Source organism: Amnibacterium sp. CER49 (genome assembly GCF_029846255.1).
GTDB lineage: Bacteria > Actinomycetota > Actinomycetes > Actinomycetales > Microbacteriaceae > Amnibacterium.
Genome location: NZ_JARVWQ010000001.1, coordinates 1,847,595 through 1,902,979, shown reverse-complemented (window position 1 = coordinate 1,902,979; position 55,385 = coordinate 1,847,595). Strand labels below are relative to the sequence as shown.

Here is a 55,385-nt window from a genome sequence, read left to right as displayed (position 1 = left end):
GCTTCTTCGAGCCGGTGTCGGCCGACGCGGTCGAGCTGAAGCAGGACCGCTCCTGGGGGATGGCGCGCACCGAGGTGCTCTGCGCCCGCTGCGGCTCGCACCTCGGCCACCTGTTCGACGACGCCCCGCAGACCCCCACGGGCGAGCGGTACTGCATGAACAGCGTCTCGCTGAACTTCGACCAGGGCGACGGCGCCTGACGCCGTCCCACCGCCGTCCGGCCCCGGTCCCGCTGCTCGCGGCACCGGGGCCGATTCCTTTTCTTCCGGTCGCTCACCCGAAAGGGGACATCCCTTTCGATCGCCGAATAAGTAGATTCCCTTTCAAGATTTCCATTTCGGGGGAGGAATCGTGAGAGGCCTGCTGCGCGTCGGCGCTGCGCTCGTCGTCGCCGCTGCCGTGTTCTTCACGGTGTCCGCGCCGGCGGCCGCCACGACGCTGCCTGCGAGCGGGACCGTCACCTGGACGGTGTACGCGGCGGGCGCTCCGGGCACCGCGACCATGTCGTGGCACCGCGACGCGGCGTCCGGGGACTACCTCGAATTCGTCGTCTCCGTGCGTGCGCTGAGCCGCCTCAAGAGCCTCTGGTACGCAGGTCGGGGCCCGATCTCCGTGGTGCAGGCCCCGTCCGACGTGCCCGCCGTGCAGAGGACCAAGGCCTTCACCAGCACCGCGGCGCTGAAATCCTTCTTCCAGGCTCGCCTGCACTTCAGCAAGGCGCTGACCCCGATGCTCGGCATGAAGGAGACCGGCGGCGGCAGCGCAGTCTGCACCGGCGTCGACAGCGGCGCCGGGAAGCCCTCCGCCACCTGCTCGAGCATCGACCTCTTCGGGTCGGAGCTGCTCGTGCCGGGCCGGACGCAGAAGATCATCACGCTCACGATCACGAACACCGGGGTGCTGCCGGCGTCGACCTTCACCCTTCGGCCCGGGGCGTGCACCCAGTCGGCGTCGTTCGCCCCGTCGGGGCGCGCCACCGACATCTGCGCCCGCGCGCACCTGTCGATCATGACGGCGACGACGGTGGTGTTCCGCGGCATGCTGACCGACCTGACGGCCCGGGGAACCGTTCCGCTCGCGCCGCTCCCTGCCGGCGCGACGCGCACCTACCGGTTCTGGCTGACGCTCGACCCGAGCGCCGACAACAGCTATCAGGGCCTCGCGCTCCGCATGCCCTTCACCTGGACGTTCAACAGCTAGGGCGGTGCTCGCGGGCTAGCGGGCGAGGCGCCGCTTGACCCGCCGGAGCACACCCGAGGCACGGGAGCGGGCCCGCTCGAGCAGGACGACCGCCTTCGGCCGCCGCTCTGACGGCCGCTCCGAGAGGTGCCAGTACGGCGATCGGGTGATCGTGCTCGCGTCCGGCTTGTAGTACGGGCGGACGAGCGACAGGTGCGGCCGCTCCCAGGCGGTGTCGTACCGGACGGGCCGCGCGGGGACGCCCACGGCGACGCAGTTGTTGGGGATGCGGCCGGTGACGATGCTCCCGTAGCCGATGACCGTGCCGTTCCCGATCGTCGCTCCCCCGAGCACGGCGGAGAGGCGCCCCAGCCAGACGTGGTCGCCGATCGTGATCGACTTCGACACGTTGACCCGCTTGCCCGTGGCGACGTCGAAGATGGGATGGCCGTCGTCCGCCCGGATCTCGTTCCCGCTCGCGAACATCACGTCGTCCCCGATGCTGACGGTCGTGCCCTCCGTGGCCGAGATGCTCACCGCGGACGTGGTCGACACGTTCGCGCCGATCCGCACGCTCGAGTCCTGGCCGATCCGCATCGTGGTGGAGAGCGCCGGGACCCCGCTGCTCGCGCCGATGGTGAGCAGTCCGTTGTCGCAGTCGAAGTCGACCTGCAGCTTGCCGATCCGGACGGGATGCGCGATCCGCACGCGGTTGTTCGACCCGGTGAACTTGATCGCCACGCCCTGCTCGACGGGATCGCCGGCGTACTCGATCGCGTTGCCGCGCTCGTCCTCGTAGGGGGCCAGTCGGGTGATCACCTCGGGCATCGGGGAAAGACTAGCGGCCGGACTCGGCGCCGCTCACCTGGGCGCTCGGCAGCTGGAGGGCCGCCTCAGGACCCGGCGAGGAACCCCGCGATGCGCTCGCCCCAGCCGCGCACCCCCTCGGCGTCGTCCGCGACCTCGAGCACGGCGGACGGCAGCACCGCCGCGACCGCCCGGGCGCCCTCGACCGGGTGGCTCGGGTCGCTCCGCCAGGTGAGCACGAGCGTGGGGAGCCCGAGCGCGGCGAGCGCCTCGTCCTCCGGGTAGACGCTCGCCGCTTCTGCGCGGACGACGAGGGGCAGCAGCGACTCCGGCACGGCGGCCTCGGCCGGACGCCGCCAACCGCCCTCGACGAGGACCGGCACCGGGGGCATCGCCGCGGCGCCGCGCGCCCACCCCTCCGCCCCGCGCAGCTCGGCGAGCGCCGCCGCCGCGCGGTAGAGCTCGGCCTGCCGAGCACGGGCCTCGCCGACCGGCGGCGGGATCACGAGCACGAGGCGACGGAAGCGATCGGGCGCCGCGACCGCCGCGTGCAGCAGCGTCCCGCAGCCGCCTGCGACGGCGAGAGCGTCGACGGGGTGCTCGGGCGACGTCGCCTCGGCGAGGGCGAGCAGATCGCCGGCGAGCGCGGACCAGCGGTAGTCGTCCTCGACGGCGCGGCCGGTCGAGGCCCCGTGCCCCCGTGTGTCGTAGCGGAGCACCCGCTCCCCCGCCGCGACGACCGCGCTCCAGCGCAGCACGCCCCACGCGTCGGCGTCCCGCCGCGAGGCGGTGGGCTCGTGCGTGACGAGGAGCAGCCGCTCCGACTCCGCGCCGTCGACGGCGTAAGCGATCTCGGCGTGCGGCCGGGCGAGGAAGGCGTCCATCCAGGGGTCATCCTACGAAGCGCCGCCGGGGCGCGGAGATGGAGCCGACTGCGGGACTCGAACCCGCAACCCCCGTATTACAAGTACGGTGCGCTACCAGTTGCGCCAAGCCGGCATTCCGCGGCGTCCCGGGCCTTCAGCGAGTCAGGTGCGAGGCCCACCCCGCCCTGCCCCCGCACGTCGGCTCCGGAGCCGCATGCTCACGGTACTCGCGGACGACCAGATCCAGGGCTCGGGTTGCGGGGATGCGTCCGCCTTTCCTCGCGGCGATCGTCGCCGGCGATGACGTGCCGCTCGACCCGTCTCCGTGGCCGGCCGTGAGCGGAACGACCGTGGCAGCGCGCGGATCGAGCTCGTCATGCTGCCCGCAGTGGCGCCTAGCCGCTCTGGCGTCGCCCGCAGTCGGGGCACTGCCACTGCCGGCGTCCCGTTGACGAGGACGCCCGGACCATCGTCGTGTTGCAGCGCTTGCAGACGCGCGTGCTGTACGAGTCCGGGTCGATGAAGAAGCCGACGGAGGTCACGAGGACCCGCTCACTCGAGGTTCGTAGCCTCGATGTCAAACCCTGGGACGGAGTGTGCGGAGCGCCGCGGAAGGGGCCGCAGATCATCGCCGCGGCCGAATGTCACACCGGGGTCGAGATGCAACCTAGCGGCCCGCCCCCGCCGTTGCCAGTCTCTATCCGAAGAACGCGGCCGGCGCAGGGATTTCTTGCAGCCCGCCGTCTTCGCGACGGCCCACCGGACGGCGTTCCCCGCAGGGCCGGGGTGGGCTTCCCTCCGCTCGAGGCGTGGACGGGAACCCCTGCGCTCCCGGCCTCGGTGACCTCACGGACCCCCGGGACCGGCGCCGTCCGAAGTACGAGCACGGTGCGCCACCGGTTGCGCCGAGCCGGCCCGGCACGAGGAGTCTCCGGACGCCCGCTGGAGCCGACGAGGGGGACGACCTGTCCCACTCGTCCCCCTCGCGGCGCGGGTCGTCGGCTACCTGGTGGCGGTCGGAGTCGGGGTCGGCGTGGCCGACGGCGTGTAGGCGTCGGTCTTCAGCACCGCGGTCCGGAACGCGTTCGCGTCGGTGAGGCTGCCGGTGAAGTACTTGCCGTCGACGAAGACCATGGGCGTGCCGATACCGGCCTGCGTGCTGCCGAGGGCCTTCTGGATGTCGGCCTCGCTGTGGATGTTCGTGCCCGCGAAGCGCGCCTTGAGGAACCGGTCGGTGGCCGACTGCACCCAGCTGAAGTAGGTGTGGTCCTTGATGGCCGTCGTGATGGCGGCGAGGTCCTGCACGCCCGCCTGCTTCGCGTAGCCGATGAGCTGGTCGTCGGAGAGGCCCGGACCGCCCTCCTTCGGCTGGTTCGCGTAGAGCAGGTCGTGGAACGCGGAGAAGCGGTCCGGCGACCAGTTCGCGACCGCGGCGGCGGCGTTCGCCGCGCGGGTCGAGTACTGGGTGCCGGCGAAGTTGTTGTCGAGGATCGCGACCGGATAGACCTGCAGGGTCGCCTTGCCGCTCGTCACGAGCGACTTCACGTACGCGCCGTTCGTGGTCTCGAACTGCTCGCAGTAGGGGCAGCCGAAGTCCTCGTACACGCGGATCGCGACCTTGCCGGCGTCCGCTGCGCGCTGCTGCGGCGTCGCCCCCGCGGCGAGCGCCGCGGTGCGCTCGGCGGCGAGGCCGGTCGTGAGCCGGATGCCGTCGTCCGCCATGTTCTTCGGGCCCGGGCCCGCCGGACGCACCGAGTTGACGAGCACGACGGCCACGATCGCCACGATCGCCAGCACGACGAGGCCGATGCCGCCCTGCAGGAAGAGCCGGTTGCGCCGCTCGCGTCGCTGCTGCTTCAGGCGCGCCTCGCGGGCCTTCTCGCGCGCCACGTCGCGGCGCTCGTTCTTCGACGGTCGCACCTGGGTCACGTTCGACATCCACCCTCCGGGAACCCGCGCTGGACAGCGGATCGGCGAGCATGGTAACCGCCGGTGCTATGCCGCCCTGATCAGGCCCGCCGTGACGTGTTCGACCCGGTGTGCTGGCGGATGGCCCCGTGACATACTGACCGCGCCGGCCGACGACGACCGGCTGACCCCTGAAGGTCATCCTCACCACGGATCGTCCGGCACGTACCTGCCGGTGAAGGAGAAGCAGTCATGGCAACCGTGACGTTCGATCACGCGACCCGCCTCTACCCGGGCGGCACGCGCGCGGCCGTCGACCAGCTCAACCTCGACATCGCCGACGGCGAGTTCCTGGTGCTCGTCGGCCCCTCCGGCTGCGGCAAGTCCACCTCGCTCCGCATGCTCGCGGGCCTCGAGGAGGTCAACGACGGCCATATCTTCATCGGCGAGAAGGACGTCACCGACATCCCGCCGAAGGACCGCGACATCGCGATGGTCTTCCAGAACTACGCGCTCTACCCGCACATGACCGTCGCCGAGAACATGGGCTTCGCGCTCAAGATCGCGGGCGTCGGCAAGGACGAGCGCGCGCAGCGCGTGCAGGAGGCGGCGAAGCTGCTCGACCTCGAGCCCTACCTGTCGCGCAAGCCGAAGGCCCTCTCGGGTGGTCAGCGCCAGCGCGTCGCGATGGGTCGCGCGATCGTCCGTCAGCCGCAGGTGTTCCTCATGGACGAGCCGCTGTCGAACCTCGACGCGAAGCTGCGCGTGCAGACGCGCACGCAGATCGCCTCGCTGCAGCGCCGCCTCGGTGTCACCACCGTCTACGTCACGCACGACCAGACGGAGGCCCTGACGATGGGCGACCGCATCGCGGTGCTGAAGGACGGCGTGCTCCAGCAGGTCGGCACCCCGCGCGAGCTGTACGAGCGCCCGAACAACGTGTTCGTCGCCGGCTTCATCGGCAGCCCGGCGATGAACCTCTTCCCCGCCGACCTCGGCGAGGGCGGCGTGAAGTTCGGCAGCTACCTGATCCCGCTGACCCGCGACGTGATCTCGTCGACGAACGGCAAGCAGGTCACCATCGGCGTGCGGCCGGAGGACCTCGAGGTCTCCAGCACCCGCAGCGAGGGCCTGCCCGTCGTCGTCGACCTCGTCGAGGAGCTCGGCGCGGACGGCTACCTCTACGGTCACGCGGAGGTCGACGGCCGGCGCACCGACATCGTCGCGCGCGTCGACGGCCGCTCGCACGCCGACGTCAACGACACCGTGTACCTGCACCCGTCGCAGAACCACACGCACGTCTTCGACGTCGACTCGGGCAACCGTCTCTCGGCGGCCGTGCACGACTAGGCCCTCATGAGCGGCTCGCTCTCCATCACCGCGGCGACCGTCGACCCCGGGTTGCTCGATCTGCCCTGGCACCTGCCCCTCGAGGACTGGCCCAGGGACGCGATCGCAGCGCTGCCGAAAGGCATCTCGCGGCACGTGGTCCGCTTCGCGAACCTCTCGGGGTACGTGATCGCGGTGAAGGAGACGTCGGGCGAGCTCGCGACGCGCGAGTACGACATGCTCCGGACGCTCCAGCGTCTCGAGGTGCCGTGCGTGGAGCCCGTCGCCGTGATCTCCGGTCGCACCGACCGGCACGGCGACGGGCTCCCGCCCTGTCTCGTCACGCGTCACCTCCGGTTCTCGCTGCCGTACCGGGCGCTGTTCTCGCAGACCCTGCGGCCCGACACCGCCACGCGCCTCGCCGACGCGCTGGCGCTGCTGCTCGTGCAGCTGCACATCACCGGCTTCTTCTGGGGCGACGTCTCGCTCTCGAACACGCTGTTCCGGCGTGACGCGGGCGCCTTCGCCGCGTACCTCGTCGACGCGGAGACCGGCAAGCTCTACGCCGGCGGCCTGTCGAAGGGGCAGCGCGAGAACGATCTCGAGATCGCGCGGGTGAACATCGCCGGCGAGCTCATGGACGTGGCCGCCGGCGGCCACGCCGACGAGGACCTCGACCCCCTCATCACGAGCGAGCGCATCGTCTCCCAGTACCGCATGCTCTGGAACGAGCTGATGGGCCGCGAGTCGTTCGCCTCGAACGAGCGCTGGCGCATCAACGAGCGCGTCGACCGTCTGAACGCGCTCGGCTTCGACATCGAGGAGCTGTCGATCCGCACCGACGAGGGCGGCGACAGCGTCGTGATCCAGCCGAAGGTCGTCGACTCCGGCCACCACACCCGCCGGCTGCTGCGCCTCACCGGACTCGACGCCGAGGAGAACCAGGCCCGCCGCCTGTTGAACGACCTCGACCAGTGGCGGCACGCCTTCCGGCCGAACGCCGACGAGGAGGTCGCCGCGCACGAGTGGGTCGCCGGCGTCTTCGAACCGGTCATCCGGTCGGTCCCGCGCGAGCTGCGCGGCAAGCTCGAGCCGGCCGAGATCTTCCACCAGCTGCTCGAGCACCGCTGGTTCATGTCGCAGGCGCAGTCGCGCGACGTGCCGCTCGCCGAGGCGCTCGGCTCCTACATCGACGACATCCTGCGCCACCGCCGCGACGAGGCGACGATGCTCGAGCCGATCACCGGCGCGATCACGCTGCCGGTGCGCGTCTCACCGGGCCCGGAGGACTGGCGCGCCACGGTCTGAGTTCCTGGTCGTTGAGAGTCCGGCTGCGCGAGAGCGGCCGGCTTCCCGACCCGGCATCGGCTCATCTCGAGCCTCGGACCGGCGCCGAAGCGGTCGGCACACCCGTGCGGGGGCGGCTACTCGGATCCAGCCCGCGTCGTGGCGATCTGGTAGAGGGCGACGCCCGTTGCGACCGAGGCGTTCAGCGACTCCGTCGCGGCGCTGATCGGGATGGACACGATGACGTCGCAGAGCTCGCGGACGAGCCGGGAGAGCCCGGCGCCCTCGCTGCCCGCCACGACCACGAGCGGCCGGTCGGCGAGGTCGAACGCCGGCAGGGGCACGTCGCCGTCGCCGTCGAGCCCCGCGACGAAGAGGCCCTGCTGCTTGTAGGCGGTGAGCGCCTGCGCGAGGTTCGACGCCATCGCGACCGGGGTGCGGGCGACCGCGCCGGCCGACGAGCGCCAGGCAGCGGCCGTCACGCCCGCGGACCGGCGCTGCGGCAGCAGCACGCCGTGGCCGCCGAACGCGGCGACGGAGCGGATCACGGCACCGAGGTTGCGGGGATCCGTGACGCCGTCGAGCGCCACGATGAGCGGCAGCTCGCCGCGCCGGGTCTTCAGCAGGTCGAGCGGGTGCGCGTACTCGTACGGCTTCACGGCGAGGGCGATGCCCTGGTGCAGCAGGTCGCCCCCGGTCAGCCGGTCGAGCTCGGGCCGCATGACCTCGAGCACCGGCAGCTCACGGTGGTTCGCGATCGAGAGCGACTCGCGCATCCGGTCGTCGAGCTCGGCCCGCGCCGCCACGTAGAGCGTCGTCGCCGGCACCCGTGTGCGCAGCGCCTCGAGCACCGCGTTGCGGCCCGTGACGAGCTCGTCGCCCGACGGCTTGCGGCGTGGCGCCTCCCGACGCGGCTCGCCGCGCTTCGCCGCGAGCCGCTCGGCGGCCTGCTTGCGCTTGTGGGCGGCGTGGTAGACCCGGTCCTCGGCCTTCGGCGTCGGGCCCTTGCCCTCGAGCGCCTTGCGCCCGCGCCCCCCGCTGCCGACCTTCGTCCCCTTGAGATTGGCGCTCTTGCGCCGTGCGTCACCGGCCATCGATGCTCCACCTCGTCCCTTCGGCGCCGTCCTCGAGCACGACGCCCGCCGCCGCGAGCTCGTCGCGCACGCGGTCGGCGGCTGCCCAGTCGCGGCGCCCGCGCGCGTCCGCACGCTCGTCGATCAGACGGCCGACCAGCGCGTCGAGCACCTCGCGCGCATCGTCGCGGCCGCCGTGCTCCTGCCACTGCTCGGGATCGATGCCGAGCACGCCCGTCATCGCCCGCACCGCGCCGAGCGCCGCGCCGGCCGCACCGAGCTCGCCCGCATCGATCGCCTGGTTGCCCCGGCGGATCGTCTCGTGCAGCACCGCGAGCGCCTGCGGCACGTTCAGGTCGTCGTCCATCGCCGTCGCGAACGCCTCGGGCACGACCGTTCCCCCACTGGCCGCGCCGACGTCCTGCGCCCGCTCGAGGAACCGCTCGATGCGTCCGACGGCCTCCTCCGCCTCGACGAGCGCGCCGTCGTGGTGGTCGAGATCCGAACGGTAGTGCGCGGCACCGAGCGCGTAGCGGACGACGACGCCGCGAGCGGAGCCGAGCAGGTCGCCTGCGAACACCGAGTTGCCGAGCGACTTCGACATCTTCTGCCCGCGCACCGTGACGAGGCCGTTGTGCACCCAGAGCCGCGCGAACGGCGCGCCCGACGCGGTCGACTGCGCGAGCTCGTTCTCGTGGTGCGGGAAGCGCAGGTCGAGGCCGCCGCCGTGGATGTCGAACTCCGCACCGAGGTAGCGCTCCGCCATCGCCGAGCACTCGATGTGCCAGCCCGGGCGCCCCGCGCCCCACGGCGCCGGCCACGACGCGGACGCCGGCTCGGTCGGCTTCGCGCCCTTCCACAGGGCGAAGTCGCGGGGGCTGCGCCGTGCGCGCGGGTCGGCGTCCTCGCCGCTCACGAGCTCGTCGCCGGTCTGGCGGGTGAGCGAGCCGTAGTCGGGCCACGACGCGACGTCGAAGTAGACGTCGCCGCCGCCGTCCGCGGCCGGGTACGCGTGACCCAGGTCGATCAGGCGCTGGATGAGCACGATCATCCGGTCCACGTGCCCGGTGGCGCGGGGCTCGTAGGTGGGCGGCAGCACGCCGATCGCGCGGTAGGCCGCCGTGAACTCGAGCTCGACGCGGTAGGCGTGCGCCCACCAGTCGACGCCCTCGCCGTCGGTGCTCGCCGCCCCCGGGGCTGTGCCAGCGGAGACATGCCCGCGCCCGGCGGCCACGTCAGGGCCCGTCGGACCCTGCGCGCCCACGGCAGCCAGGTCAGAGCGCGTCGGAGCCTGCCCGCGCACGGCGGCCAGGTCAGCGCCCGTCGGATCCTGGCCGCGCACGGCGGCCAGGATCTTGTCGTCGATGTCGGTGACGTTGCGGATGAGCGTGACCGCGAGGCCGCGGTGCTCGAGCCAGCGGCGCAGCAGGTCGTAGCCGAGGGCGGAGCGGAGGTGGCCGATGTGCGGCGACGACTGCACCGTCGGGCCGCAGACGTAGAGGCCGACCCGCCCCGGCACGACCGGGACGAGCTCCTGCAGCGACTGCGACCTGGTGTCGTAGAGGCGCACGGTCACGCAGGCCAGCCTACCGACCGGCCGGGCGCACCCCTCCGGGGATGACGGGCAGCACGAGAGCGGTGGCCACCGCGGCGATCCCCTCGCCGGTCCCCAGGAATCCGAGACCGTCGGTCGTGGTGCCCGAGACGGCGACCGGCGCGCCGACCGCAGCGCCGAGCACCGCTTCGATGTCGGCACGGCGCCGGGCGATGCGCGGTCGGCGGCCGATGACCTGCACGGCGACGTTCACGGGTCGCAGCCCGGACTCGCCGAGCAGGGCGACCGTGCGGGTGACGAAGTCGAGGCCCGGCCGCCCGGCCTCCTCGGGGCGGTCGACGCCGAAGCGGCTTCCGAGGTCGCCGAGGCCCGCGGCCGAGAGCAGCGCGTCGCTCACCGCATGGCAGACGGCGTCGGCGTCGCTGTGCCCCGCGAGACCGGGCTCGTCGGGCCACAGCAGACCGCCGAGCCAGAGGGGCCGCGCGGGGTCGACCGCGTGCACGTCGATGCCGATGCCGGTGCGGATCGCGCCCGCCGGTGCGAGCAGCGACTCGGCGCGCTGCAGGTCCCACGCGGTCGTGATCTTGAACGCGGACGGGTCGCCCGGCACGACCCGCACGGCGCCGCCGGCGGCGGCGAACAGCGCGGCGTCGTCCGTGTGCTCGGCGTCCGCGGCCTCGTAGGCGGCGCGGAGCGCGGCGGCAGGGAACCCCTGCGGCGTCTGCACGGCGGCGAGCCGGCGACGGTCGATCGTCTCGAGCACGGCGCCGTCGTCGTCGACGCGCTTCACGGTGTCGGCGGGCGCGAGGCCCGGCACCACGCCGCCGCCGCTTCCGACGACCGCGGCCCGGACCGCGTCGAGCTGGGCGGACGGCGTGAGCGGCCTCGCCGCGTCGTGCACGAGCACGACGTCGTCATGGACCACGGCGAGCGCGGCGGCGACCGACGCCTGCCGGGATCCGGCGCCCGCCACGACGGTGACGGGCACCCGCGGGGCGTGCGCGGCGACGAGCGCCTCGACCTCGCCCACCCGCGCGGGCGGCGCGGCCACGACGACCGCCTGGACGTCGGCGGCGAGCACGCCGTCGAGGCACCAGTCGAGCATCGTGCGGCCCGCGAGCGGCACGAGTGCCTTCGGCACCCCGCGGCCGAGGCGCACGCCGTCGCCTGCGGCGACGACGACGACGGTCGTCAGGAGGCGAGCACCTCGTCGAGCACGGTGGAGGCGCGCTCCTCGTCGGTCTTCTCGGCGAGCGCGAGCTCGGAGATCAGGATCTGGCGTGCCTTCGCGAGCATGCGCTTCTCACCGGCCGACAGGCCACGGTCCTGGTCGCGGCGCCACAGGTCGCGGACCACCTCGGAGACCTTGATGACGTCGCCGGAGGCGAGTTTCTCGAGGTTCGCCTTGTAGCGGCGCGACCAGTTGGTCGGCTCCTCGACGAAGGGGGTGCGGAGCACCTCGAAGACGCGGTCGAGGCCCTCGCGGCCGATGACGTCGCGAACCCCCACCAGATCGACGTTCTCAGCGGGGACCTCGATGGTGAGGTCGCCCTGCGCCACGTTCAGCTTGAGGTAGGTCTTCTCCTCGCCGCGGATCGTGCGCTTCTTCACCTCGACGATCTTGGCGGCTCCGTGATGCGGGTATACGACGGTCTCGCCGACCTCGAACTGCATGGGTGTCCTTCCGAAAGCGGCCTTTATGGTAGCACAGCGATCATTCAGGCAGGCGGGCGAGGCCCCGGGCCGGGGTCCGGAGGGGGCCCGTCCGCTAGGCTGCACGCGGTTCCGTCGCCACCGTCCCCGGTTCCTCCGGGACCGCGGGCGACGGGCGAGCGAAGGGAACCCAGGTGAAGATGCGCCGAGCGGCATCCGTCGTTCTGGCGGGGCTCGTCCTCGTCGGCGTGAGCGGCTGCGAGTTCATCACGCCGCAGGACACCGTGCGCATCAACCAGGTCTCCGACGGCGTCGACTACTCGGTCGGCTCGGTCGACGTCCGCAACGCGATCCTGTTCTCCCTCGACGGCCGCACGGCCACGCTCGTCACCTCGCTCATCAACCGCAGCGGAGCCGCTGTGCCGGTGGAGCTCGCCTGGACCGCGAAGTCCGGGCCGGCGAGCACGTCGGTGCAGGTGCCGGGCAACGCGCTCGTGAACATCCGTCCCGGCTCGGGCGGCACCCCGGTGCAGCTGTCGGGCATCACCGCGCCGGTCGGCTCGAACTTCCGCATCCGCGTCACGGCGGGCTCGACGACCGCCGACATGGACGTGCCCGTGCTCGACAACACCCTGCCCGGGTACTCGACGCTCACCCCGACCCCGCCTGCGCCCTCCGCACCCGCGACCGTGGCCCCCGCGCCCTCCGGGAGCGCGACGCCGGGGGTCACCTCGAGCGCCGCCCCGACGCCGACGCCGACCAGCACGCCCTGACGGCTCCTCGAGCCGGCGAGCGCGCTCCGGGCGGCGCTCAGACCTCGGGGGGCAGGTCCTCGAACCGGTAGCCGAGCCCGCGCACGGTGAGCAGCATGCGCGGCTCGCCCGGGTCGTCCTCGATCTTCGCCCGGATGCGCTTCACGTGCACGTCGAGCGTCTTGGTGTCGCCGAAGTAGTCGGAGCCCCAGATGCGGTCGATGAGCTGCCCGCGGGTGAGCACCCGGCCGGCGTTGCGCAGCAGCAGCTCGAGCAGCTCGAACTCCTTGAGCGGCATCGCCGTCTCACGGCCGCGGACGAAGACGGCGTGCCGGTCGGCGTCGAGCCGCACGGTGCCCGACTCGAGCACGTCCGGGGCGCCGGCACCCGAAGCGGCCTCGACGCGGCGCCGCAGCACCGCGCGGATGCGGGCGAGCAGCTCGCGGCTCGAGTACGGCTTGGTGACGTAGTCGTCGGCGCCGAGCTCGAGCCCGACGACGATGTCGACCTCCGAGTCCTTCGCCGTGAGCATGATGATCGGCACGTCGGACGAGGTCCGGATCCGCTTCGCCACCTCGGTGCCCGGCATGACGGGCAGCATCAGGTCGAGCAGCACGAGATCGACCCCGCCCCGCCCGAACCGGACGAGCGCGTCGCCGCCGTCGGCCGCGACCTGCACCTCGTAGCCCTCCCGCTCGAGCAGGTAGAGCAGGGGCTCCGCGATCGCCGGTTCGTCCTCGACGAGCAGGATCCTGGTGGTCATACGCGTTCCCTCTCTCGGCGCCGCGGACGGGCGGCGTCGGGTGCTGCCGCCTCGGGCAGCCGGATGGTGAAGGTGGACCCACGGCCGACGCGCGACCAGACGCGCACGTCGCCGCCGTGGTTCTCGACGATGTGCTTGACGATGCTGAGGCCGAGCCCGGTGCCGCCGGTCGAGCGGGACCGGGCGGGGTCGCCGCGGTAGAAGCGCTCGAAGACGCGCTCGAGGTCGTCGTCGGCGATGCCGACGCCCTGGTCCGACACCGAGATCTCGACGACGCCGTCGCGCACCCGCGCCCCGACGCCGACGTGGCCGCCAGGCGGCGAGTACTGCACCGCGTTCACGATCAGGTTGTGCAGGGCCGTGGTCAGCAGCGCCTCGTCGCCGAGCACGTGCAGCGCGCTGCGCTTGCCCCGGACCACCTCGACCGATTTCGCCTCGGCGGCCACACGGCTGCGGTCGATCGCTGCGGCGAGCAGCTCGTCGAGCGCCACGGGCTGCGGCTCGTGCAGCGGGTCGCGGGCCTGGATGCGGGAGAAGTCGATGATCTCGCGGGTGATCGACGCGAGGCGTCCGGCCTCGGCGGTGAGCCGGCCCGCGAATCGGCGCACCTGGGAGGGGTCGTCCGCGGCGGAGTCGAGCGCCTCGGCGAGGAGCCCGACCGCGCCGATCGGCGTCTTCAGCTCGTGGCTCACGTTCGCGACGAAGTCGCGCCGCACGGCTTCGAGCCGGACGGCGTCGGAGCGGTCCTCGACGAGCAGCAGCACGAGGCTCACGCCGAGCGGCGCGGCCCGCACGGTGACGTGCAGCGACGCGGTGCCGACCGCGCCCCGGCGGAGCACGAGCTCGGCGCGGCGGGGCTCGTGCGCCCCGCGGGCGTCGTCGACGACCGCGGCGACCTCGGGGTGCGCGAGCAGCCGGCCCGCCACGAGGCCGAGGGACTGGGCCGCGTCGGTGGCGAGCAGCACGCTCGTCGACCCGTCGAGCACGACCGCGGGCTCGTCGAGGGTCTGCAGCACGGCGGCGACACCGTCGGGCAGGTGCTGCTCGAGGACCGCGGTAGCGGCGGCGGCGCGGGCACGCGCCGCCTGCACGAGCACGGTGAACACGACGCCCATGGCCGCACCGAGGAGCAGGGCCACGAGCACGAGGTCCGCCGTGCGCATGCGGCTCACACTAGGGGCCTGCTCACGAGCGCATTCACCGCGGCACCCCGGCTGCCGACGAATACATGCGACGTTCGCCGTGGTGGCACCGCGTGTTCATGTTCGACCCCCAGACTGGAGGTCCGTCTTATGGGAAGGGGCGACCTGTGCGCGAGGTCTTCCAGCAGGAGCTGCACGAGGTGCGCGAGCGTCTCGTGCGCATCGCCGACCTCGTGGCGGACGCCATCGACAAGGCCACAACGGCCTTCAGCAACCAGGACGTCACCCTCGCGGAGAGCGTGATCGCCGACGACCACCTCATCGACGACCTCACGCACACGCTCGACGAGCTCGCCATCGACATCCTCGCCCGGCAGCAGCCCGTCGCCCGCGACCTGCGCATCGTCGTCGCCGCCCTCCGCATCAGCGCGTCGCTCGAGCGCATGGGCGACCTCGCCGAGCACATCGCCCAGCTGTCGCGCACGCGCTTCCCCGAGAAGGTGGTGCCGAAGTCGCTGCGGCCGACGTTCAAGGAGATGGGGCGGCTCGACGTCGCGATCGCCCGCAAGCTCACCCGTCTGCTCGAGAGCGAGGACGCCGACCTCGCGGAGGAGATCCGCAACGAGGACGACCTCGTCGACGAGCTGCACCTGTCGGTGTTCGACAAGGTGCTCGGCGAGACGTGGAAGGGCGCCGCGAGCGACACCGTCGACGCGACGCTCGCCAGCCGGTACCACGAGCGCTTCGCCGACCACGCGGTGTCGATCGCGAAGAAGGTGCAGTACCTGCAGACCGGCGACTGGGTCGTCTCCGCCACCTGACCCGATCCCGACCTTCGCGGATCCGGACTTCTCCCGCCGTTCCGGAGTTCTTGCGCGACACGCCGGGCGCAGCGGTGTTCCTATCGGCGTGTCGGGGGATTCTTCCGGATCCGCGATCGGTGGTGGATCGGGACTACTCCGCCGCGGCGAGGGCCGCGAGCCGGCGGATGCCGGTCGTCCGGCGGCGAGCGCCGCCTCGTCGGCGGACCGCACCGGCCGGGATCCGGGCGTGCCGTGCAGCCCGATCACCGGCCGGCCGGCGGGATCGTCCCACTCCGCGCCCCCGAGCCGTCGCCCGCCTGCAGGTGGACGAGCGTGCGACTCACGCCTTGGCGGTGCCCTGCGCCGCCACCGCGGCGGCGCCGGCCGCGGCCGCCTCGGGGTCGAGGTACTCGCCACCCGGCACGACGGGCCGCAGGTGCTCGTCGAGGCGGTAGTGCAGCGGGATGCCGGTCGGGATGTTCAGCTCGGCGATGTCGTCGTCGGAGATGCCGTCGAGGTGCTTCACGAGCGCCCGCAGCGAGTTGCCGTGCGCGACGACGAGCACCCGCTGCCCCGCACGGAGCCGCGGCGCGATCTCGACGTCCCAGTACGGGATCATCCGGTCGACGACGTCCTTCAGGCACTCGGTGCGCGGCACGTCGGGGCCGAGCAGGGCGTAGCGCGGGTCGGCCGACTGCGAGTACTCCGCACCCGGGTCGAGCGGGGGCGGCGGCACGTCGTACGAGCGGCGCCAGGTCTTGAACTGCTCGGGGCCGTACTCGGCGAGCGTGGCGGCCTTGTCCTTGCCCTGCAGCGCCCCGTAGTGCCGCTCGTTCAACCGCCAGTGGCGCGTGACCGGCAGCCACGCGAGATCGGCGGTGAGCAGCGCCTCGTCGGCGGTCTGGATCGCGCGGGTGAGCACCGACGTGTAGACGTGCTCGGGGACGAGGTCGGCCTCGCGGATCAGGCGACCGGCGCGGCGTCCCTCCTCCACACCCCGATCGGTGAGCCGCACGTCGACCCAACCGGTGAACAGGTTCTTCTCGTTCCACTCGCTGGAGCCGTGGCGGAGGAGCAGGAGCGACGATTCGGCCGGCATGCGGCCAGTGTACGGGCGGCCTGCGGGCGGCTCCCGGGCCGTAGGGTCGAGCACATGCCGGAGGGCAGGGTCACCCGCGGCACGACCGGCACCAACCGCCTGCGCCGCGTCGACCGCTACCTCGCCGCCCTGCCCGTGCTCCGCGCCGCCCCACCGGCACCGCTCGTCGTTGATCTCGGCTTCGGGGCGCGCCCCTGGACCGCGCTCGAGCTCGCCGAACGGCTGCGCCGGGTGCGGCCGGACGTGCGGGTGCTCGGTCTCGAGATCGAGCCCGACCGCGTCGCCGCCGCCCTGCCGGCCGCGGGCGACGGCGTCGACTTCGCCCTCGGCGGCTTCGAGGTGCCGGCACCGGGTGGCGAACGGCCGCTCCTGATCCGGGCGATGAACGTGCTGCGCCAGTACGACGAGGCCGAGGTGCCGGACGCCTGGAGGCGGATGACCGACCGGCTCGCCGACGGCGGCGTGCTCGTCGACGGCACCTCGAACGAGGTCGGCCGCATCGCCTCCTGGGTCGACGTGACCGCCGACGGCCCGCAGCGCTTCACGCTCTCGCTGCGGCTGACCGGCCTCGAGACGCCGGCCGAGGTCGCGCCCCGCCTGCCGAAGGCGCTCATCCACCGCAACGTGCCGGGCGAAGGGATCCACGCGTGGCTCACCGCGCTCGATCTCGCGTGGGCGCGGGCGAGCCCGCTGTCGGTCTACGGGCCGGCGCAGCGCTTCCTCGCGACGGCGGAGGCGGTGCGCGCCGAGGGCTGGCCCGTGCAGGGCGACGCCAGGCGGTGGCGGCTCGGCGAGCTCACCGTCGACTGGGACGCGGTCGCGCCGCGCTAGGTGCTGAGCGGAGCGGGGCGCTCAGTCGCGCCGCACGGCGCCGAGCCGCGGGAGCCGCGGCACGCTCACGGCCGGTCCCGCGTCGGCCGGGACGATCACCCGCTGCGCTGCGGTGACCGCGCCGTCGTCGGTCGGCACGGTGAGGACCGCGTCGGAGGCCACCGAGCGCTTCACCACGGCGAGCGCGATCGGGCCCTCCTCGTGGTGCAGCGCGACGCTCGTGACGGCGCCGACCTCGCGGTCGCCGTCGAGGACCGACGCGCCGGGCGCGGGCAGCACGCCGGCCGACCCGTCGAGGTCGAGCTGCACGAGCCGGCGCGGGGGCCTGCCGAGGTTGTGCACCTTCGCGACGGTCTCCTGACCGCGGTAGCAGCCCTTCGCGAGGTGCACGGCGCTGCGCAGCCAGTCGAGCTCGTGCGGGATGGTGCGGGCGTCGACCTCCGCGGCGAACCGGGGTCGCCACGCCGCGACGCGCAGGGCCTCGAGCGCGAGCGTGCCCGCGACCGTCAGCTCCCCCGCACGGGCGCGCCCCGCGAGTCCGGCGAGCGCGGGCCGCGGCACGAGCGCGAGCGACAGCGGGAACGCCTCGCCCGGGTGCTCCCCCTCGGCGCGGGTGACGCCGCCGGCGGCGCCGGTCGACCAGGGGTCGGCCCAGAGGGCGGCCGCGACGTCGGCGACGGCCTCGGGCGGCGCGCCGAGCGAAGCGACCACGGCGGTGTCGCCGGTGCGGTCCTCCACGGTCACCTGCTTCAGGAAGCGCATCCGGTCGAGGAACGTCGCGAACGGGGCGGCCTCGTCGGCCTCGACGACGAGCCAGGCGCCCTCGCCGTCGTCGACGACCGCGGCGGCGTGCTCGATGCGGCCGGAGGGATCGAGCAGCAGCGTCTCGGCGGATCCGCCGGGCGCCAGCCCGATGAGGCGCTGGCTCGTGATCGAGTCGAGCCAGGTCAGCCGGTCGGGGCCGGAGACCCGCAGCACGCCGCGGCTCGACAGGTCGACGACCGCACGGCCCTGCGCGAGCGCGCGCTGCTCACGGACGGGCTCGCCGTAGTGCGCGGCGACCCCCGCGTCGGCGCCGGTCGCGGCGACGGCGCCGGGCAGCGCGAGGAACGGGCTCGGCTCGTGCAGGGCCTGCTCCTGGGGCTCGGGACTCGACACCCGACGAGTGTAGGTATCGCGATCGCACCCGCTGCGCCCCGCCGGGGTCCTGGGCGGTAACGGAGCGGAGAGGGTCAGTCGACGCGGCGGAGGCGTCCCGAGGCGTGGGTCTTCAGCTCCTGGCCGAGCGCCGCGATGTCCCAGGCCCAGAGCAGATCGCCCTCGACGAGCCCGTAGAGCCGGGTCGCCGCCGAGTACTCCTTCGCGCTCTCGGTGCGCATGACCGCGTCGGTGGCGAGATCGACCCGCGGCCCCTTGACGCGGCCGAGGTAGAGCTCGGTCACGCCGGTCGGGTGCACGAGCGACACCTCGACGTCGAAGCCGTCGGCGGCGTTGCGCAGGGTCTCGACGCTCGTCGCGGTCGAGAACGGCCGCGGCCCGGTGCCGGGCAGCATGCCGGGGCCCGGGTCGCCCTCCGTGGGCGGGCGGCTGAGCCGCCAGTAGCCGGACTCGGAGACGAGCGGGGTGGTCGAGCCGTCGTCGTCCTCACCGCGGTTGGGCAGCCAGGTGTACGAGCTGTAGTTCAGCCACGGCACGCCGTCCTGGCTGAAGCTGACCCGCTGCCCGAACTCGTGCCGCCGGACCGTGTCGCCGACCTCGTACTCGACGAGGCCGGTGCCCTCCCACACGCCGATCAGCCACGACAGCGGCACGAGCTCGGCCGGCAGCCCGGTGGGCAGGTCGATCATGAGCGCTCCGGTGAGGTGCGGCGGGGGTGCGTCAGCGCTGGCCCCGGAAGAGGTTGTAGAGCACGACCAGCGACACGAAGGCGATGGCGAGCGAGGCGAGGCCGAGCAGCCCGAGGTAGAAGATCTCCAGAGCGAGCTGCATGGCTCGGAAGTCTACCGATCGCCCCCTCCGGACCCGCGCAGGCTCACCCGCCGGCGACGGCGCGGATGGCGGCGCCCACGAGCACGAGCGCGAACGCGCCGCACGAGCTCGCCATCACGCGGGCCACGAACCCGTGCTGCTCCCCCACCGCGAGCTGCACGGTCATCGCCACGGCGACCGCGATCATCGCGACGAGCGCGAGCACCGCGTAGACGACCGGGCCGTGCACGAGCGCGGCGACGAGCACGACCGCGACGAGCACGCCGGCCCACACGGCGACGACGGCCGTCCGCTTGCGATCCACCGCTCGATCCTGCCGCAGGAGCGCCCGCCCGCGCTGATGCTCGGCCCGGAGTCGAAGGCGGCGGGTCCAGGGACGTGGCGCTCCTCTACTATGAGCGCACGCCATCCGCCTGGAGGAACCCCCGTGGCGCAGCTGCTGATCCTCACCCCGCAGGTCGATGACGACGTGCTGCCCGCCCTGAGCCTGCTGAACCACCGGGTCCGGGCGATCCCGGCCGAGCCCGCCGAGCTGATCGGCGCGCCCTCGGCCGACGTGATCCTCGTCGACGCGCGCCACGACCTCGCGAGCGCGAAGTCGCTCTGCAAGGTGCTCACCACCACCGGCATCACGGTGCCGCTGCTGCTCATCCTCACCGAGGGCGGCCTCACCGCGGTGAACGCCGAGTGGGGCGCGAACGACGTCGTGCTCGTCACCGCCGGCCCCGCGGAGGTCGACGCGCGCATCAAGCTGGCGATCGGGCGCCTCGCGCAGCCCGAGGTGAGCTCGAAGATCCAGACCTCCGGCGTCGTCATCGACGAGGCGAGCTATTCCGCGAAGGTGCACGGTCGCCCGCTCGACCTCACCTACAAGGAGTTCGAGCTCCTCCGCTTCCTCGCCACGCATCCGTCGCGGGTGTTCACGCGCGAGCAGCTGCTGAGCGAGGTGTGGGGCTACGACTACTTCGGCGGCACACGCACCGTCGACGTGCACGTGCGGCGTCTCCGCGCGAAGCTCGGCGACCTCGAAGGGCTCATCGGAACCGTGCGCAACGTGGGCTACCGCTTCAACGTGACCGAGGACGAGGAGCGGCTCGCGTCCACCCGGTAACCGTTCCTGAGCGGATCCCGGGTTCCGTCTGGCGCTCCCCTGCGAGGGCGGGTCCGCGATGGAAGGATGGCGCCATGGACTCGGATGACGCGGCCGACACCGCCCGCTCGGTGACCGACGTCCTCGACGACTACGACGCACCGCCCGCCGCGCTCGACGACGCCGGGGACCTTCCCGCAGACCGCTTCCTCGACCGCGAGCTGTCGTGGCTCGCCTTCAACCGGCGGGTGCTCGACCTCGCGGAGGACCCGTCGCTGCCGGTCCTCGAGCGGACGAACTTCCTCGCGATCTTCGCATCGAACCTCGACGAGTTCTTCATGGTGCGCGTGGCGGGCCTCAAGCGGCGCATCGTCACGGGCCTCGCCGTGCCGACGAACGTGGGCACGGCACCCAAGGAGGTGCTCGCCGACATCAACGCGGCGGCCCACGTGCTGCAGGTGCAGCACGCGAACCTGTTCCAGCAGCAGGTGCGCCCCGCGCTCGAGCAGGCCGGCATCCGCATCGTCGCCGTCGACGACCTGCCCGAGCCCGAGCGCGACCGCCTCGGCGAGGTGTTCAGCACCGAGATCTTCCCGGTGCTGATGCCGCTCGCCGTCGACCCCGCGCACCCGTTCCCGTACATCAGCGGCCTGTCGCTGAACCTCGCCGTGCAGGTGCGCAACCCGAAGGTCGGCCGCACCGAGTTCGCGCGGCTCAAGGTGCCGACCGGGGTCCTGCCGCGGCTCGTGCCGGTCACCGCGGGCGACGTGCGTCGCGGCGCCTCGTTCGTGCTGCTCGAGGACCTCATCGCGCACCACCTCACCGACCTGTTCCCCGGCATGGAGGTGCTGCAGCACCACGTCTTCCGGCTCACCCGCAACGAGGACGTGGAGATCGAGGAGGACGAGACCGAGAACCTCCTGCAGGCGCTCGAGCGCGAGCTGCTGCGGCGCCGGTTCGGGCCGCCGATCCGCCTCGAGATCACCGCGGACATGGACGACACGGTGCTCGAGCTGCTCGTCTCCGAGCTCGGCATCACGCGCGACGAGGTCTACAACCTGCCGGGGCCGCTCGACCTCGCCGACCTGTTCGAGCTGAACCGCCTCGACCGGCCCGACCTGCACTACCCGAACTTCGTGCCGGCGACGAACCCCGCGTTCCTGCCTGGTGAGCCGAACGCGAAGCCCGACCTCTTCGCGGCGATCGCCGCCGGCGACGTGCTCGTGCACCACCCGTACGAGTCGTTCGCGACGAGCGTGCAGGCCTTCCTCGAGCAGGCCGCCGCCGACCCGGACGTGCTCGCGATCAAGCAGACGCTCTACCGGACCTCGGGCGACAGCCCCATCGTCGAGGCCCTGATCGATGCGGCCGAGGCCGGCAAGCAGGTGCTCGCGCTCGTCGAGATCAAGGCGCGCTTCGACGAGCAGAACAACATCGACTGGGCCCGCAAGCTCGAGCGCGCCGGGGTGCACGTCGTCTACGGCCTCGTCGGGCTGAAGACCCACTGCAAGCTCGCACTCGTCGTCCGGCGCGAGGACGGCCGGCTGAAGAACTACTGCCACATCGGCACCGGCAACTACAACCCGAAGACGAGCCGGATCTACGAGGACCTCGGCCTCTTCACCGCGAACGACCAGGTCGCGAGCGACCTCACCCGCCTGTTCAACGAGCTCTCCGGCTACGCCATCGAGAAGAAGTTCCGGCGGCTGCTCGTCGCCCCGCTGCACCTGCGCAAGGGACTGCTGAAGCGCATCAACACGGAGCGCGCCCACGCGGAGGCGGGCCGGCCCTCCCGCATCCGCATCAAGGTGAACTCGATGGTCGACGAGGCGATCATCGACGCCCTCTACCGCGCGAGCCAGGCGGGCGTGCAGGTCGACATCTGGGTGCGCGGCATCTGCAGCCTCCGGCCCGGGGTGCCCGGACTCAGCGAGACCATCCGGGTGCGCTCGGTCCTCGGCCGCTACCTCGAGCACTCGCGCATCTTCGCCTTCGCGAACGACGGCGACCCGTTCGTCTACATCGGCAGCGCCGACATGATGCACCGCAACCTCGACCGCCGGGTCGAGGCCCTCGTGCGGCTCGGTCGGCAGAGCCACATCGACGAGCTCGAGGCGCTGTTCGACCTCGCGATGAGCGACACCACGTCGTCCTGGCATCTCGACGACATCGGGGTCTGGACCCGGGTCGCGAAGGGCCGCAACGGCAAGGCGCTCGCCGACCTGCAGTCGACGGTGCAGCAGCAGCTCGTCACGAGGAAGCGCCCGGGCCGGTGACCGACGCCGCATCGGGCCCGGTACTCGCCGCGGGTGCGGTGTGCTGGCGGCGGCGCCACAAAGCGATCGAGATCCTCCTGATCTCGCGGCCGAGGCACGGCGACGTGAGCCTGCCGAAGGGCAAGGTCGACCCCGGCGAGTCCCTGCCGGAGGCCGCCGTGCGCGAGATCTCCGAGGAGACCGGCTTCGCCGTGACCCTCGGCATGCCCCTCGGCACGGCGCAGTACACGCTGCCGGGCGGCCGCGACAAGACCGTCGTCTACTGGGCGGCGAAGGTGCCGAAGACCGAGCTCGAGCGCGGCCGGTTCAGCCCGAACGCCGAGGTGGACGAGATCGAGTGGGTGCCGCTGGCGAAGGCGCGCCGCCGCCTCACCTACGAGCGCGACGGCGAGGTGGTGCAGCGCTTCGCCGAGCTCGCCGTCACCGGCGACCTCGACAGCTTCCGCCTGATCGTGCTCCGGCACGCGAAGGCCGAGTTCGACTCGCCCTCCGGCCTCGACGCCGATCGGCAGCTCACGACGCGCGGCCGCGCCCAGGCACGCGCGGTCGTGCCGGCGCTCGCCGCCTGGGGCCCCACCCGCATCGGCAGCAGCCCCGCCGCGCGCTGCCTCGCCACCGTCGCACCGTTCGCGAAGGCCTCGGGGATCCCCGTGAAGGAGGTGCCGGCGATCAGCCAGGAGGGCTGGGAACGCAGCGGCCACGACGCATCCGGCATCCGCGCCTACGTCGAGCGCCGGGTGGGCAAGGGACGCACGACGGTGATCTGCAGCCACGCGCCCGTGCTGCCCGAGATCCTCGAGCAGATCGCCGAGGTGACCGGCAGCCCGAACGGCGGCCGGATGACCCGGGCCGGCATCCTCGCGACTGCGGAGTTCACGGTCGTGCACCTCGCGTCGGCCGCTCCGCACCGGATCCTCGCCATGGAGACGTACGCCGTTCCGGAGTGAGCGGGGCGGGAACACCACAGGAGGCCTGTTCACCTCCCGTTCACCGGAGGGCCCGCACCGCGCCATCCGCCTTCCGTACCGTCGCAGGCGCCCACCCAGCAGGTTGCACCCTGCCCGGGCACCTGCCATCACTCCTCCTCGGAAGGAACCTCTTGAAGCACATGCGCGCAGGCCTCGCCCTCGGCACGGCCCTCACCGCAGCGCTCGCGCTCTCGTCGTGCGCCAGCAACGAGTCCAGCAGCGGCTCGTCGTCCTCCAGCACCCCGAGCTCGTCGTCGTCCTCCAGCACCGCGCCCGCCGCGAACCTCAACGGCACCCTGAACGGTGTCGGCTCCTCCGCGCAGTCCAACGCGCAGACGGCGTGGCAGAAGGGCTTCCAGACCGCCAACAGCGGCGTGACCGTGAACTACGACCCGCAGGGCTCCGGCGCCGGCCGCACGGCGTTCGAGGGCGGCGGCGCCGACTTCGCCGGCAGCGACGCGGCCCTGAAGCCCGAGGAGCTCGCCGGCTCGTTCAAGATGTGCAAGTCGGGCACCAAGGGCATCGACATCCCGGTGTACGTCTCGTCCGTCGCGCTGGTCTACAACCTCGCCGGCGTGAAGACGCTGAACCTCGACGCGACCACCACCGCGAAGATCTTCTCCGGCAAGATCACGACCTGGAACGACCCGGCCATCGCCGCGCTCAACAAGGGCGTCTCGCTGCCGAGCTCGAACATCACCCCGGTCTACCGCTCGGACAAGTCCGGCACCACGAAGAACTTCACGGACTACCTGCACCAGGCCGCCGGCTCGGTGTGGACCGCCGCCGCCGACGACGTGTTCCCCTTCAAGACGGGTGAGGGCGCCGCCAAGGGCTCCGGCGTCGTCAGCGCCGTGACGAACGGCAAGGGCTCCATCGGCTACGTCGACAACTCCTCGGTGGGCACGCTGTCCGTCGCGAAGATCAAGGTCGGCTCGTCGTTCGTCGCGCCCTCGGCCGATCTCGCCTCGAAGACCGCCGAGACCTCGCCGCTCGACTCGACCCACACGGGCAACGACGTCGTCGTCAAGGTGAACCGCACCACGACCACGGCGGGCGAGTACCCGCTGACCCTGGTCAGCTACCTCATCGCGTGCACCGACTACCAGGACGCCGCCAAGGGCGCCCTCGTGAAGGCCTACGCGCAGTACATCACCAGCACCGAGGGCCAGCAGGCCGCCGCCACCACGGCGAAGTCGGCGCCGATGACCGGCACGCTCGCCTCGAAGGCGCAGGCCGCGGCGGCCTCCATCAAGTAGCCGCACCCGCACGGCCGACCGCCCCGGACGAGATCCCGTCCGGGGCGGTTAGCATCTCCCCACCCGGGCCGTCCAGCCCTCCACGACGAACAGGATCGAATGACCGCGACCGCCACGCCGGCCACCGTCCGGGCGCCGAGGCGACTCGGCGACAGCGTCTTCTCCGGAGCCGCCCTCGTCGGCGGCCTGCTCATCCTCGTCGCGCTCGCCGCCGTCGCGATCTTCCTGGTCGTTCAGAGCCTCCCCGCGTTCGGGGTGAAGGCGTCCGACCTCAACAACGGCTTCTCGAGCTTCTGGGCCTACGTCGTCCCGCTCGTCTTCGGCACCGTCTGGGCCGCGCTGCTCGCCCTGATCGTCGCCGTGCCGTTCTCGATCGGCATCGCGCTGTTCATCTCGCACTACGCGCCGCGTCGCATCGCCCGCGGCCTCGGCGCCATCATCGATCTGCTCGCCGCGGTGCCGAGCGTCGTCTACGGCGCCTGGGGCATCTTCGTCTTCTCGCCGTTCGTGCAGCCCTTCTACACGTTCCTGACCCACGTGCTCGGCTGGTTCCCGCCGTTCTCCGGGCCGGTCTCCCCCACGGGCCGCACGATCCTCACGGTCGCGATCGTGCTCGCCGTCATGATCACGCCGATCATCACCGCCCTGTCGCGTGAGATCTTCCTGCAGACCCCGCGACTGAACGAGGAGGCGGCGCTCGCGCTCGGCGCCACGCGCTGGGAGATGATCCGGATGACGGTGCTGCCCTTCGGCCGCGCCGGCATCGTCTCGGCCGCCATGCTCGGCCTCGGGCGCGCCCTCGGCGAGACCCTCGCCGTCGCGATGGTCCTCTCCCCGAGCGTGATCATCTCGCCGTTCCTCGTCCGCAGCGAGAACCCGACGACGATCGCGGCGAACATCGCCTTGAACTTCCCCGAGTCCTTCGGGGTGAACGTCAACGTCCTCATCGCGACGGGCCTCATCCTCTTCGTGATCACCTTCGTCGTGAACGCCGCCTCCCGGGCCGTCGTCGGCCGCCGCGCAGCGGGGAAGGGCATCTGATGGCCGCGACCACCACCGCCGTGCCGGCCGGGCTCCGCGCCGGGCAGCTGCCGCGCTACTCCCCCGTCGGCCTGCTCGGCCTCAGCCTCGCCGTCACCGGGGCGCTGTTCCTGCTGTTCCTGCTCGCCGGGATGACCGCCGCCTACAACGTGACGGGCGCGATCTTCTTCGGGCTCGTGCTCTGGGTGGTCGTCGTCTACATCGCCTCGTTCATCGTCGAGGGCTCGCGCCGCGCGAAGGACCGGCTCGTCACGGCGCTCGTCTGCACCGCGTTCGGCATCGCGCTCCTGCCGCTCATCAGCCTGCTCGTGACCGTGGTCACGAGCGGGCTCGCGCGGTTCGACGTCGCCTACTTCAGCGAGTCGATGCGCAACGTCACGGACGCCGGCGGCGGTGCGATCCACGCGATCGTGGGCACCCTCGAGATCACGCTCATGGCCACCGTCATCTCGGTGCCGATCGGCCTCCTCGCCGCCATCTACCTCGTCGAGTACGGCCGGGGCGTCATCGCCCGGGCGATCACCTTCCTCGTCGACGTGATGACCGGCATCCCGTCGATCGTCGCGGGCCTGTTCGCCTTCTCCCTGTTCGAGCTGCTGACGAACAACCCCGGCTACCGCGCCGGCTTCGGCGGATCCGTCGCGCTCAGCCTGCTGATGATCCCGATCGTCGTGCGCTCGAGCGAGGAGATGCTGAAGCTCGTGCCGAACGAGCTGCGCGAGGCGTCGTACGCGCTCGGCGTGCCCCGCTGGCTCACCGTCATGAAGATCGTGCTGCCGACGGCGCTCGCCGGCATCGTCACCGGCGTGATGCTCGCCATCGCCCGCGTCATCGGCGAGACCGCCCCGCTGCTGCTCGTAGCCGGGTTCACCGACTCGATGAACTACAACCTCTTCGACCAGCGGATGATGACGCTCCCGGTGTTCGTCTACACGCAGCTGACCCAACCGGGCACGCACGTGAACGACTTCTTCAACCGGGCCTGGACCGGCGCACTCGTGCTCATCCTCATCGTGCTGCTGCTGAACGTGATCGCCCGCGTCGTGGCGCGCTTCTTCGCGCCGAAGCTCTCCCGCTGACGCGGTCCCCGCACCGCTTTCGAAAGGCTCCTGTGTCCAAGCGCATCGCCGTCAAGGATCTGAACGTCTACTACGGCAAGTTCCGTGCCGTCGAGGACGTCTCGCTCACGATCGAGCCGCGCTCGGTCACCGCCTTCATCGGCCCCTCCGGCTGTGGCAAGTCCACCTTCCTGCGCACGCTGAACCGCATGCACGAGGTCATCCCCGGCGCCTACGTCGAGGGCCAGGTGCTGCTCGACGGCAGCGACCTCTACGGCTCCGGGGTCGACCCCGTGCTCGTGCGCCGCCAGATCGGCATGGTGTTCCAGCGGCCGAACCCGTTCCCGACGATGTCGATCCGCGACAACGTGCTCGCCGGCGTGAAGCTGAACAACAAGCGCATCTCGAAGAGCGACGCCGACGACCTCGTCGAGCGGTCGCTGCGCGGCGCGAACCTCTGGAACGAGGTCAAGGACCGCCTGAACCTGCCGGGCACCGGGCTCTCCGGCGGTCAGCAGCAGCGGCTCTGCATCGCCCGCGCGATCGCGGTGTCCCCGGAGGTGCTCCTCATGGACGAGCCGTGCTCGGCCCTCGACCCCATCTCGACGCTCGCGATCGAGGACCTCATCGAGGAGCTCAAGCAGGAGTACACGATCGTCATCGTGACCCACAACATGCAGCAGGCCTCGCGGGTCTCCGACCGCACCGCGTTCTTCAACATCGCGGGCACCGGCAAGCCGGGCAAGCTCATCGAGTACGACGACACCCGGATCATGTTCTCGCGCCCGAGCGTGCAGGCGACCGAGGACTACGTCTCCGGCCGCTTCGGCTGATCCCGGCGGCTCAGGCCGCGACGGGCACGACGACGATCGGCTTCGTCGTCGGCTGCGACGAGCCGCCCGCCGGCTCGACCGAGACGGCGACCGCCTGGTCGGGCTTCAGCGCGCCCTTCATCAGCTCGTAGCGCTCCCCGCCCCGCGGGGCGTAGAGGCCGGCGCTCGCGGCGCGGCCGCCGGTGACGACCCACATCTGCAGCGACTTGCCCGCGGGCTGCGCGACGCCGTCGAGCACCACCGCGGACTCGTCGAGCGACTTCGACCAGTAGACGACGGCGGTGCCGCCACCCGCGACGGACGCCGTCTGGCGCTGCACGTCGCGAGCGGACCTGAGCTGGTCGAACGCCGACGCGCTCGTGCTCTGCGGCGCCGGGTTCACGAGCTGGTCGAGCATCATGCCGCCGCCGAAGAGCACCGCGGCAGCGGCGACGAGCGCCCCGGCGAGCAGTGCGGGGCCACGCGTCCAGCGGCGCCGGCGACGCGGCGCCACGTGCCGGGAGTCGGAGCGGAGGACGGCGACCCCGGGCGCGGGCGCCGGCTGCTCGGCCGCGATCGGGACGGCGCGCTCGGCGTCGGCCTCGACCTCGGTGTCGGCCAGGGGCGGCAGCTGCGGCGTCTGCTCGATCAGATCGAGCAGACGGGCGCGCAGCGCGGGCGGCGGGTCGGCCGCCGGCACGGACATCCCGAGCAGCACCGCGGTGTCGGTGAGCTCGGCGATCTCGCCGCGGAGCTCCTCCGAGTGCGCCATCGCCTCCTCGACGGCGGCCGCCTCGTCGGGCGTCACGGCGTCGAGCGAGTAGGCCCCGGACAGCAGGTGCGGATCGCGTCGTGTGGTCATGTCCCTACCCCCAACTCATCACGGAGGCGGATCATGCCGTCGCGCAGGCGTGTCTTCACCGTGCCGACGGGGACGTGCAGCAGCTGCGCCACCTCGCTGTGGCTCAATCCGCGGAAGTAGGCGAGCGTGACGGCCTGGCGCTGCAGCTCGGTGAGCTTCGTCAACGCGGCCTGCACGCGGCGGGTCTCGACGGTGATCTCGACGGTCTCGGCGACCGAGTCGTACTCGCGCTCCTGGTCGCGGATGCCGACCTTCAGGTCGCGGTCGCGGCTGGCCTGGGAGGCCCGGATGCGGTCGACCGCGCGACGGTGCGTGACGGTGAGCATCCAGGCGAGCGCCGTGCCGCGGGTCGGCTCGTAGCGGGTCGCCGTCTGCCAGATCTCGAGGTACACCTCCTGGGTGACCTCCTCCGCCTGCGCCGGGTCGACGAGGAGCCGGCGGGCGAGACCGAAGAGCCGCGAGGACGTGGCGTCATAGAGCTGCGCGAACGCGCGCTTGTCCCCCGTGGCGACTCGGGCGAGCAGCTGCTCGTTGGAGTCCTGCGTGCCGGGGAGCGCCCCGGCGTCGGGGTCCATGACGGCCAGCATGCCACGCTCCTTCCCGCTGCTCGCGCGACGACGCCGCACCGTGCAGGATCGATCGGCGGCCTTCAGAGAGGTGTCCGGAGCCGAAGCCGGAACGGATTGCCGCAGAAGCCCATGAGCCTGCTGGGAGAGCACCGGACCGCAGAAACGCCTCTCGGCGCGAGGCCGCTCGAAACGGCGAGAAATGGAGCCCGGGGTTACTGCGGCCCGGTGCGCGGCCCGAAGGCCGTCCTCAGTCTAAAGCGCCGTCCCGCCAGAGCCTCGCGCTCGCTGAGAGCTCCTCGGCGAGTCGGGCGAGTCGAGCCGCGCGGGTCGTGAGCGCGCCGGCCCGCCCCGGCTCCGTGGCGTCCGCGTCGTCCGCGAGGTCGGTGCAGCCGGAGGCGGTGACCCGCGCGAACGCCGCCGCGCGGTCGAGGGCGAGCGCGAGGTCGCCCTCGAAGACGCCGCGGAGGATCTCGTCGGCGACCGCGAGCAGCTCCTCGGGGCCGGCCGGGGTGGGCGCACCCGCGACGAGGGCGTCGATCGACTTCAGCCGTTCGGTGCCGCGAGCGAAGGCGAGGCTGACGAGCTCCGCGTCGCGGCGGGTCATCTCTCGCAGCAGGTAGAGCCGCCAGAGCGCCCCGGGCAGGCTGTGCGGCGCCGCACGCGACCACAGCTCGGCGACGGCGTCGATGCCCTCGCGCTCGGCGAAGGCGACGAGGCGCTCGACGATCTCCGGATCCGGATCCGCCCGCACCCGGCTCACGAGCGCCTGCGCGGTCTCGTGCGCGGTGCGTACGAGCACGGCCGGGTCCTCGCCGCCCTTCACGAAGTCGAAGTGCTCCGCGGGCATCCGGACGGGGCGGTGGAAGTCGGCCATCCGTCCACGATACGAAGCGGGGCTCGAAGCGAGGGCCCGTCTCCGAAGTCCGGGAACCGGCCGTGCGCACTCTGGTCGTCTCCAGGGAATCGGCTTACGCTCCAGCCATGGCTGGACTCCTCATCACCCTGCTGGTCATCGGCGTCGTGCTCGCGATCCTCGGGCTCGCCGTGAAGGCGATCTTCTTCCTGTTCTGGATCGCGATCATCCTGATCATCGTGGCGATCATCGGCTACATCTTCAGGTACATCCAGAGCCGGGCCTGAGGCGCCCTCCCCCGGTATCCTGACCGGCACGGGCCTCTAGCTCAGTCGGTAGAGCAAGGGACTTTTAATCCCTGGGTCGTGGGTTCGAGCCCCACGGGGCCCACAGAGGGAAACGCCTGGTGGACCGCCCTTTTGTTGGCGCTCATCGCTAGTCCGGCACGGCCGGCAGAGGTGTCGCGCTAGGCGGATGCGAGGCGGCGCCCGGCAACTGCACCGGAATCGCCGCCGAAAGGGCCTGCGCCGCCCGCGCTCCGGCGTCGCCGAGCGCGTGGCTGTAGACGTTCGCCGTGATCGACGGAAAGCCGAGGGTAGGGGGTGAGTGACGGAAACAAGGCGCCGGCCTCGCAGTCGCACCCACCGCAGACCATTCCGAGCAGCACTCCGAAACGGGGACGACGATGACCGCACCGCGCACGGCCCGGCTGTCCCCGCTCGGTCAGCCCATGTGCTTCCTCTGTGGGCAGCGCTTCCCTTCCGCTGCTGAGCGTGACGAGCACGAGCGCCTCGAGCGCGACGCCTTCCAGCAGGAGCAGCTCGAGGCAGCGGAGCTCATCAGCTACGACCTGCGCGAGCAGCAGCTCGAGCTGCTCGACCTCGAGGCCAAGGCCGCGTGCCGCGCCCCTAGGGCAGGACCCGCCGCGCGCGACTAGCGCGAGCTCGCGAGCTTGCGCAGCTCTCGAACCAGCTTCCGCGTCACGGCGGACCGCCGGTCCGCCCGCAGTCCCTGATGCAGGAGGCCGGCTCGCAACTCCTCGGACGGCCGGCCACGCGGATTGAGGAGGAGGTCGGCGGTGATACGAGTGGCGCCGACCTGAGTCGGCTGGTCGGCGAAGTCGCGGCCGAGGTCGCTCATGCGCTTGCCGAACACGCGCCGGCAGCGGCGCCGGACGAGTACCGCACGCCACCAGACCAGGTTCTCGGCCGCCGCGTGCACTTGCGCGGCGCGAACGCCGTCCTCCGCATGTGCGGCATCCTCCGCTCGGTGGAAGCCGTTTAGCTGTCCGCGGCGGTACCGCTCGATGTCGCGCACAATGGGCATCACGGCCGCGCGCACGGCCCGACGCGCCGCCACCTGCTCCTCCGCTTTCATCCTGCTCACGGTGAGCCGGCCCACCGTGAGCAGCGTGAGCAGCGTGCCGAAGACGCTCACGAGCAGCGAGAGCGCGGCGGAGCCGACCGCGTCGCTCATCCGTGCGACCAGGGCTGCTGACCGAAGGCCGAGAGGACGCCGCCGACGGTTGCCAGCAGCACGCCGACTTGAGCCGCGAGCAGACGGCGCCGCTGCGCACGCTGCTCGACGCGCGCCTCCGCCTCCGTCGGCAGGTTCAGCTCGATCGTGCCGTCGCCGGGTTCACGCACGGTGGGCCCCAGGCGCACGCTCCAGCCGATCCCGACAACCGACACGACAGCGCCGGCTACCAGCAACACAAGGCCGAGGGCCCAGCACAGCACCACGCCGCTACTTCCGCTCCTGATGGCCGCAGGACCGACACACCCACTCGTGCGCGGCGGCGTCAACCATCGGGTAGCTATCGACCGGGCACTGCTTCGCCTCGTCCGCCCGGGTCCACTGGTGGAAGCTGAACTCCCTTGCTTGAGCGGACCCGAACGCCGCGGCCACGAGCTCCTCGAGGTCGCCGAGGGAGCTGGCGGACTTGCCCAGCGCGAAGACACCGCCGACGATCCTCGCCCCGTCCGTCCACCCCGCTTCGGCGAGCTGTCGCAGGACGTGCTGCGTCGACGTACGGCCGAACGCCTTCCGACCCCAGCCGTTGTTCCCGGCGAAGGCAATATGCTCGATCGCCTCACGCACCTGGTCGGTGGCCGGATCCGGAGTCGGCCCACCCGTGCCGAGATTCACCGCCCCAACCGCCTGCGCCCAACCACGCAGCACCGATCCCGGGTCCTCAACGGCCACGAGCGAGCCACTACGAGCGCTGCGGACGGCGAGCTCGAGCAGCTTCCAATCGGGCACGAAGGCGAGCACGTCGCTGCCCTGCAGCGCGCCGGCGCTCGTGCGGTTCGTGATCACAGTCGCTCGCTGTGCGAACCGACGAAGAGCCGGCGTGGAGTCGACGTCCGGCTTGACGTGCACGGCGACGACCTTGCCCCGGCCAGTCGGTCGTGCAGCGAAGGCGACAGCCGGCTGCACAGCCAGCTCGTAGTCAATGACGCGGTACGGCACCCACGCCGCCTCGAATTCCACTGACACCACAGAAGGGACGCTAGGACGCGGGTACGACAGCGAGCACTGCTAGGCGCCCGCTAGGCGACGCTCCTAGCACCCCCAAGTACGCTGACGACCGAGTGCGACGACGAAATCCGCGCCTGACCGGCGAAGCTGTACCGGTTGCGAGCGCGGTCAATACGCGCAAAACCAGGGCCCCTGAGACTTTTAATCCCTGGGTCGTGGGTTCGAGCCCCACGGGGCCCACGTCCCCGCGCGTCTGCGCGGATCTGGACCCGGTGCACGATCCGGGCGTGCAGCAGGGCGGCGGCCTCCCGCGGCGACCCGGAGGTCCCTCTCGAGGTCCCGGTCCTGCCGTGCTCCTCGATCGAGAGACCTTCGCCCTTCGTCCGAACGACCGTGGCCACGAAGGCGACAGTGGCGCCCCCGAGGAACGTCCGGCCCGCCAGGCCGTTGCGGGACGCGAAGTCGCGTCTCGGCCAGCTCCTCGTGACTTCCACCGGCGACGAGGACCGACGCGTCACGCAGCACGCTGTCGGCGGAAGACGTCCGCCAGGGAGAGCACCGGGCGAACCCGACGAGCAGCGCCCGAGTGGGAGACGTACTAGTCGATCGCCTCGACGGCGGCGATGAGGTTCCGCTTACCGTCGAGGACCACCTCGGTCATGGCGTCGGCCGCGGCGTCGGGCGCACCGCGGGTGATGCCGTCATAGACCACGCGGTGCCGGGCGGCGTCCTCGGTGAAGTCCACCTCGTTCGTGCGTTCCAGCAGGACCTTCTGCTGCATGTCGAACGTCAGCCGGAGGAAGTCCGCGACGAGGCTGCCGAACCGCTCGAGGAAGACGTTGTGCGACGCGGCGAAGACGGCCAGGTGGAAGGCGACGTCGTGCTCCGCGTAGGCCTCCCGGTCGGCGGTGGCCGCGGTCATCGCCGTCAGGGCGGCGTCGATCCGGGTCGCGTCCGCCATGGTGGCTCGGCTGGCCGCGAGCCGAGCGGCCGATGGCTCCAGCAGCAGCCGGAGCTCGATGAGGTCACTGATCGCCGCCTCGCTCCCGCCGTGTTCCATCGACCACGCGAAGAGGTCGCTGTCGAAGACGTTCCAGCTGGATCGCGGCCGCACTCGCGTTCCGGATTTCTGCCGGATCTCGATGAGCCCCTTCGCGGCCAGCACCTTCATCGCCTCGCGCAGCGAGGTCCGGCTGACGCCGTACTCCTCCATGAGCTCCGCTTCACGCGGCAGAGAGGCCCCCGGGACGTAGCGACCACCGACGATGGCCCGTCCGATGCTGTCGATGACACGCCCCTGGACACCCCGGAGGACGTATCCCGAACCGAGGTTCACATCAGCCCCGGCCGCCGGTCGGGGAAGCCGGACTCAGGCAAACACGCTCGGTCCACTCGAGAACACCTCCGCGCCACCGACTTCGATCCGCACCGGCACACCGTAGGTGGCGATTGCGGCCGTGCTCACTTCGATGCCGAGCCCCGGCGCATCGGGCGCGAACACGAGGCCGTTCTGATCGGGACGCAGGGCATTGACGGTCATGTCGATCGCCAGCTGCTTCGGCTCGGCCGGGTACTCGCAGATGCGGTGGTTCTCGAGGCCGGCGAAGGGCTGCAACGAGGCCGAGAGCGCGAGATGGGACGTGAATGTGTGGTTCACGTAGACGACGCCGGCCCCGACCGCGTAGTCGGCGACCTGCTTCGCAGGCCCGAGGCCGCCGATCCTGCCGCAGTCGATCTGCACGTAGCCGATCCTGCCGTAGTCGATCAGATTGAGTGCCATGCGCGCGTTGTGGGCACCCTCCCCACCGGCCAGTCGCAGCGTGCGCCCGCGCGCGGCCAGCTGGGCATATGCCTTGTAGGAGTCGGCGAGGAAGGGCTCCTCGAGCCACGTCACGTGGTTCTGCTCGAGCGACTCGATCCGTTCGGAGGCGGCAGCGACGTCCTCGATCCAGATCTGGCCCGCGTCGACGAGCAGGACGCCGTCGTCACCGAGGCCCTCACGAGCGGCCGCGAGATGGTCCGCGTCGCTCGCGGCGTGGCCGGCGCCGAAGCCCTCCCAGCCGACCTTGACCGCCCTGAAGCCGCGCTCGACCGCGCTCAGCACGTTCACCCTGGTCTCCTCGGGGGTCTCACCGAAGAGCATCGACGCGTAGGGCTGCTTGCCGTGACTCGACGCGTAGCCGAGCAGCGACCAGGCCGGCTGCTCCCTCGTCCTGCCGAGCAGGTCCCAGAGCGCCATCTCCACCCCCGAGAAGGTGTGCGCGGCCTGCAGCAGATCCATGCTGTTGCGCTGCACCTGCGCTGTGATGCGGGTGATGTCCTCCGGGCCATCGATGGTCTCGCCCAGTACGGAGTCCGCGACCGGCCGGCAGACGCCATGGGATCGGGGGGTCACGAAAGCAGCGATCGAGGTCAGGGGCGACGCCTCGCACTCGCCCCATCCCACCACCCCGTTGTCGCCTGCCACGCGGACGAGGAGCGCGTCCTGGCTCCCGTCCGCTTCGAGCGTGACCTCGGGCATCGAGAGGTAGAAGAAGTCGACGGCATCGATGCGCATGGGAACCAATCGTCATGGCGGGCGCGCGAGAGCCCCGCAGGAGCAGAAGAACTCTACAGCAAAGATATTACTTTTCAGCAGAAGCCCGAAGGCGGTAGTCGACGAGGAAGGGGCGCCCCGGTTCCAGCGCCACCGACGTCGGGAAGCCGGCGCGGGAGATCGGGTTCGGGCTGGTGGACACCTCTGCAGCGAGGTCGAAGGCAGAGGCGATGGGTTCCACACCGAGCGCTCGGTAGCGGCCGCGCCAGGGATCCCCCTGCAGCATGCGATCGGACAGCCAGAGCTGAACGGAGGGCAGCTTGGACCGATCCCAGTCGATCTCGAGCGAGGCGCCCTCGTCCGCGAAACGCAGGACGACGGGACGGCGTACTCCCGCGAGCTGCACGATCTCCTCACTCGCCCGCTCGAGGGGCAGACGCGACAGATCCTCCGTGCCCGATGTCGACGGCACCGCCTCGAGCGCGCTGAACCGCTGCCCGCACCGGATCCGAGGAGCCGTCGGCTCGCCAGGGGAGTCGGTCGGTGTCGGGGCCGGGTAGGTGAAGCCGACGTCGAACTCGGCTTCCACAGCGAGGCTCCGAGGCGCATCCGGGAGCCGCACGATGGGATGCAGGCCGAGCGAGGTGCGGCTGCGGCGACGTGCCCAGATGACCAGCTGAAGGCGGAGCGTGGGCTCGCCCGGGACGCCATCGATACGACGTTCGATGGCATCGATCGGGTGGTCCTCGGGGAGCTGGAGCCTCAGCGTGAGTCCGTCGGGGCGGCCTTCAGCCACATCCCACTCCGCGTCGGCCGGGATCCCGTGCCCGGGCGAGTTCGCCGGCCGGTCGAGCAGGGGTTCCCACTCGGCCACCGCACCTTCGAGCGGGCCCCCCTCACCGAACGGGACGCAGACGAACTCCGCGCCGAGCACACGAAGGTGACCCGGAAGGCGCGCGAAGTCGTCGGGGCCCCACCAGGGCGTGGCGAACGGTGCGAATGGTCGGCCGTCGACCTGAAAGATGCATTCGGTCAGCATCGCGGCGGTGGTCGAGACGACGGCGGTGCCGTGAGACCAGGAGAACCGGACCTCCGTCATGCCGCGATCCGGCACGCCTGCGGGAGCCGTCCCCGCACTCCGACCTCGGCGACGAACAGTGATCCCGACGGCAGCCGCCGTTCCCCGCCTTCATACGGGTCGCGAGCGGTCGTGATGTAGAGCGACGACAGGTCCTCGTTCCCGAAGGCGACGCTCGTGACATTCGGCGTCGGGACCTCGATCTCGCTCATCCGCGTGCCGGAGGGATCCCATCTGGAGACCCGTCCCCCTGCCCAATGCGCCACCCAGAGCGCACCCTCCGAGTCGACGGCCAGCCCGTCCGGCAGCCCGTCGCCGGCGGCGAAGCGCGCGAAGACCCGTCCGTTCGCTACACCGAAGGTGTCGACCACGTCGAAGACGCGCACCAGGCCCGCAGCCGTGTCGCTCACGTACACCAGGGCCCCGTCCGGGCTGAAGACCGGGCCGTTGCAGATGACGAGTCCCTGGACCGCAGGCCGCCACGTGCCGTCCGTCTCGACGACGAACAGCTCTGCAGACGGCCGCGTCTCCGACTCCTCCACGGTGCCGACCCAGAGCCGCCCCGCTGCGTCGACGCCGGCGTCGTTGTAGGCGAGATCGGTCCGTCCGTGCAGGGGATGCGCCACCAGACGCTCTCGCCCGTCGCGGAGATCGAGCAGATGCACCCCCTCGCGCTTCACCAGGACCAGCTCATGCGGGGAGGCGGCGCAGGCGAGAGCGCCGAGCGGTACCGCCCCCGCGAGCCTCCGACGCTCCACGGCTCCTGAGCCCGGATCCAGGGAGAACAGAGCGGGGTCCGCGAGATCGAGCCAGTAGAGACGACGACTCGGCGCATGCCACAGCACGGACTCCCCCAGCACGTTCTGGCACCCCACGACTTCGTTCGCCCTCACCTCGACCCCTTCCTCCCGTAAAATATGACGAATGTACGCGAGTGCGAGTGCCGGTTCCCGCAGCGAGCAACGGAACGCCTTGGTGACGGGAGCGGGAAGCGGCATCGGAGCCGCGATCGCGGAGGCGCTGGCCCGGTCGGGGTGCGCAGTGGTCTGCACGGACCGGAACGAGGCGGGGGCCGACGCGACAGCGGCACGGATCAGGGCGGCCGGCGGGAGTGCCGCCTCGTTGCCGCTCGACATCGCCGACGATTCCGCGGTGGCGACGCTTCCCGAGAAGGTCGTCGCCGGCCTCGGTGCCATCGACGTGCTCGTGAACAACGCCGGCGTCGGCGGTGAGGTGCCGACATCCGGCCTGACCATGGCGGATGTCCGAGCGGTCCTCCGGGTCAACCTGGAAGGAGCGGTGGCCGTCACCCTGGCGCTGCTGCCGCAGCTGCGAGCGTCGGGGTCGGGGCGCGTGCTCAATGTGGCTTCCATCCAGGGCTTCCGGGGAGCCCGTGACTCGCTGGCGTACGGAGCGTCGAAGGGGGCGTTGGTGAACCTCACCCGCGACCTCGCCTGCGATCTCGCCGACGACGGCGTTCTCGTGAACGCGCTCGCCCCGGGCTTCGTGAACACCCCGATGGCCCGCTACGCCGACGGCACGACCGAGTACGAGACCGACTGGTTCCGCACGATCTACGTCGAGAACGCTCGTATCCCGCTGAGGCGCCCAGCAGAGCCGGAGGAGGTCGCAGAGGCTGCACTGTTCCTGTGCTCCCCCGCGAACACCTACGTGACGGGCCAGGTGCTCGCCGTCGACGGCGGCATGACCGCCACCTTCTGACGAGCGCCGACGACGGCCGCGGCCCCGGCCCAGGTGCAGTCGTCCTCCTCCTCGCGAGCCGACCGCGCGCACGCACGCACGGCGAACCGAGCGCACATGAGAAGAGCGGACGCGCCCGCTCGAGCTCCGAAGCGGGCGCGCCGACCCGACTAGTCCGCCAGCGCCTCGGCGAGGAGCAACCAGGAGGTCGCGCCCGTCTCCTGCAGCAGGCTCACGCCCTCCAGGAGGTCCCGGCCGGTCACCACGCGCGCCTCGGACCTGCCGCCGAGCTCGCTGACCCGATATCGGCGTTCAGCCACCAGTGCGCTGTCCGGCGCCCACCGCGCCACGGCGGAGAACTCTCCGCCAGGGAGGACGAAGACGCCCAGAACATGCGCCGAGTCGCCGCTCAGCTGGAATACGGGGCGTCGTTCCCCCGCACCATGCCGTCGCGGCTGGCCGTTGACCGGACGGAGACGGCCTTCACGGACGAGCGGAGCCAGGGTGCTCCGGTAGATCTCGATGTGCTGCCCGAGTCGCTCCAGCAGCTCGCGCCGCAGCTCCGGCAAGCGGAGCGAGACGCCCCACCGGTGGAGCATCGCAGCTCGGATGGTCGTGTCGAAGTCGTCGACCGAGATGCTGCCGAAGTCGAGCTTCTGATCCGGGTGGTCGTGCCGCCACTGCGACCAGGTGAAGTGCAGGATCGCTGCGGGCGGAAGCATCCTGCTGACACCCCAGAGCGTCTGGAGATGGTGCTCGGTCCAGTCGGGGTCGGACAGGAACATGCAGTGCACATGCTTCGCGAGGCCGAGATCGATCCGGAGCCCCCCCGAGGAGCAGGCCTCGAAGATGACGTCGGGATGGCGCTTCCGGAACTCGTCGAGCACCTCGTACAGCGCCTGGTAGTGACGGAACAGGCCGTCGCCGGCACCGTGCCCGTGGTCCGTGCGATTGCATCCGGGGCCCGGGTCGATGTTGAAGTCCAGCTTCAACCATTCCGCGCCGGTGCGAGCGATGACGTCGTCCAACGCCGCAGCGACATAGGCGCGGCCGGCCGGGGAACCCATGCAGACGTACCCGAGGAAGCCGGGATCATCGGGGTCGAGTCCTACGCCGTGCACCACGCGGACCGGCTCTCCCCCGATGCGGCGCGCCAGGATCTCCGGCTGCTGCGTACGGAGCCGAGCGCGGGCGCCGACCGCCTCGGCCTCGAGCCAGATGCCGAAGGCCAACCCCTCGGCACGGGTCCTCTCGGCCAGGTCCCGGAGCCCTGACGGGAATCGCGCATCGTTCACCGCGTCCCAGTCGCCGCGCTCGAAGGTCCAGTCGCTCTCGGGATCCGAGGCGCCGAACCAGCCGGCGTCCAACGTCGCGTACTCCGCACCGACCTGCTTGGCCAGGCGGGCGTTGGCGGTGAAGACCCGCTCCTCGATCTCCTGGTCCTCGTACGGCCACCAGCTGTTCCATTCCACCGCGAGACGCTCGGAGGCAGCGGATCGAGGGATCACGTGCTTCCCCACCGCGTCCGCGAGCTGCGAGACGGCTTCATCCGCGTTCGCGCCCACCGACACGTAGACCACCGGTGCCGAGACCGAGTCTCCGGGCGCCAGCGTCAGCTGGAGCTGATCGGGCGACACTCCCGCCCGGAGCGCCCCGTCGCGCTCGATCCGGATCGACCAGTTCCCGCTCCACGCCGGGCAGATCAGGACGGCCTGGCCGACGCGTTCGAGCAGGAGCCACGGGTGCACCCCGTGGGAGGAGCGTCCTGCCGTCCCGACGAGCGACACGCCCTCCGCGACCGGACGACCCTCCGGCTCGAACTCCTCGCCCCAGGCCGACCGGAACCAGCTCGCGTTCCAGCCCTCTCCGGCGAGGCGTCCGTTCAAGGGCTCGAGGCCGCGCACGTCCAGCGGATCCGTGGAGGTGTTGCGCACGGACAGGCCGAACTCCCACACCTCACCCGTGTCACCGAGGCGCTCGGCGTGCTGCGTGCGCTCACCCGGCCCATCGGGCGTGGAGAGCCCGGCGATCGCAGGCACCCCCGCGGCCGAGAGCGTGTCGTCGAGGTGACCCTTGGGCATGGAGACTTCCAATCTTCCGGCGGCGTCGGAGGCCGAACCGGACTACTTGCCGATGCCCGCTGACAGGCCGGCGACGAGGTAGCGGGACGTGAAGGAGAGCAGGATCAGCGGCGGCAGGGCGGTGACGATCAGGCCGGCCGAGACCAGGGGTTGATTCCCGACGAGGTTGGTGCCGATCTGTGACACCGCCGGGGTGACGAGCGTCAACGCCGTGTTCGGCAGCAGGATGTACGCGAACAGCAGCTCGTTCCACATCGTGAGGAACTGCAGCACCGCGAGGGTGGCGATACCGCCTCCGGCCATGGGCACCACGACGGACGTCAGGGTCCGATGGAACCCCGCGCCGTCGATGCGGGCGGCCTCGAGCACCGCCTGGTCGATCGACCGGATGGTGATGGTCAGGAAGAAGACCGCGAACGGAAGGCCGGTCGCGACGTACACCAGGATCAGCCCGACCAGGTTGCCGACGAGGTGGACGCGTGACAGCAGCAGGTAGACCGGGATGATCAGGACCTGGCTCGGGATCAGCATCACGGAGACGAACGACGCACTGATGACCCGGCCTCCGGGTACCGCCATCTTCGCCAGCGCGAACGCGGCCAGCAGGGCGACGACGACCTGGAGGATCAGTCCCGACCCGACGACGATGAAGCTGTTGACGAGGGCGCGGCCGACGCCGTAGCCGTTCCACAGCACGTCGAAGTTCTGCATCATCAGGGACGACGGCAGGCCGAGGGGGTCGCGCAGGTACGCCGCGTTGCTCCGGAACGCCGCGAGGGCGAGGTACACGACGGGGTACACCACGCTGAACGCCACGATGAGAAGGACGACGAAGACGGGGATGCGCGCCTTTCGGGGCAGGGTGACGCTCGTCATCAGCTCTCCTCCGCGACCTTGAACATGCGGAGCTGCAGCACGGTCAGGCCGCCGATCAGAACGAACACCATCACCGCGAGCGCGGCGCCCTCGCCCATGTTCCCGGAGGAGAAGGCCAGGCTGTAGATGAAGTAATCGAGCGTGGTGGTGTCATATCCCGGTCCCCCCGCCGTCATGACGAAGATGAAGCCGAACAAGGACGTGAACGTGTACAAGACGTTCAGGATCGAGACGAGTGCGAGTGGACCGCGCAGGTTCGGGAGCGTGACTGCGAAGAGGCGACGCCACCAGCCCGCCCCGTCGATGCTCGCCGCCTCGAAGATCTCCGGGTTGATGGCGCTCAGGCCGCTGAGGAGGATCAGGTTCTGGTACCCGAATCCCGACCACACGAGCGCGAGGATGATCACGAAGATCGCGGTGCCGGCGCTCGAGAAGAAATCGATCCTCGGGAGACCGCTGGCTGTCAGGACCGCATTCACCGGACCCGAGTAGCCGAACACGTTCCGGAAGATCAGCCCGACGACCGCGGTCGACAGCACGTTCGGGACGAAGTACAGCACGCGGAACAGTCGCCATCCCCAGCACCGCTCGTAGAGCAGCACTGAGCAGATCAGCGAGGTGATGATGACGAGGGGAACCGATATCAGCATCACCAGGTTGGTGAGGAAGACCTGGTGGAGGACAGGATTGGCGAGGAGGTCCGTGTAGTTCTGGAGGCCGACCCACTCGAACGTGACGCCGTCCGAGCGGTTGAGGGAGATCCAGAGCGCGTACCCGACCGGGTACAGCATGAAGCCGCCGACGAGCAGGACGGCGGGCATCACCGCGAGCAGCCCGACCAACCTCTCTCGCCGCTGCCAGGCCGCCCGCCGCGGAGGGCCGGCTACTCGCGCGGGGCGGGCCGGCCCCTCCGCGACCGTCATTGGCCGGCCTTGTCCTTCTTGAACTCCGCCTCCAGCTGCTGAGCGGCACTGGCGGGAGTGACGGTCCCGGTGAAGACGCCGGCGTTCACCTTGTAGAAGAGATCGATCGTCGGCTGCGGCATGATGTTGTCGAAGGGGAACGTCTTCGCGTCCGCCGCCTTGATGGCCGGGGCCTCAGATTTGAGCAGCGGGTTCGTGATGACGCTCAAGTCGGCCTTGGCGCTGTTCGACGCCTCTTTCTGGGCCATCTTGACGTACATGTCGATGGTCGACGGCTCGGCCAGGAATCTGAGGAAGTCCTTGGCCTCCGACTGGTGGGACGAGTAGTTGGTGATCGAGATGGCCTCGTTCGGTCCTCCGGCGACCGCCGTGGGGTACTTCGAACCCTGGAGCGTGGGGATCGGGAAGACACCGACGTTGTCGCCCATCGACTTGTAGAGATCGGCGTTGTCCCAGTCCCCGGCGATGGTGAAGACGCTCTTCCCCTGGGCGAATCCGCTCAGCTGGTTGGCGTTGGGCGTGCTGCTCGCGTCGTTGTTCGTGACGCCGGCCGAATGCAGCTGCGCGTAGGCGGCGTACGCCTTCCGAACCGCGGGATCGTCGATCGAGGGGTTCCCGTTGTACATCTCGGTGAACGCGTTGCTCCCGAGCTGACCGCCGACCAGAGCCGCGACGATCCACGCCCCGGGGTAGCCCTCCTGGTTCGCGATGAAGAAGGGCGTGAGCTTCGTCTTGCTCTTGACCTGCTGACCGAGCGCGATCAGGTCCTCCCAGCTCTTCGGTGGCGTGGTGAGGTCGAGGCCCGCCTGGGCCGCGAGCTTCTTGTTGTAGAAGACGTAGAAGTACGACCCCGCACCGTAGGGAAGGGCCAGGAGCTTGCCGTTGGGCTTGTATCCGAGCCGCACCGTGTTCCAGCCGGAGAGGTCCTTCATCGTGGCGGGGCTGAAGGTGCTGCTGAGGTCGAGCAGGAACCGCGCGTACGAGTCCGTGTTGCCACCGGTGAACCCGACACGGATGTCGGGCCCGTTACCTGCGATGGACGCGGCCTGGAACTGAGCGGAGGACTTGGTGATGTCGCCCGACGTCTGGACGACGTTCACCTTCACGTTCGGGTGGCGCTTCTCGTAGGCGACCGCCGCCGCCTGCATGAAGGAGGTCTTCGCATCCAGCTTCCCGGACGTGCTCAGGTGCGTCAGCAGAGCGGGGTCCCACACCGTCAGGGTGACCTTCCCGCCCGAGCCGCTCGAGTCGCCCGAGCAGGCGGAGAGGCTTACGAGGAGGGCTGCAGCGGCGAGGAACGCAGCTGGCTTCTTGAACGGCATCGTTCTTCCTTCTTGCGTCGGGCGAGTGGAGTCCTTGTGCATCCGCGGGGCGGGAGTCGCTCCCTCCATCGCTGCGTCCGCGCCATCCGACGAGTCGGCATCAGGGGCGAGGGCTCTGCTCAGGAACAGGTACGGCACCGGCCACGTCGGCGGTGTCGCAATCGTAGTACCTTTGACGCGAAAAATACTACCTTAACAAACGCCCGTGTCGCCCGAGCCTCGGCCCCCTAGTCAACCGGTACGCGGTCGCCCGGAGGCTTCCGCTCGCCCGCGCTTCTCCGCGACCCGGCTTGACCGCGGGGCCGCCACGGCCATAGATTCTGTACTGAACCGGTTCAACGACGGACGTCGGTACGGACCAGGCAGAGTTGCCGACTCACTCGTTCGAAGCGGGCGCAGGCATCGAGATGCAGGAACGGTGTAGCGGTGGAGCGACCTCGACGCGGACCCCGCTGGGCCGTCCTCGGGGCAGGGAAGACCGCGGGGATCTTCGCCCGCTCGCTTCCCGCCAGCGCACGCGGCCGGCTCTTCGCCGTCGACGGCCGATCCGCCGCGTCCGCCGCCCTCGACCAGCGGCGCAACCACCTCGCGCTGCGGTTCGACGACGCCGCGGAGCGGACCATTCCCGCACTGGACATGATGCGAACTGAAAGGAACAGCGAGTGAAGCGTCTGAACGATCGGACCGTCGTGGTGACGGGGGGCGCCTCGGGGATCGGGGCAGCCACGTCGCGTCGCCTGGCCTCGGAGGGCGCGGCGGTGATCATCCTGGATCACGACGCCGACCGCGCCGCGACCGTGGTGGGCGAGCTGCAGAGCGGAGGGACGACTGCGTCCTTCCTGCAGGTCGACCTCAGCAACCGCGACGCGATCCGCGAGGTCGGGGCTCAGGTGCGTTCTCAGGCGCCGGTGCTGCACGGGCTCGTCAACAACGCCGGCATCATCCGTGCGACGCCCTTGGAACAGCTCGACGACGCGAACTGGGACAGCCAGATCGCGATCAACCTCACCGCCCCGGCCTGGATCGTTCGCGAGCTGCTTCCCTCTCTGCAGGCGGGCCCGGGATCGATCGTGAACATCTCCTCCGAGGGCGCGTTCCGCCCGCGACCGCTGAACGCGGCGTACGACGCGAGCAAGGGAGGCGTCCTGGGCCTCACCGGGTCCTTGGCCGCTGAGCTCGCGCCCCACGGGATCCGGGTGAACAGCATCGCCCCGGGCTGGATCGCGAGCGAGATGCACTTCGGGACCGGACCCGACGCCGACGCGCGGAAGGCGGCGCTGCTCAGCCAGGAGTACCCGCTCACGCTGATGAACCGCCTCGGTCGTCCCGACGAGATCGCGGCCGTGATCGCCTTCCTGATCAGCGACGACGCCTCCTACATCACCGGCTCCTGCCTGCACGTCGACGGCGGGCAGGGCCTCGGGTAGATCCGGCCGCCGACGGCGCAGTGGAGGCTCATCCACGGCAGCGCGTCGGCCGAAGTGAGGAGCTGACCCGATCCGTGTCCGGGGCCGGTGCGCGAGCCGGCCCCGGATGAACGAGGTCATCCCGACGCCATCCCGGGCGCCGGGAGCGGCAGGCCGCGAACCCGCTACCTCATCGCAGCACGATGAGCGCGTACGCCTCGAGGACATCGACGCTGATCGTCAGGCGACCCTGCGAGACGGCGGTTCGAGGCTCGATCGCCCCGTCGAGCGTCCGCAGGCTGGCCGCGGCGCTCGCCCCCTCCCAGTCCAGCTCGATCGTGAAGTCCCTGGCTGCCGCGATGCTGTCGTCGTCCTCGCGATAGTCGTAGTTCACGAGGTGCAGCGCCACCTCACGGCCCGAATCGCGCCGCACCACCCTGACGGTCGACAGGGAGCTGACGATCCTCGCTCCGTCCAGTGGAGGCACTGCCGCGAGGATCCGGTCCCGGTCCGAGACGCGGTAGTCGAGCCAGAAGTCGGACAGCAGGGTCCGATCCATCGCCCCCTCGCTCCCGGCACGCGACGCGGCCGGAGCGAACGCGACCAGCTCGTGGCCCTCCTGGCCGGAGTAGGCATCGAGCGCTGCGAGCTGCCGGCTGGTCGCGGCCGCGGTGTGAGGCGCCATGACGACGGCGTACCGATCGAGACGGTCCGCCGGCAGCGCGTCCGACGCGAGACCGCCGTCCCCGCTGTAGACGACGTCGAACTGATAGCCGCCCTCCGCGAGGGCTTGCGCCAACGCGACGAAGTCGAAGTGGACCGCGGGATCGTCGAGAACGCAGCTGTCGAGATAGAGCACCGCGAGCGCGTTGCTCCGGACGGTCCCCTCGAAGTAGCGACGGTTCTCGGTGATGAACCGGGTGTATGCGGCTGTCTCGGGCGGGACCGTCGTGTGCAGTCGGGTCTCGTCGTCGACGCCGGGCCACCAGAAGTACCCCCATCGTCCGCCGTTGACGTACGCCTCGAGGAACATCAGGAGGTAGTAGCGACTGCGGGACCGTCCGGCGAACTGCTTCGGCACGATGATGCTGGGACAGATCCACGTCGGCGCTCCGCTCACCGCCGCCCCGAGCCGATACCAGGGGACGAACGTCCCCCGCGGGAGGAGGAGGTGGGGTGCCGAGCCGCTGGACGGCTGGTAGGCGTTCTCCATCATCACGAAGTCCAGCAGGGACCCCCAGTTGGCCGCCCACAACCGGCCGTTGTCCGCCACGCGGTTCCCGAGGTACGCCACGTTCGCCGTGATCGCGAAGTCGGGGTTGCTGTCTCGGGCGATCGTCCGCAGCTCGCCGATGAAGTCGGCGATCACGGCGAAGGCTTCTTCCTCCAGGTGGCTGCGGTAGCGGCCGTAGAGGTCGTCGTCGTTCTTGAGCCTGGCGCGCAGGCCCGCGTCGTCGAGCGCTTCGACGTCGTCGGGATGCCGTCCCGAGGAGGACAGGTGAGTGCGGAACCGCTGGAGACAGCGGTGGCAGAACCCGGAACCGCCCCGCTCACGGCTCATCAGCCCGATGCTGGTGTTGATCTCATCGAGGTCGACGACATCCGCCCCGACCTCGATGCCGTGCCGACACAGGTCCCGAAGGTGATCGCGGAACTCGTCGCTGAAGATGCACGCCGACAGGACCGGCTCGTCCTCCCAGTAGTACCAGCCGACCTCGGCCGGGCGGCCGTCGATGTCCCGGCAGACCTCCTCGGTGAGCCGCGACGAGGACGGATCGTTGTAGACCTCCGCCGTCAGCGCGGTCAACGGGACGGAGAAGAGGACGCGCCGGCCGTCCCGGTGCGCCGCCGCCACGCCCTCGACGGTCAGCGCACCTGGCGACGCCCACATCCCGTTGACCGTGGTGCCGAGTGCTCGGACGTAGGTCTCGGGCATCGGCACAGCGGCGAGGAACTGCAGCTCGTCGTACCACGCCATCTCTTCGCTCCTCCTCGTCGCTGCGCCTGTCGCCTGAGCGGATGCTCCGTCAGCTCAGGTGCACGACCCCGTAGACCGGCACGTTCTGGAGCCGCAGGACGTGCCGGTCGCCGGCCGCCTCCTCGAGCTCCGCGGTGAAGCCGGACGCGGGACTGTGAGCGGTCGCCCGGCCGAACGTCTTCGGGAGACGGACGTCCAGGCGCAGCTCCGGGAGAACCGGCACCTCGTCTGCCGGCTCGTCGAAGTCGTAGCGGATGAAGTGCAGGGCGATGCCCTCGTCGCCGAGGTCGTGCAGGTTCACCGCCATGTCGACGTCGCGGTCGACGGTGACCTGGGCCTCCTCCTCGACGAGGGCCGCGATGGCCTCGTCGGACGGGTCGATCCGACGGAACCGTTCGTGCCGCTCGATCCGGTCGACCTGGTCGCGTGACAGGTTGGAGCCGAGCTCGCCCAGCACGACCAGCTCGCCGCCCGTGTTCATGAAGTCGAGGACGAGCTCCACCTGCCGGCTCGTCAGGAACACGCACTGCGGGAGGACGATCCGCTTGTAGCGAGCGAGCTCCGACTCGGTGAGCGTGTCCTCACGCAGCTCGCCGTCCGGGAACCAGACGACGTCGTACGGCTGGTGCCTGCTGGCGAGCGTCTCTGCCACCCGCCAGAAGACGCTGTTGCGACCAGAGGCACGACCGGCGCCCTCCTCGGTGCGGAACGCGCTCTCCGCGCTGAAGACGACCGCCGTCTCCGACACCGCCTGGTTGCTGTAGAGGTGGTCGAACTGCTTGAAGAACGACTGCACCTCCATGCTGAGGTCGTGGGGCGGGTGGAAGGAGTCCTTCACCACGCTGCCCATCCACGCGCCGTACGGGAGGCTCATGTTCACGCCGAGCGCGGCGGCCTCGTACTGCATGATGCGGAACAGGTCGTACGCCTTGCCCCGCTTCAGCCGCTCGGACAGGTCGAGGACCACCCCGCCGTAGGGGTTCTCGACCGCGACGACCGACTTGCCTCGACCGAATCCCGCGGCGTACCTGTTCCATGCGGGCTGCCGGAAGGTCTGGTCGTCGACCTCGGTGACCACGACGTCCACATAGGGCTCGAAGGGGAAGTACTGGGGATAGAGGTTGAAGAGGTTCGCCGTCACCCGCACCTCCCGGCCCTTGCTCTGGGCGTAGGTGCGGACGTACTGCGCGATCTCCGCGAAGTACTGCGCGATGGCCGAGCGCTGGAACCGTGTGTAGACATCGAAGAGCGGCGTGCGCGGCTGGCTCTCCGGCGCGAAGTCGTAGCCCTGGTCCAGCAGCCATCGCCCGTAGTGGAAGTCGCTCAGGTCGACGCCGACCAGCTCGGAGGGCAGCTCCGCCTCGTCGAGGCGCTGGAGGTACGCCCGGAACTGGGTCATGCACTCGGTGCAGAAGCATCCCCCGTACCCGAGAGCGGTGTACGGCAGCTCGGCCTCGTCCAGCTGGACGCCCTGCACGCCGGCGTCGATCTGGATCCGGATGATCGCCTTCAGGTACTCCCGCCACACCGGGTTGTTGCGGTCCATGAGGTAGCAGAAGTGCTCACGGTCAGGGCATTCGACCCACTCCGCGTGGAGCGCCCTGCCGTGGATGTCCCGGGAGACGCATTCCTCGAGGATGTTCGTGACGCGCTCTCCCGCACTGTTGAACAGGCCGTCCGGGAAGTACTCCTCCCACGCCTTCCACAGCTTCGGATAGGTGTTGGCGTTGAACTCGCGCAGCCCCAGGGTGGTGGCCTGACCCTCACCGCGAAGCTCGTTCAGCGCGAGGACCTCGTCCTCGCCGGCCGACAGCTCCGCCGGGAACTCCCAGCCCTGCACCTCGAACACGATGCCGAAGACGTCGATCCCCCGGCGCCCGCACTCACGGATGAACTCGGCATCGTTCATGTACCCGTACATGCGCATGCGCGCGGGTATGGCCTCGTAGGCCTCCTGCTCGAGGTAGGGGAGCGACAGGCTGCCCCCTCCGAGCGCGGACCAGACGAGCATCGTCGCGCCGAAGGCTTCGAGGTCATCGACCATCGAGAGCCTGCGGGTGGGGAGGCTCGGGTGATAGCAGTGCTGGCGGGGAAACCATCCGTCGAAGTAGACGCTGCGTTCCATGGTCGTGTGTCTTCTGCCCTTCTATTGACGTCGGTCCGAGCCGCGCGACTTCGCGGCTGCGTGCGGGAGAGGAGGTCCGTCAGTGGTTGCGGCGCCATCGGCACGCGGAACGCTGCGACGCGCGACCCGCTCCACCGGGAGCCGCGGCGACGGGTGCGACGGCGACGTGCCACCGCGGCGCGCGCCTCGTCCGGCGTCGTCGCCCGGGAGGGTGGCGGGTCGGGTCACCTCGGGACCGTGCTCCTGCATCCGCCCGCGGCCGCGCTCGCCCCGACGGGCGCCGGCACGCTGCACGTGGGACCGTGTCCGGCAGGCCACCGGTTCGACACCTGGATGCTGCGGCTCCGTGGCGACGATGCGCCGGAAGCCGGCGTTCGCGCCGCTGTCCTGCATCAGCAGCGTCCTCCTCGACGTCAGCTCTGACCCCGCGGCGACAACCGCGTCGTGAGGGCAACATAGCAGCCCTTTATACGTATAAGAGAAGGCGCGACGAGTTCCGGTCGAACTCGTCCACCCCTCTGCCCGGCCCTGACGTGGTCACCGATCCGAAGCGGCTCGAAGCACACCGGCCGGAGACCAACGCTCCGGTTCCGCCGTCCAGGATCGGGGCTCGCGGGCGAGCCCCGATCGCCGGCCGGCGTCAACGGATCGTGTTGTAGACGTCCCTGCCGAAGGTGTTGAGGCCCGGGCTGCTCGCGTAGCCGAGACGGCTCAGCCCGAACGCGTCCTCGATGGAGCCGAGGAGCGAGTAGTGGTTGTAGGGCGTCGTGCTCCAGCTGCCGGCCGCCGTCCACCGGGAGAGGACGAGCGCGCCGACACGTCCTCCTCCGGGGCCGGTGATGCCCGGTTGCGCGGCGTTCGGTCCCGGGCCCTCTCCGCAGCACGCGGAGGAGTCGGAGGACGGCGAGTCGGACTCGTCGCTCGTGATGACGAGGACGCCGTCCTTCTTGAACGCGGGCGACGCGAGGATCTTCGGGACCCAGACGCGCATCCAGGCGTCGACCGAGACCAGGCCCCCCGGGCGCCCGTCGACGCAGGGCGAGTCATGCCCGTCATCGCAGAGGTTCGGGACGATGAAGCTGAGGTTCGGGGTGGCCCCGGTCGTGCCGAGGTCGCGCGGGAGCGCGTTCAGGTCGACCACGTGCCGGGCGCAGCTCGGCGAGCCGGTGATCGACGCGAAGTACATGAACGGGTCGTGCCGGGTGGCGTACTGGTCCCCGACCTTCGCCTTCTGGGTGTCGTCCTGGGTGTTCAAGGCCGGATGGCGGCAGGGCGTGCCCATGTCCTCCATGTAGCCCTTCCAGGTCAAGCCCTTCGCGGTCAGCTGGTCCGGCAGGCTCCGCACGGAGGCCGGGAAGACGCAGCCGTCGCCGACGGCCTGGCCGGGTGGCACGGTGCCGGCGCCGATGAAGCTCGAGTAGATCTGGCAGTCACCCTGCATCTGCGGGTTGGGGCCCTGACCGGAGATCTGCGCGACGTAGTTCGGCTGGGAGTTGTGCGCCGTCGCGAAGTAGGCCGTGAGGAGCGCGCCCTGGCTGCGCAGGGTGGTCGCCAGGTACGGCGCCGCGGAGCCGGGGCCCCAGGTGGCGTCGTAGCCCTTGTTCTCGATGTCGATCACGAAGACGTGCCCGACGTGAGGAGCGGAGACGGCGGTCGCGCCGCTGGCGCCGCCGGCGGCTCCGAGCACGCCGGCGCTCACGGCGAGGGCCGCGACGACGACGGCGACGACGGTGCGCGCAAGATGACTCATGAGGGGAGGCTCCAACCGAGCTGGATGGCGAGGGCTTTCAGGTCCGACCACTCGCTCTTCTCGGGGCCGGCGACGGCGCCCGGCGTGCACACGGTCGGGGTGAACGGCGGGACGGTGAACCGAGGCGCCGTCAGGTTCGGGCTGTGCCCGAAGTCGAGCGTCTGCACGATGTTCGCTGCAGCCGCGTCCCTCGGCGTGAGCGCGGGCAGACCCCAGCGCCATTCGATCGCCCGGAGCACGGAGGTGTGGTCGTAGACCGTGTGGTCGACGACGCCGCGTCGCGCTCGAGGGGAGACGACCAGCGCCGGCACGCGGAAGCCGCGCAGGGCCGTCGTCGGGCTCACGTCGGGGGCGGAACCGGGCGCCACGTGGTCGAAGAAGCCGCCCCACTCGTCGAAGTTGATCACGAGCATCGTGTTCGGCCAGTTCGGGCTCGACACGACCGCCTCGTAGACCTGGTTCAGGAACGTCTCACCGGCGCGGATGTCGGCGTGCGGGTGATCGTCGCTGGAGGTGCCCGAGTCCTCGTCCTCGAACCGGGGATCGATGAACGAGACCTGCGGCAGCCGGCCGGCGGCGGCATCCGCGTAGAACGCGCTCACCGGCTGGGAGATGCCGACGTACTTCGAGCCCCAGAGCGCCGTGAAGGGCACGTCGGAGAAGTAGTACCGACCCGTGAGCCCTGCGGCGGCGAGCGAGTCCCAGATGGTGGGCAAGGTCGACGTCGTCGTGGAGTTGTGGATGCGGTCCGTCTGCGCGGCGTGCTGGTAGAAGCGGTTCGGGTAGGTCTCCGCCATGACGGCCGAGAAGTACCGGTCGAAGGTCGTCCAAGCCGTCGCCGCCTTTCCGAGGAAGGCGAGGTCCGGCTGCTGGAAGTAGCTGATCGAGAGCACGTCGTTGCTGCCGGCGCGCAGCCAGCCGTCGCAGCGGCCGCCGTCCAGCTCGATCCGGCCGCCCTCGTAGGAGTGGTCGGGATCGTTGAAGCCGCAGCTCGCGTAGGCCGTCTGGTGGAACGTCCTGTGCTTGATGCCCTGCCGGTCGGTGAACACCAGGCCCGCTTGCTTGCCGTCGGCGTTCGGCAGCCAGCCCAGGAAGTGATCGAAGGACCGGTTCTCCATCATCACCACGACGATGTGGTCGATCCCCGACGTCGCCGGGTCCGGGAGCCTGGGCGCGGCGGCCGCCGCCGGCTCACCCGTCCGGACGGCGCCGAACGCGGTCGTCCCGAGGGCCGCGGCCCCAGCGCCGACGGCCGCGGACGTGAGGAGGTGCCTCCGACTCAGATGCATGCGGTGGACGGTAGGAGCGACCCGGGAACGACGCGCGCCGGAGGAGTGACCGGCAGGTGAACCGAGCCTGCGAAAGCCCCGGGCGCCGCGCGGCCGACGACCCGCCCGCGCGGGCGCAGGATCCCGAGGACGTCACCCATCAGGCTCCTGGCGGGTCCCCGTCGGACGAGCTGCGGAAGCGCTGCTGCGCACCCTGCTTGCTGAGGCCGTAGAGCGCGCCGATCGCCTTCCAGGTCACCCCCGCATGACGCGCGGCCTGCACCGCCTCCACCTCGAGCTGCTCCATCTGCTCTCGAGCGACCCGAGCGGCATCGAGGCGGGCCAGCGGGTCGGCGATGAGCCGCAGCGCGGAAACAGCCCTGCTCAGGCGTCTCAGCGCGGGGTCACCACTCACGGTCGTCGAGCGTATCGACGAGGTCGCCATGTCAACAGCGGGTTGCCGGATGGGTCAATGAGGTGTTGACTTCCGTGGCGGCGGCACGGGGCTGCCCGCGCGGACGGAGGGAGGCGAGATGGCGAAGAAGAAGGACAAGAAGGACAAGAAGAGCAAGAAGAAGGGCAAGAAGTAGCCCTCGGGATGGAGCACCCGTCGGCGATGCGAGCGACGGGTGCTCCCGCATCCGCTCCCCCGTCGCAGCGGGGCCGCGCTCGTCGGGGCCGGAGGGATCTCGGCGCGGACAGCCGGCTTCGCGGAACCCGCGGGCGAAGAGGCGGGGTCGGGCAGGTGAACGATGCCGTCCGCAGGGCTCGGATCGAGGCGGCGCCGCGGATTCGCGGCAAGAGTGGGCCGGTGACCGAGTGGCTGGCGTCGTCGAGGTGGATCATGACCCGCGAGATCGCGAACGCGCTGCGGTCCGGCACGTCCGGCGCACACCTCGCACAGCTGGTCATCGGACGGGAGCCCGACACCCCGTCGGCCGGCACGAGGGGTCGGGACCTCGGCGGCGGTGCGCCGGACGGATCGCCCCGGCGCTGATCGAGACCGGTCACGGCCCGAATCGGCGCGGACTGAATCGAGCGTCGCTCCACCGCCGCTCACGGTGTTCACCCCGCTGCGGTACCGTCCTGGCTCGAGTGGGTTGAGCGCGGTGATCAGCCGCGCCGGGCGCTAGGGAGTCCAGCCATGCCGACCTCGTTCATCGAGCGGGAGCGGAAGTTCGACGTCGAGCACGATTTCGACGTGCCCGACCTGCTCGCGGTGGTTCCACCCGGCAGCGTGCTCCGGTCGTCGATCGAGCACCTGCGGAGCGACTACTTCGACACGCCGACGGGATCGCTCAGGCGCGCGGGACTGACCCTTCGCCGACGGACCGGCACGGACGACGTCGGCTGGCAGCTCAAGCTGCCCTCCGGGGAGCATCGCGAGGAGATCCGCTTCGCCCTCACCGACGAGGTACCCGCCGAGCTCGAGGACCTCCTGCTCGGCGTCACGCGTGGAGCGCCGCTGCGGACCGTCGCCACCCTCGACACGGAGCGCCACGTCACGCGCGTCGTCGATGGTGCAGGGGCACCGGTCGCCGACGTCGACCTCGACCACGTGCGAGCGAGCACCAACGTCGACGGGGAGGCTCGCGTGTCGGGCTGGACGGAGCTGGAGGTGGAGCTCGCCGGACCGAGCGTGTCGGACGAGCAGCTCGCCGTGCTCGCCCGCGCGCTGCTCGACGCGGGTGCCCGACCCGCGACGACGAGGTCGAAGCTCGCCCGGGCGCTCGACGAGGCGTCCACGGGTGCCGCGACCGCGGGTTGGCGGTCCGAGGAACACCCCAAGAAGGGCAGGAACGGCAAGAAGAAGCGCGAGCGCGGGCGCCTGGAGGCGGGGAGCGCGCTCGTGCCGTACCTCGCCGAGCAGGAACGCGCTCTGCTGCTCGGCGACCTCGCGCTGCGGCGCGGCGACGACGGCGCCATCCACCCGACGCGAGTGGCGACGCGACGGCTGCGAAGCGCGATCCGCGTCTTCGCTCCGCTCTTCGACGACGAGCGCAGCAGGTCCCTCGACGAGGAGCTGAGCTGGTACGCCGAGGTCCTCGGCGCCGTACGGGACAGCCAGGTGCTCGAGCAGCGCCTCCATCGCGATCTCGACGAGATCCCGTCCGAGCTCGTGCTCGGTCCCGTCCGCGACCGCATCGACTCCCGCCTCCACACGCAGCGCAGGACGGATCGGCAGCACCTGCACGAGGCGCTCGCACACACGCGCTACCTCGACCTGCTCGCCCAGATCGCCGCCTGGGTCGACGAGCCGCCGTTCACCGGTGCGGCACACCGCCGGGCGGACGGGCTCGAGCGCTTCACCCGCCGCGCGAACAAGAAGGTGACGCGGGCCCTGTCCGCGGCGAACAGCAGCGGCGACATCGAGCTGCTGCACCGCGCTCGGAAGCGCGCCAAGCGAGCGCGGTACGCAGCCGAGGCCGCGTCACCCGTGAGCGGGCGCAGGGCGCTTCGTCACGCCGACCGGTACAAGCGACTGCAGGACCTGCTCGGCGAGCACCAGGACAGCGCCGTCGCGGCCCAGCTGCTCCGCGAGCTGGGGGCGGCCGCCGGCGTCACCGCCGGCGAGAACGGCTTCACGTACGGGCTGCTCTACCAGCGCGAGCAGGAACGAGCGGCTGCCGCCCGTGCGAAGGCGCAACGGGTCGCCAGGAAGTACCGCTAGATGACGGACGGACGCGCCCGAGCAGAGGCGACCCCGGGGTCCTCCGCGCTCATCCCGCACGCGCGCGGTGCCGCCCGCTACCTGCTCACGGGGCTGGGCGACGGCGGACGACGATGGCGTCACACGCAGGCTGTCGCCGATCGCGCAATGGAAGCGGCCCGCATCCTCGCCCCACCTGACGCGGAACGCCTGCAGGCGGCCGCCTGGCTGCACGACATCGGTTACGCCCCCGCGCTCAGCCGGTACCGGTTCCACCCCATCGACGGCGCCCATCACGTGCAGCGGGTCCTCGGCGACCCCGTGGTCGCGGGTCTCGTCGCCCACCACTCCGGCGCTCGCTTCGTCGCTGCCGCCTGCGGCCTCGCGCACCTCATGGTCCCGTTCGCGCACCGCGGCTACTGGGCCGGTCCCCTCGCCGACGCCCTGACCTGGGCCGACCAGACCATCGGACCCGACGGCCGGCCGATGGACGTCGAGGAGCGGATCCGCGAGGCGCTCCGGCGCCACAGCTCCGACGGCGCCGCCGCCCGCAGCCAGGCGCAGCGTGCGCTCGCTGTCACCGCCGCCGTCCGGGCCACGGAAGCACGCCTCGCCCGCTCGGGTCCCGCCGGCTGACGTCCTCGGGCCGCAGCGGTCGGAACCCGATCAGGGCGGGGGTGCGGTCCGGTCGAGGAGCTCCACGAGCTCCGCAGCCGGCGCGGGACGATGCAGGTGGTACCCCTGCGCGGCGTCGCACCCCAGACGGACGAGCGCGTCGAGCGTCGCCTGATCCTCCACACCCTCGGCGACCACCCGGAGCTCGAGCCGGTGCGCGAGGGCGATCGCCGTGGCGACGACCGCGGCAGCCCGGTCGTCCCGCACCATCGGCAGGATGAACGACCGGTCGAGCTTGATCGTGTCCACCGGGAGCTCACGCAGGTAGGCGAGCGAGCTGTACCCCGTACCGAAGTCGTCGAGCGCGACCCGGACGCCGAGCCCGCGGAGCCGCGTGAGCACACGCGCGGCTCGGACGCGATCGCGGATCAGCAGGTCCTCGGTGATCTCGACCTCGAGCCGCTCGGGCGCGAGGTGCCGTCCGCGCAGCGCGCTCGAGATGCGCTGCGGCAGCGACTCGTCGATGAGCGCGTCGGCGGAGAGGTTGACCGCCACCCCGACCGGGCGGTCGTCTCGCGACCACTCCGCAGCCTGGTCGAGCGCCGCCCCGAGCACCCAGTCGGTGATCTCGGGCATCAGGCCCGCCGCCTCGGCCACGTCGAGGAACGCGTCGGGCTGGAGCAGCCCGCGGGCGGGATGCGTCCAGCGCAGGAGCGCTTCGAGGCCGAGCAGCTCGCCCCGGGGAAGCCCGATCTCCGGCTGGAAGTAGAG

54 protein-coding genes and 2 tRNA genes (2 of these 56 cut by a window edge) are annotated in these 55,385 nt (G+C 71.1%); 22 read left to right on the top strand and 34 right to left on the bottom strand.

The window, feature by feature from the left end; genetic code table 11:
* Both msrB and QDR37_RS09305 read left to right on the top strand, forming a co-directional pair.
* A protein-coding gene (gene msrB, locus QDR37_RS09310; protein WP_279713357.1) for a peptide-methionine (R)-S-oxide reductase MsrB crosses the window boundary here: on the top strand, nt 1-200 show its final stretch. The gene continues 208 nt to the left of window position 1, outside the view; only the last 200 of its 408 coding nucleotides appear in the window; its start codon lies beyond the left edge, outside the window; the stop codon is at nt 198-200.
* 151 nt (nt 201-351) lie between these two features.
* Nucleotides 352-1,200: a hypothetical protein gene (locus QDR37_RS09305; protein ID WP_279713356.1), complete on the top strand. Its 849-nt coding sequence runs from the start codon at nt 352-354 to the stop codon at nt 1,198-1,200.
* A 15-nt stretch (nt 1,201-1,215) separates the two neighbouring features.
* On the opposite strand, the gene QDR37_RS09300 is transcribed toward QDR37_RS09305, so the two are convergent.
* The 4 genes from QDR37_RS09300 to QDR37_RS09285 form a co-directional block, all read right to left on the bottom strand.
* Nucleotides 1,216-2,007, bottom strand: a complete 792-nt coding sequence (locus QDR37_RS09300; protein ID WP_279713355.1) for an acyltransferase — start codon at nt 2,005-2,007, stop codon at nt 1,216-1,218.
* Between the two features lie 65 nt (nt 2,008-2,072).
* Nucleotides 2,073-2,870 (bottom strand): alpha/beta fold hydrolase, encoded by a 798-nt coding sequence (locus tag QDR37_RS09295; RefSeq protein WP_279713354.1) that lies wholly within the window; start codon nt 2,868-2,870, stop codon nt 2,073-2,075.
* Between the two features lie 39 nt (nt 2,871-2,909).
* Nucleotides 2,910-2,985, bottom strand: a tRNA-Thr gene (locus tag QDR37_RS09290).
* Nucleotides 2,986-3,854: 869 nt separating this feature from the next.
* Nucleotides 3,855-4,781, bottom strand: coding sequence for a thioredoxin domain-containing protein (locus QDR37_RS09285; protein ID WP_279713353.1), 927 nt, complete (start codon nt 4,779-4,781; stop codon nt 3,855-3,857).
* Nucleotides 4,782-5,012: 231 nt separating this feature from the next.
* Here QDR37_RS09285 and ugpC point away from each other — a divergent pair, with 231 nt between their 5' ends.
* Both ugpC and QDR37_RS09275 read left to right on the top strand, forming a co-directional pair.
* Nucleotides 5,013-6,110 (top strand): sn-glycerol-3-phosphate ABC transporter ATP-binding protein UgpC, encoded by a 1,098-nt coding sequence (ugpC, locus tag QDR37_RS09280; protein WP_279713352.1) that lies wholly within the window; start codon nt 5,013-5,015, stop codon nt 6,108-6,110.
* Between the two features lie 6 nt (nt 6,111-6,116).
* Nucleotides 6,117-7,397 (top strand): DUF4032 domain-containing protein, encoded by a 1,281-nt coding sequence (locus tag QDR37_RS09275; protein WP_279713351.1) that lies wholly within the window; start codon nt 6,117-6,119, stop codon nt 7,395-7,397.
* Nucleotides 7,398-7,513: 116 nt separating this feature from the next.
* On the opposite strand, the gene rlmB is transcribed toward QDR37_RS09275, so the two are convergent.
* From rlmB to QDR37_RS09255, 4 genes are read right to left on the bottom strand one after another with little or no spacing between them, the layout of a single operon-like run.
* Nucleotides 7,514-8,470: a 23S rRNA (guanosine(2251)-2'-O)-methyltransferase RlmB gene (rlmB, locus tag QDR37_RS09270; RefSeq protein ID WP_279713350.1), complete on the bottom strand. Its 957-nt coding sequence runs from the start codon at nt 8,468-8,470 to the stop codon at nt 7,514-7,516.
* Nucleotides 8,460-10,019: a cysteine--tRNA ligase gene (gene cysS / locus QDR37_RS09265; RefSeq protein WP_347882100.1), complete on the bottom strand. Its 1,560-nt coding sequence runs from the start codon at nt 10,017-10,019 to the stop codon at nt 8,460-8,462. The genes rlmB and cysS overlap by 11 nt, the downstream gene beginning before the upstream one ends.
* 16 nt (nt 10,020-10,035) lie before the next feature.
* A complete protein-coding gene (gene ispD / locus QDR37_RS09260) occupies nt 10,036-11,199 on the bottom strand; it encodes a 2-C-methyl-D-erythritol 4-phosphate cytidylyltransferase (RefSeq protein WP_347882099.1) in 1,164 nt (387 codons plus the stop codon).
* A complete protein-coding gene (locus QDR37_RS09255) occupies nt 11,196-11,678 on the bottom strand; it encodes a CarD family transcriptional regulator (RefSeq protein ID WP_279713347.1) in 483 nt (160 codons plus the stop codon). Before QDR37_RS09255 ends, ispD begins: the two co-directional genes overlap by 4 nt.
* Before the next feature lie 173 nt (nt 11,679-11,851).
* On the opposite strand from QDR37_RS09255, the gene QDR37_RS09250 reads away from it, so the two are divergent.
* On the top strand, nt 11,852-12,430 hold the full coding sequence (locus QDR37_RS09250) for a hypothetical protein (RefSeq protein WP_279713346.1): 579 nt from the start codon (nt 11,852-11,854) through the stop codon (nt 12,428-12,430).
* A 37-nt stretch (nt 12,431-12,467) separates the two neighbouring features.
* Here QDR37_RS09250 and QDR37_RS09245 read toward each other — a convergent pair whose 3' ends face one another.
* Both QDR37_RS09245 and QDR37_RS09240 read right to left on the bottom strand, forming a co-directional pair.
* Complete coding sequence (locus QDR37_RS09245; RefSeq protein WP_279713345.1) at nt 12,468-13,172, bottom strand: response regulator transcription factor; 705 nt, start codon at nt 13,170-13,172, stop codon at nt 12,468-12,470.
* On the bottom strand, nt 13,169-14,335 hold the full coding sequence (locus QDR37_RS09240; protein ID WP_279713344.1) for an ATP-binding protein: 1,167 nt from the start codon (nt 14,333-14,335) through the stop codon (nt 13,169-13,171). Before QDR37_RS09240 ends, QDR37_RS09245 begins: the two co-directional genes overlap by 4 nt.
* Before the next feature lie 146 nt (nt 14,336-14,481).
* Here QDR37_RS09240 and phoU point away from each other — a divergent pair, with 146 nt between their 5' ends.
* Nucleotides 14,482-15,135 (top strand): phosphate signaling complex protein PhoU, encoded by a 654-nt coding sequence (phoU, locus tag QDR37_RS09235; protein ID WP_279713343.1) that lies wholly within the window; start codon nt 14,482-14,484, stop codon nt 15,133-15,135.
* 322 nt (nt 15,136-15,457) lie between these two features.
* Here phoU and QDR37_RS09230 read toward each other — a convergent pair whose 3' ends face one another.
* On the bottom strand, nt 15,458-16,216 hold the full coding sequence (locus QDR37_RS09230) for a phosphoglyceromutase (protein WP_279713342.1): 759 nt from the start codon (nt 16,214-16,216) through the stop codon (nt 15,458-15,460).
* Nucleotides 16,217-16,270: 54 nt separating this feature from the next.
* On the opposite strand from QDR37_RS09230, the gene QDR37_RS09225 reads away from it, so the two are divergent.
* Nucleotides 16,271-17,047, top strand: a complete 777-nt coding sequence (locus tag QDR37_RS09225; protein ID WP_279713341.1) for a class I SAM-dependent methyltransferase — start codon at nt 16,271-16,273, stop codon at nt 17,045-17,047.
* A 21-nt stretch (nt 17,048-17,068) separates the two neighbouring features.
* Here QDR37_RS09225 and QDR37_RS09220 read toward each other — a convergent pair whose 3' ends face one another.
* The 3 genes from QDR37_RS09220 to QDR37_RS09210 form a co-directional block, all read right to left on the bottom strand.
* Nucleotides 17,069-18,205, bottom strand: a complete 1,137-nt coding sequence (locus tag QDR37_RS09220) for a glycine cleavage T C-terminal barrel domain-containing protein (RefSeq protein ID WP_279713340.1) — start codon at nt 18,203-18,205, stop codon at nt 17,069-17,071.
* 74 nt (nt 18,206-18,279) lie between these two features.
* On the bottom strand, nt 18,280-18,894 hold the full coding sequence (locus QDR37_RS09215) for an FABP family protein (RefSeq protein ID WP_279713339.1): 615 nt from the start codon (nt 18,892-18,894) through the stop codon (nt 18,280-18,282).
* A gap of 185 nt (nt 18,895-19,079) precedes the next feature.
* On the bottom strand, nt 19,080-19,340 hold the full coding sequence (locus tag QDR37_RS09210) for a hypothetical protein (RefSeq protein WP_279713338.1): 261 nt from the start codon (nt 19,338-19,340) through the stop codon (nt 19,080-19,082).
* 123 nt (nt 19,341-19,463) lie between these two features.
* Here QDR37_RS09210 and QDR37_RS09205 point away from each other — a divergent pair, with 123 nt between their 5' ends.
* From QDR37_RS09205 to pstB, 7 genes are all read left to right on the top strand, one after another.
* Nucleotides 19,464-20,147, top strand: a complete 684-nt coding sequence (locus tag QDR37_RS09205; RefSeq protein WP_279713337.1) for a response regulator transcription factor — start codon at nt 19,464-19,466, stop codon at nt 20,145-20,147.
* Between the two features lie 74 nt (nt 20,148-20,221).
* On the top strand, nt 20,222-22,402 hold the full coding sequence (locus QDR37_RS09200) for an RNA degradosome polyphosphate kinase (RefSeq protein WP_279713336.1): 2,181 nt from the start codon (nt 20,222-20,224) through the stop codon (nt 22,400-22,402).
* Nucleotides 22,399-23,349, top strand: coding sequence for an NUDIX domain-containing protein (locus QDR37_RS09195; protein ID WP_279713335.1), 951 nt, complete (start codon nt 22,399-22,401; stop codon nt 23,347-23,349). Before QDR37_RS09200 ends, QDR37_RS09195 begins: the two co-directional genes overlap by 4 nt.
* Before the next feature lie 161 nt (nt 23,350-23,510).
* A complete protein-coding gene (locus tag QDR37_RS09190; RefSeq protein WP_279713334.1) occupies nt 23,511-24,629 on the top strand; it encodes a phosphate ABC transporter substrate-binding protein PstS in 1,119 nt (372 codons plus the stop codon).
* Nucleotides 24,630-24,728: 99 nt separating this feature from the next.
* Nucleotides 24,729-25,670 carry a phosphate ABC transporter permease subunit PstC gene (gene pstC / locus QDR37_RS09185; RefSeq protein ID WP_279713333.1) on the top strand — a complete coding sequence of 314 codons (942 nt, stop codon included), beginning with the start codon at nt 24,729-24,731 and terminating at the stop codon, nt 25,668-25,670.
* Nucleotides 25,670-26,749 (top strand): phosphate ABC transporter permease PstA, encoded by a 1,080-nt coding sequence (gene pstA, locus QDR37_RS09180; RefSeq protein ID WP_279713332.1) that lies wholly within the window; start codon nt 25,670-25,672, stop codon nt 26,747-26,749. The genes pstC and pstA overlap by 1 nt, the downstream gene beginning before the upstream one ends.
* Before the next feature lie 32 nt (nt 26,750-26,781).
* Nucleotides 26,782-27,561 (top strand): phosphate ABC transporter ATP-binding protein PstB, encoded by a 780-nt coding sequence (gene pstB / locus QDR37_RS09175; protein WP_279713331.1) that lies wholly within the window; start codon nt 26,782-26,784, stop codon nt 27,559-27,561.
* A 10-nt stretch (nt 27,562-27,571) separates the two neighbouring features.
* On the opposite strand, the gene QDR37_RS09170 is transcribed toward pstB, so the two are convergent.
* The 3 genes from QDR37_RS09170 to QDR37_RS09160 all read right to left on the bottom strand — a co-directional run bounded on the left by QDR37_RS09170 (nt 27,572) and on the right by QDR37_RS09160 (nt 29,845).
* Entirely contained in the window at nt 27,572-28,402 is an 831-nt protein-coding gene (locus tag QDR37_RS09170) for an anti-sigma factor (RefSeq protein ID WP_279713330.1), read from the bottom strand.
* A complete protein-coding gene (gene sigK / locus QDR37_RS09165; protein WP_279713329.1) occupies nt 28,399-28,989 on the bottom strand; it encodes an ECF RNA polymerase sigma factor SigK in 591 nt (196 codons plus the stop codon). The genes QDR37_RS09170 and sigK overlap by 4 nt, the downstream gene beginning before the upstream one ends.
* A gap of 229 nt (nt 28,990-29,218) precedes the next feature.
* Nucleotides 29,219-29,845 (bottom strand): DNA-directed RNA polymerase subunit beta, encoded by a 627-nt coding sequence (locus tag QDR37_RS09160; protein ID WP_279713328.1) that lies wholly within the window; start codon nt 29,843-29,845, stop codon nt 29,219-29,221.
* 107 nt (nt 29,846-29,952) lie between these two features.
* On the opposite strand from QDR37_RS09160, the gene QDR37_RS09155 reads away from it, so the two are divergent.
* The 3 genes from QDR37_RS09155 (at nt 29,953) to QDR37_RS09145 (ending at nt 30,761) form a co-directional block, all read left to right on the top strand.
* On the top strand, nt 29,953-30,111 hold the full coding sequence (locus tag QDR37_RS09155) for a hypothetical protein (RefSeq protein ID WP_279713327.1): 159 nt from the start codon (nt 29,953-29,955) through the stop codon (nt 30,109-30,111).
* A gap of 30 nt (nt 30,112-30,141) precedes the next feature.
* A tRNA-Lys gene (locus QDR37_RS09150) sits at nt 30,142-30,214 on the top strand.
* A gap of 295 nt (nt 30,215-30,509) precedes the next feature.
* A complete protein-coding gene (locus QDR37_RS09145) occupies nt 30,510-30,761 on the top strand; it encodes a hypothetical protein (protein ID WP_279713326.1) in 252 nt (83 codons plus the stop codon).
* Here the strand turns inward: QDR37_RS09145 and QDR37_RS09140 are convergent.
* The 7 genes from QDR37_RS09140 to QDR37_RS09110 form a co-directional block, all read right to left on the bottom strand.
* The gene (locus tag QDR37_RS09140; protein WP_279713325.1) at nt 30,758-31,300 is read right to left on the bottom strand and encodes a hypothetical protein; all 543 of its coding nucleotides are present in this window, start codon (nt 31,298-31,300) and stop codon (nt 30,758-30,760) included. The two genes, QDR37_RS09145 and QDR37_RS09140, sit on opposite strands and share 4 nt — an antisense overlap.
* The gene (locus QDR37_RS09135; protein ID WP_279713324.1) at nt 31,297-31,566 is read right to left on the bottom strand and encodes a hypothetical protein; all 270 of its coding nucleotides are present in this window, start codon (nt 31,564-31,566) and stop codon (nt 31,297-31,299) included. The genes QDR37_RS09140 and QDR37_RS09135 overlap by 4 nt, the downstream gene beginning before the upstream one ends.
* A gap of 4 nt (nt 31,567-31,570) precedes the next feature.
* Nucleotides 31,571-32,326 (bottom strand): hypothetical protein, encoded by a 756-nt coding sequence (locus tag QDR37_RS09130; protein ID WP_279713323.1) that lies wholly within the window; start codon nt 32,324-32,326, stop codon nt 31,571-31,573.
* Nucleotides 32,327-32,903: 577 nt separating this feature from the next.
* Complete coding sequence (locus QDR37_RS09125; protein ID WP_279713322.1) at nt 32,904-33,641, bottom strand: FadR/GntR family transcriptional regulator; 738 nt, start codon at nt 33,639-33,641, stop codon at nt 32,904-32,906.
* 33 nt (nt 33,642-33,674) lie between these two features.
* Nucleotides 33,675-34,862 carry a mandelate racemase/muconate lactonizing enzyme family protein gene (locus QDR37_RS09120; RefSeq protein ID WP_279713321.1) on the bottom strand — a complete coding sequence of 396 codons (1,188 nt, stop codon included), beginning with the start codon at nt 34,860-34,862 and terminating at the stop codon, nt 33,675-33,677.
* Nucleotides 34,863-34,929: 67 nt separating this feature from the next.
* Entirely contained in the window at nt 34,930-35,940 is a 1,011-nt protein-coding gene (locus tag QDR37_RS09115) for a hypothetical protein (RefSeq protein ID WP_279713320.1), read from the bottom strand.
* Complete coding sequence (locus QDR37_RS09110; RefSeq protein WP_279713319.1) at nt 35,937-36,917, bottom strand: SMP-30/gluconolactonase/LRE family protein; 981 nt, start codon at nt 36,915-36,917, stop codon at nt 35,937-35,939. The genes QDR37_RS09115 and QDR37_RS09110 overlap by 4 nt, the downstream gene beginning before the upstream one ends.
* Between QDR37_RS09110 and QDR37_RS09105 the strand changes: the two genes are divergently transcribed.
* Entirely contained in the window at nt 36,844-37,641 is a 798-nt protein-coding gene (locus tag QDR37_RS09105) for an SDR family NAD(P)-dependent oxidoreductase (RefSeq protein WP_279713318.1), read from the top strand. The genes QDR37_RS09110 and QDR37_RS09105 overlap by 74 nt on opposite strands.
* Before the next feature lie 149 nt (nt 37,642-37,790).
* Here the strand turns inward: QDR37_RS09105 and QDR37_RS09100 are convergent, their stop codons facing one another.
* From QDR37_RS09100 to QDR37_RS09085, 4 genes are all read right to left on the bottom strand, one after another.
* A complete protein-coding gene (locus QDR37_RS09100; RefSeq protein WP_279713317.1) occupies nt 37,791-39,701 on the bottom strand; it encodes an alpha-galactosidase in 1,911 nt (636 codons plus the stop codon).
* A gap of 42 nt (nt 39,702-39,743) precedes the next feature.
* Complete coding sequence (locus QDR37_RS09095; RefSeq protein ID WP_279713316.1) at nt 39,744-40,577, bottom strand: carbohydrate ABC transporter permease; 834 nt, start codon at nt 40,575-40,577, stop codon at nt 39,744-39,746.
* Nucleotides 40,577-41,398 (bottom strand): sugar ABC transporter permease, encoded by an 822-nt coding sequence (locus QDR37_RS09090; RefSeq protein ID WP_279713315.1) that lies wholly within the window; start codon nt 41,396-41,398, stop codon nt 40,577-40,579. Before QDR37_RS09090 ends, QDR37_RS09095 begins: the two co-directional genes overlap by 1 nt.
* 98 nt (nt 41,399-41,496) lie before the next feature.
* Nucleotides 41,497-42,822 (bottom strand): extracellular solute-binding protein, encoded by a 1,326-nt coding sequence (locus QDR37_RS09085; protein ID WP_279713314.1) that lies wholly within the window; start codon nt 42,820-42,822, stop codon nt 41,497-41,499.
* 662 nt (nt 42,823-43,484) lie between these two features.
* Between QDR37_RS09085 and QDR37_RS09080 the strand changes: the two genes are divergently transcribed.
* The gene (locus QDR37_RS09080; RefSeq protein WP_279713313.1) at nt 43,485-44,249 is read left to right on the top strand and encodes an SDR family NAD(P)-dependent oxidoreductase; all 765 of its coding nucleotides are present in this window, start codon (nt 43,485-43,487) and stop codon (nt 44,247-44,249) included.
* A 169-nt stretch (nt 44,250-44,418) separates the two neighbouring features.
* Here QDR37_RS09080 and QDR37_RS09075 read toward each other — a convergent pair whose 3' ends face one another.
* The 5 genes from QDR37_RS09075 to QDR37_RS09055 form a co-directional block, all read right to left on the bottom strand.
* A complete protein-coding gene (locus tag QDR37_RS09075; RefSeq protein ID WP_279713312.1) occupies nt 44,419-46,206 on the bottom strand; it encodes a hypothetical protein in 1,788 nt (595 codons plus the stop codon).
* 49 nt (nt 46,207-46,255) lie between these two features.
* Nucleotides 46,256-48,250, bottom strand: coding sequence for a hypothetical protein (locus tag QDR37_RS09070; protein WP_279713311.1), 1,995 nt, complete (start codon nt 48,248-48,250; stop codon nt 46,256-46,258).
* 721 nt (nt 48,251-48,971) lie between these two features.
* On the bottom strand, nt 48,972-50,081 hold the full coding sequence (locus tag QDR37_RS09065) for an alkaline phosphatase family protein (RefSeq protein WP_279713310.1): 1,110 nt from the start codon (nt 50,079-50,081) through the stop codon (nt 48,972-48,974).
* Nucleotides 50,078-51,370: an alkaline phosphatase family protein gene (locus QDR37_RS09060; protein ID WP_279713309.1), complete on the bottom strand. Its 1,293-nt coding sequence runs from the start codon at nt 51,368-51,370 to the stop codon at nt 50,078-50,080. The genes QDR37_RS09065 and QDR37_RS09060 overlap by 4 nt, the downstream gene beginning before the upstream one ends.
* 139 nt (nt 51,371-51,509) lie before the next feature.
* Complete coding sequence (locus tag QDR37_RS09055; RefSeq protein ID WP_279713308.1) at nt 51,510-51,764, bottom strand: hypothetical protein; 255 nt, start codon at nt 51,762-51,764, stop codon at nt 51,510-51,512.
* Nucleotides 51,765-52,160: 396 nt separating this feature from the next.
* Between QDR37_RS09055 and QDR37_RS09050 the strand changes: the two genes are divergently transcribed.
* The 3 genes from QDR37_RS09050 to QDR37_RS09040 all read left to right on the top strand — a co-directional run bounded on the left by QDR37_RS09050 (nt 52,161) and on the right by QDR37_RS09040 (nt 54,635).
* The gene (locus QDR37_RS09050; RefSeq protein WP_279713307.1) at nt 52,161-52,346 is read left to right on the top strand and encodes a hypothetical protein; all 186 of its coding nucleotides are present in this window, start codon (nt 52,161-52,163) and stop codon (nt 52,344-52,346) included.
* Between the two features lie 147 nt (nt 52,347-52,493).
* Nucleotides 52,494-54,020, top strand: coding sequence for a CYTH and CHAD domain-containing protein (locus QDR37_RS09045; protein WP_279713306.1), 1,527 nt, complete (start codon nt 52,494-52,496; stop codon nt 54,018-54,020).
* Nucleotides 54,021-54,635 carry an HD domain-containing protein gene (locus tag QDR37_RS09040; RefSeq protein WP_279713305.1) on the top strand — a complete coding sequence of 205 codons (615 nt, stop codon included), beginning with the start codon at nt 54,021-54,023 and terminating at the stop codon, nt 54,633-54,635. It abuts the gene before it with no gap.
* Between the two features lie 30 nt (nt 54,636-54,665).
* On the opposite strand, the gene QDR37_RS09035 is transcribed toward QDR37_RS09040, so the two are convergent.
* A protein-coding gene (locus tag QDR37_RS09035) for a bifunctional diguanylate cyclase/phosphodiesterase (protein WP_279713304.1) crosses the window boundary here: on the bottom strand, nt 54,666-55,385 show its 3' end. The gene runs 1,575 nt beyond the window's last position; 720 of the gene's 2,295 nt are visible here — the last part of the coding sequence; its start codon lies off the right edge, out of view — the gene reads right to left on this strand; it ends in the stop codon at nt 54,666-54,668.

Coding starts and splice junctions, on each gene's coding strand:
- QDR37_RS09120 (WP_279713321.1), bottom strand. CDS start 34,862: ATGCGCATCGATGCCGTCGACTTCTTCTACCTCTCGATGCCCGAGGTC.
- pstC (WP_279713333.1), top strand. CDS start 24,729: ATGACCGCGACCGCCACGCCGGCCACCGTCCGGGCGCCGAGGCGACTC.
- QDR37_RS09190 (WP_279713334.1), top strand. CDS start 23,511: ATGCGCGCAGGCCTCGCCCTCGGCACGGCCCTCACCGCAGCGCTCGCG.
- sigK (WP_279713329.1), bottom strand. CDS start 28,989: ATGCTGGCCGTCATGGACCCCGACGCCGGGGCGCTCCCCGGCACGCAG.
- QDR37_RS09115 (WP_279713320.1), bottom strand. CDS start 35,940: ATGACGGAGGTCCGGTTCTCCTGGTCTCACGGCACCGCCGTCGTCTCG.
- QDR37_RS09040 (WP_279713305.1), top strand. CDS start 54,021: ATGACGGACGGACGCGCCCGAGCAGAGGCGACCCCGGGGTCCTCCGCG.
- QDR37_RS09240 (WP_279713344.1), bottom strand. CDS start 14,335: ATGCGCACGGCGGACCTCGTGCTCGTGGCCCTGCTCCTCGGTGCGGCC.
- QDR37_RS09045 (WP_279713306.1), top strand. CDS start 52,494: ATGCCGACCTCGTTCATCGAGCGGGAGCGGAAGTTCGACGTCGAGCAC.
- QDR37_RS09230 (WP_279713342.1), bottom strand. CDS start 16,216: ATGCCGGCCGAATCGTCGCTCCTGCTCCTCCGCCACGGCTCCAGCGAG.
- QDR37_RS09300 (WP_279713355.1), bottom strand. CDS start 2,007: ATGCCCGAGGTGATCACCCGACTGGCCCCCTACGAGGACGAGCGCGGC.
- QDR37_RS09155 (WP_279713327.1), top strand. CDS start 29,953: ATGGCTGGACTCCTCATCACCCTGCTGGTCATCGGCGTCGTGCTCGCG.
- QDR37_RS09275 (WP_279713351.1), top strand. CDS start 6,117: ATGAGCGGCTCGCTCTCCATCACCGCGGCGACCGTCGACCCCGGGTTG.
- QDR37_RS09255 (WP_279713347.1), bottom strand. CDS start 11,678: ATGCAGTTCGAGGTCGGCGAGACCGTCGTATACCCGCATCACGGAGCC.
- QDR37_RS09215 (WP_279713339.1), bottom strand. CDS start 18,894: ATGATCGACCTGCCCACCGGGCTGCCGGCCGAGCTCGTGCCGCTGTCG.
- QDR37_RS09075 (WP_279713312.1), bottom strand. CDS start 46,206: ATGGCGTGGTACGACGAGCTGCAGTTCCTCGCCGCTGTGCCGATGCCC.
- ugpC (WP_279713352.1), top strand. CDS start 5,013: ATGGCAACCGTGACGTTCGATCACGCGACCCGCCTCTACCCGGGCGGC.
- QDR37_RS09110 (WP_279713319.1), bottom strand. CDS start 36,917: ATGCCGCTTCCCGCTCCCGTCACCAAGGCGTTCCGTTGCTCGCTGCGG.
- QDR37_RS09170 (WP_279713330.1), bottom strand. CDS start 28,402: ATGACCACACGACGCGATCCGCACCTGCTGTCCGGGGCCTACTCGCTC.
- QDR37_RS09105 (WP_279713318.1), top strand. CDS start 36,844: ATGTACGCGAGTGCGAGTGCCGGTTCCCGCAGCGAGCAACGGAACGCC.
- QDR37_RS09160 (WP_279713328.1), bottom strand. CDS start 29,845: ATGGCCGACTTCCACCGCCCCGTCCGGATGCCCGCGGAGCACTTCGAC.
- QDR37_RS09065 (WP_279713310.1), bottom strand. CDS start 50,081: ATGAGTCATCTTGCGCGCACCGTCGTCGCCGTCGTCGTCGCGGCCCTC.
- QDR37_RS09060 (WP_279713309.1), bottom strand. CDS start 51,370: ATGCATCTGAGTCGGAGGCACCTCCTCACGTCCGCGGCCGTCGGCGCT.
- QDR37_RS09090 (WP_279713315.1), bottom strand. CDS start 41,398: ATGCCCGCCGTCCTGCTCGTCGGCGGCTTCATGCTGTACCCGGTCGGG.
- QDR37_RS09245 (WP_279713345.1), bottom strand. CDS start 13,172: ATGACCACCAGGATCCTGCTCGTCGAGGACGAACCGGCGATCGCGGAG.
- QDR37_RS09145 (WP_279713326.1), top strand. CDS start 30,510: ATGACCGCACCGCGCACGGCCCGGCTGTCCCCGCTCGGTCAGCCCATG.
- pstA (WP_279713332.1), top strand. CDS start 25,670: ATGGCCGCGACCACCACCGCCGTGCCGGCCGGGCTCCGCGCCGGGCAG.
- QDR37_RS09100 (WP_279713317.1), bottom strand. CDS start 39,701: ATGCCCAAGGGTCACCTCGACGACACGCTCTCGGCCGCGGGGGTGCCT.
- QDR37_RS09200 (WP_279713336.1), top strand. CDS start 20,222: ATGGACTCGGATGACGCGGCCGACACCGCCCGCTCGGTGACCGACGTC.
- QDR37_RS09085 (WP_279713314.1), bottom strand. CDS start 42,822: ATGCCGTTCAAGAAGCCAGCTGCGTTCCTCGCCGCTGCAGCCCTCCTC.
- rlmB (WP_279713350.1), bottom strand. CDS start 8,470: ATGGCCGGTGACGCACGGCGCAAGAGCGCCAATCTCAAGGGGACGAAG.
- QDR37_RS09140 (WP_279713325.1), bottom strand. CDS start 31,300: ATGAGCGACGCGGTCGGCTCCGCCGCGCTCTCGCTGCTCGTGAGCGTC.
- QDR37_RS09295 (WP_279713354.1), bottom strand. CDS start 2,870: ATGGACGCCTTCCTCGCCCGGCCGCACGCCGAGATCGCTTACGCCGTC.
- QDR37_RS09225 (WP_279713341.1), top strand. CDS start 16,271: ATGCCGGAGGGCAGGGTCACCCGCGGCACGACCGGCACCAACCGCCTG.
- QDR37_RS09095 (WP_279713316.1), bottom strand. CDS start 40,577: ATGACGAGCGTCACCCTGCCCCGAAAGGCGCGCATCCCCGTCTTCGTC.
- QDR37_RS09070 (WP_279713311.1), bottom strand. CDS start 48,250: ATGGTCGATGACCTCGAAGCCTTCGGCGCGACGATGCTCGTCTGGTCC.